Below are 55,359 nucleotides of genomic sequence, written 5' to 3'. Positions count from 1 at the left end.
TCGACCGCCGCCTTGAGGAGGATCGACGGGCGGATGGCCGTGAGCCCGATGCCGACGACGAACGCGAGCACGAGCGCCGTCATCACCTCGAGAGCGGGCGGCAGCACGATCTCGGTGGGCGACCCGCTCGGGCTCGAGGCGACCGTGAAGTACGGCGTCAGCCCCGAGCCGCTGCCCTCGGTGAGGGCCTCGAGGCTCCGGTCGCTCATGACGGGGGTGAAGATCCACCGGCTGACGGCGTAGGCGAGGAGGCCGGCGAGGATGGTCGAGGCGTACGCGATCGCCGCGGTCAGGCCGAGCCACCGGCCGGCGCCGCGTCCGAGCTCGGCGATCGCGGGGGTGACGAGCCCGATGATGATGAGCGGGACCGAGAATCCGAGGAGGCCCGAGAAGACCGAGTTGTAGGTGAGGAAGACGTTGCCGAGCCATTCCGGCATGACGGGCCCGGTGACGATGCCCAGCGCGATCGCGATGACGATCCAGGCGAGGAGGGGGAGGCGGAGGAATGTCATCGGGATCCCGATCGGCCGTCGCGGAGCGCCGGCCCGGCGCCGGCGCGTGCGGCCCGGTCGGCCGCGCAGGTCATCGTAGCCGCGTGGCCGCGGACATCGCGATCTGATAACCTTGACTGTCGCGCGCGTGCGCGCTCTTGGCGTGCCGCCGAGTGCCGCGTAGCGTGGGACAGCACAATCCAATCCACTGCCTCGGCTCATCCGAGGTGCCGTGCGTCGGCCAGCAGGCCCATGGCATCCGAGTCGCGAGGCCCGATCATCCCTCAACAAGGACAACCCACTACATGACTAACGCAACGACCGCCCCGGCCACCAAGCAGGTCGCGATCAACGACATCGGCTCTGCTGAGGACTTCCTGGCCGCGGTCGAGAAGACGCTCAAGTTCTTCAACGACGGCGACATCATCGACGGCACGATCGTCAAGATCGATCGCGACGAGGTCCTCCTCGATGTCGGCTACAAGACCGAGGGCGTCATCCCCTCGCGCGAGCTTTCCATCAAGCACGACGTCGACCCCAACGAGGTCGTCAGCGTCGGCGACCACGTCGAGGCCCTCGTCCTCCAGAAGGAGGACAAGGAAGGCCGTCTGATCCTGTCGAAGAAGCGTGCGCAGTACGAGCGCGCGTGGGGCGACGTGGAGAAGATCAAGGAGAACGACGGCGTCGTCACCGGCACGGTCATCGAGGTCGTCAAGGGTGGTCTCATCGTCGACATCGGGCTGCGCGGCTTCCTCCCCGCGTCGCTCATCGAGCTCCGCCGCGTGCGCGACCTGACGCCGTACCTCGGCCAGGAGATCGAGGCGAAGATCCTCGAGCTCGACAAGAACCGCAACAACGTCGTGCTCTCGCGCCGCGCGCTCCTCGAGGAGACGCAGTCGGCCACGCGCACGCAGTTCCTCAACAACCTGCACAAGGGCCAGGTCCGCAAGGGCGTCGTCTCGTCGATCGTCAACTTCGGTGCGTTCGTCGACCTCGGCGGCGTGGACGGCCTCGTGCACGTCTCCGAGCTGTCGTGGAAGCACATCGAGCACGCCTCCGAGGTCGTCGAGGTCGGCCAGGAGGTCACCGTCGAGATCCTCGAGGTCGACCTCGACCGCGAGCGCGTCTCGCTCTCGCTCAAGGCGACGCAGGAGGACCCCTGGCAGGTCTTCGCCCGCACCCACGCGATCGGCCAGATCACGCCGGGCAAGGTCACGAAGCTCGTGCCGTTCGGTGCGTTCGTCCGCGTCGCGGACGGCATCGAGGGCCTCGTCCACATCTCGGAGCTCTCGAACAAGCACGTCGAGCTCGCCGAGCAGGTCGTCTCGGTCGGCGAGGAGGTCTTCGTCCGCGTCATCGACATCGACCTCGACCGCCGTCGCATCTCGCTCTCGCTCAAGCAGGCGAACGACCTCGTCGACCCCAACGGCACCGAGTTCGACCCGGCGCTGTACGGCATGGCGACCGAGTACGACGAGAACGGCGAGTACAAGTACCCCGAGGGCTTCGACCCCGAGAGCGGCCAGTGGCTCGAGGGCTTCGACGAGGCCCGCGAGAAGTGGGAGCAGGAGTACGCTGCCGCTCAGGCTCGCTGGGAGTCGCACAAGGCCCAGGTCGCCAAGGCCCTCGAGGCCGAGGCCGAGGCCGGCGAGGAGTTCGGCGCGCCGACCTTCTCGAGCGAGTCGACCGGCGCCGGCACGCTCGCCGACGACGAGGCTCTCGCCGCTCTGCGCGAGAAGCTCTCCGGTCGCTGAATCCCGCTGACGCGGCGGATCTGATCCGCTGACGCTGCGATCACACGACAAAGGGCCGGCTCCTTCGGGAGCCGGCCCTTTGTCGTGCGCGCCGGCTACATGCCGACGACGCCCTCGAAGAGTCCGATGTCGTTGCCGTCCGGATCGCGGAAGACGGCCCACCAGCTCGTCTCGGTGATCGGCGTCTTCTCCATGACGACCGTCGCGCCGGCGGCCTGCGCCTTCGTCAGCACGTCGTCGATCGAGTCGACCTCGACGTACGAGCGCGGCTGCGTGAAGTCCGCGCTGCGCGGCGCGAGCCCTCCGCCCGAGATCTTGTTCGGCGCCTGCCACATGGGGTACTCCTCGAAGCCCGGAGGCGCCGAGATCTCCCATCCGAACAGCTCGCCGTAGAACGCCGCGGCGCGATCGAGGTCGGACACCGGGATGTCGATGTGGGTGATGTCTCCGTGGGGCATGGCGGTCCTTTCACAGCGGGTGGCGGTGGACGCGGTCACCGTACCGCCGCCGGCGGGGGAGGACAAGGGCACGGCCCGCGAGCGCGCACAGCGGACGCATAGAGAAGGGACACGCGGCACGGAGCCAGGGGCGCTATCTTCGGATCACGAACCCCGACAGGAGGTTGATCATGGGATTCCTCGACCGCATCAGGCAGGCTGCGCGCGACGTCATGGGCGACGAGCGCTCCTCGACCTCCGTCGATCAGGATCGCACGCGCAGCTACGCGCAGACCCCGCCTCCGCAGACGACCGCCTTCGGCACGATCGACGCCGACGGGCGGCCCACCTCGCGCTCGTACACGACGGACACCACTCCGCCTCCGCCGAGCGCCGCGGGCCGGAGCGAGGACGAGATCGCCGTCGAGCGCTACCGCTACCTCCTCCGCACGGCCCCGCCCGAGACGATCGAGCAGGTGCACGCCGAGGCGTTCGGCCGGCTCACCGAGGCTCAGCGGCAGCAGGTCCTGGCGGATCTGTCGCAGACCCTGCCCCCGCAGGAGCGTCCTGCGAATGCGGATCCCGCGACGATGGCACGGGCCGCCACGCGGGCCGAGTACCTCAACCCTGGCACGATGGAGCGCACGCTGGGCGGCGGCCGTCAGGGCCCGGGACTCGGGACGATCGTCGGCGGATCCCTGCTCGGGACGGTCGCCGGCTACGTCGTCGGCTCGGCGCTCGTGAGCGCCTTCTTCGCGCCGTCCTTCGCGGGCGGGGAGGACGCCTCGGGCGGCGACGCCGCGTCGGACGCCGGCGCCGCCGACATGGGCGGCTTCGGAGATTTCGGAGGAGATTTCGGCGGCTTCGAGTTCTGACTCGCCGCCTCTGACTCGGGCTCTTTGGGAGAGGAGCCCGTGCTCGGATTCTCGGGAGAGGAATCCGTGGGAGAGAGAAGGGCGCCCCGGCCGGACCACCCCCAACCGGCCGGGGCGCTCGTTCGCGCACGCGCGCCGCGCGCCGACCTGACACGATGGGCAGATGAGCATCGCCACGAGAGCCCACGCGCCCATCCGGATGGTGGTGTTCGATCACGACGACAGCACCGGGAAGGTCCGCGAGGCGGTGCGGCCGCTGCGCGCATCGTCACGCCTCGAGTTCGTCGCCTGCGATGACGTCGACCAGTTCGTCCAGGCTCTCGCCGAGCCTGCCGAGCTCCTCGTCGTCATGACGCACGGCGACGAGGACGGGGGATTCCGCAGCGGTGGCGACGAGGAGGCGCATCCGCGCGAGCTCCTGCCCGCGCTGCGCTGCCGAGCCCTGCTGTCGTTCGTGTGCGACCATGGCGGCGACGCCCTGTGGGCCACCGACGCGAACGGCGCCGTGACGCGGCTCGTGAACGACCAGCTCGTGCACACCGCCGACATCCTGCGCATCCTCGATGTGCTCGGCGCGAACGACTTCGGGGCGAACCGCAGCGGACTGCTCGGGCTGCTGCGCGCGACGAGGAGCCGCTTCCCGAAGATCAGCGCACGCTGGCGGATCGTCTCCGCATGAGGCCGCTCACTCGCCCGTGAGCTCCCGCGCATACGCTGCCGCCGAGCGGCGGTAGCGCGGCAGCGACGGGACGAGCGCCTCGATCGCCGTGCGCAGCGCCTCCGCGTCGCGGCCCGCGCTGTGCAGCGCGAGGGCGAGGAACACCTCCCGCGCGGCACCCGTCGCGGGGTGCGCAGGCGCGGCCTCGAGGAGGGCGATCGCGTCGTCGGCGCGGCCGAGGTTGCGCAGCGTCGATGCGCGCTGGATCGCGAGCTGCGCGGCCCGATCGGGGTCGAGGTCCGCGATCCCCGCGGCGGCAGCCCGCTCGTAGAGCTCGAGGGCCTCCTCCTCGCGGCCGACGCTGTCGTGCGCGCCGCCCAGCTCGAACGCCGCGAGCGCGGGATGCGGCGCATCGGCCGCGACCGCGGCCATCCGCCCGACGAGGGTGGACTCGTCGTCGTCGGCCCAGACGGCCGCGACCCGCTTCTCCCATTCCGCGTTCACAGGCGTGCGATCTCCTGGCGCGGGCGCAGCGCCACATCCGTGATGTGCGCGTCGGCGGGCAGGTCGACGACGTAGCGGACCGACGCCGCGACGGTCGCGGGGCGGATGTACCGCTCGGCGGTGTAGCTCTCGGCGGGGATCCCGGCGCGCAGCATGGGCGTGTCGGTCTGGCCGGGTGCGATCGTGACGACGCGCATGCGGTGCCTCTCCTCGTCGAGGCGCAGCACGTCGGCGACGGCTCGGAGGGCGTGCTTCGACGCCGTGTACACCGCACTGCCGGGCACCGGCCGCGTACCTGCTCCCGAGCCGATGAACACGACGGTCGCCGCGCTCGCGCGCAGCTGGGGCAGCAGAGCGCGCGTGAGGAGCGCGGGCCCCACGACGTTCGTCGACAGCATCCGCAGCCAGTCGTCCTCCGTCGCGTCCTCGACCGAGATGTGGTCGCCCACCGCGGCGGCGTGCACGAGGACATCGACGCGGTCGAGGTCGGAAGAGAGAGCGGCGAGCGCGTCGCGGTCGGTGACGTCCAGGCGGCGGGGCTCGGCGTGGGTCTCGGCCGCGAGCGCCGCGAGCGCGTCGTCGCGGCGTCCGAGTGCGATGACGCGGTGCGTGCGGACGAGGTCGCGCACGATCTCGGTGCCCATCCCGCCGGTGGCTCCCGTGACGATCGCGACGGGTCGGTTCTCGGTCATGTCGTGCTCCCGTGGTCGGATGCCGCGGCCGCGGCGATGAGGGACCGTGCGACGCGATCGGTCTCGCGCAGCATGGTGGGGTCGGTGCGCGGCATCGGGCTGATGATCGCGTCGTGCATGGTCTCGTCGATCGGGATGCCGGCCACGTGGAACGACGGGTCGACGGTGCCGTCGGCGTGCACGAGGCGCCCCGTGGCGGGCTCGATGTCGAATCCGCCGGTCGCCACGCCGGCCGACGCCCGGGATGGCGCCTCGAACGGGCGGACCCTGCCGTCCGCCGCGAGCGAGCGGACGAGCGGGTCCGCGGTCTCCGCCACGTCGTGGGCGTGCATCCACGCGTCCACGAGCACGGGGGCCGAGACCCCGGAGCCGGAGACCGCGGGCGAGGATGCGTGGAACGCGCCGTCGGCGGACGTCACAGCGGCGCCCGGGCCGATGAAGCGCACGATGCCCGCGCGCATGAGGGCGAGCAGCTGCCGGCTGCGGAACGCGGGCGGCCCCGATCCGACCATCCCGCCGACCGTCATCAGGGCTCGGAACCCCGCGGCGCGGGACTCCGCGTCGAAGCCGCCGAACGCGCCGATGCGGCTCACCACGCCGCGGGCGGACGCGATCGACCACAGCGCCGCCTTGAGCGGGCTGTCGAGGCCGCGCTCGGCCTCGGCGAGGTCGTCGAGGACGAACCGCTCGACCCAGGACGCGTACTCCGCAGGCGACGCCCACGTGGCGCCCTCGCCCGGCAGGATGGCCGCCGCCAGGTCGAGCCGATCGTCCGGATCGGCGACGAACGGGGAGACCGCGTCGGCGAGCACGGCGATCCGCTCGCGGGTCGCGGCGCCCGTCGCCTCGAGCGGAGCGGAGCGGATGGCGTCGAGGGCCGCGCGGAGATCCACGGCCTCCGGCTTCACGCGCGCGAGCGTCGTGTGGTAGTCGGCGAACGCGTCGCGCAGGATGAGCGGCCACACACGTCCGTCGAAGTCGATGGGGCGGGGGACAGCCGTCCAGTCGACGGCGCGGAGGTGGTGCTGAGGAGCCCGCGGCGGGAGGGAGCCGTACAGCGTCTTCGCGCGGAACGGCACTCCGCGCCGCGACGTCACGTGGAGCAGGGGCTCGCGCCCCGACGGCTCGTATCGGAGGCCGCCCGGAGCGCCGGCGTCGTCGGCGAAGCGCCCGCCGCGCCCGACGCTCAGCAGGGCCATGGCGTCGAAGAAGCCCATGCCGAGCCCCCGCACGATCGCCTCGGCACGGTCGGGCACCCTGTCGAGGGACTGATCGGCGGGCGAGTCGGGGCGGACCCAGATGAGGGAGGGGTGCGCGTCGACCGCACCGAGGATCCTGCGTTCCTCGGCGGTTACCGTGCGCTCGAGCCATCCGGTCGCCGCGACGACCGCGTCGGCCGTGATCTCCCGATCGCCGAGGTCGAGGATGTCGCGCCCGTCGTGACGCCGGGCGCCGACCACGCGGGCGACGTGCTCGTGGACGCACACGCCAGCGGGGAGGGTCGCCTTCGCATGCGCGAGGCACCACGCGATGTACTCGCCGTAGAGGGCGCGCGACGGATGCGACTCCGGGCGCTGCGCGCGCAGCTCGGCGCCGTACTCATCCGGGAGGCCGGGACGGACCGGCACACGGGCGAAGGCGGCGGCGTGCGCCTCAGGGATGCGCGAGACGACGGCATCCGCGCCGCCGTGAGCGCCGTGCCGGACGAGCTGGCACCACTCGTAGAGGGTCGGGCCGGGGCGGATCGGGCCGGCGATGCTCGCGGCGTCGTCCGTGAAGAGCGTCACGGCGTCGGCGAGCGTGTTCATGCACAGCTCGCGCGGCTGGTCGGTGCGCCAGATCCGGCCGGCTCCGATCTGCGTGTCGTCGATGAGGTGCACGTCGAGCGCGGCGCCGCGAGGGAGGTTCGCGCCGATCCGCTCGAGCAGCGAGACCCCGCGGGGTCCGCCGCCGACGATCGCGATGACGGGTCGGGCAGTGGTGGGCATCCCCTCCATTCTCGCGCGCTCCTAGACTGGCGGCATGCCACTGGTAGCACTGACGGGCGGGATCGCGTCGGGCAAGTCGACCATCGCGCGCCGGCTCGCGGAGCACGGCGCGGTCATCGTGGACGCGGACGCGCTCGTCCGAGAGGTGCAGGCGCCCGGCCAGCCCGTGCTCGCGGCGATCGCCGCGGAGTTCGGGGACGACGTGCTCACGGAGGACGGCGCACTCGACCGTGCGGCGCTCGGCGCGATCGTGTTCGGCGACCGGGAGCGGCTCGCGCGCCTCAACGCGATCGTGCACCCGGCCGTCAAGGCCGAGTCGCAGCGCCGCTTCCGCGCCGCGCTCGATGCCGATCCGGACACCGTGGTCGTCTACGACGTGCCCCTGCTCGCCGAGGCGCGCGGAGCGGGGGAGTGGGATCGGATCGTCGTCGCGCATGCTCCGGCGGACGTGCGCTGTCGTCGCCTGGTGACGGAGCGGGGCATGAGCGAGGCAGACGCCGCCGCCCGGATCGCCAGCCAGGCCGGCGACGACGAGCGGCTCGCCCTCGCCGATGTCGTCATCGACACGTCGGGCTCGCTCGACGAGACGCTCGCCCAGGCCGACGCGCTCTGGCGATCTCTCACGGGCGGCCCGTGATCGACCTCAACGCCGACCTCGGCGAGAACGCGCCGGATCGCGTCGTGAGCGACGACGACGCGATGCTCGCGGTGGTCACGAGCGCGAACGTCTCGTGCGGCGCGCACGCGGGAACGCCCGACGGGATCCGCGCGACGCTCCGCGCGGCGGCCCGGCGCGGCGTCGTCGTCGGCGCGCATCCCGGCTACGAGGACCGAGCGGGATTCGGACGTCGCCCCGTCGAGATCGGCGCGGCCGCGCTGCAGGAGAGCATCGAGCGCCAGCTGCACGACCTGCAGGCTCTCGCCGACGGCGCGGCCATCCGCTATGTCAAGCCGCACGGCGCGCTGTACAACGCCGCCGCGTCCGATCCGGTGCGCGCTGCCGCCGTCGCCGCGGCCGTCCGCGCGGTCGATTCCCGGCTCGTCGTCCTGGGCCTGCCCGCCAGCGCCCTCCTCGCGGCGGCAGCACGCGCGGGCCTCGCCACCGCCACCGAGGCGTTCGCCGACCGCGGCTACCTGCCCTCGGGCGCGCTCGCACCACGCGGCGAGGCGGGAGCCCTCCTGCACGACCCCGATGTCGTCGCCCAGCGGGTCCTGCGCCTCGCGCGGGACGGCGAGATCGAGGCGATCGATGGGACCGTCATCCGCGTCCGCCCCGCCTCGGTCTGCGTGCACGGCGACAGCCAGGGGGCCGTCGCCATGGCGACGGCGGTGCGCGCCCTGCTCGAGCGCGAGGGCATCGCGATCGCCCCCTTCGCCGCCCGCCCATGAGGCGCATCCTCACGGCGTCCGACCGTGCCCTCCTCGTCGAGGTGGATGACCTCGAGAGCGCGGTCCGGCTCCACGCGGCGCTCGAGGCGGCGCCGCCCGTCGGGGTCGTCGAGCTCGTCCCGGCCGAGCGCACGGTGCTCGTGCGCTGCGAGCCGCGGTGCCTGCCCGAGGTGCGGGTCGCGCTCGAGCGGATCGCGCTCGCGGCGCGCACGGCCGCCGCCGACCGCTGCGTCGAGATCCCCGTGCACTACGACGGCGAGGACCTCGACGAGGTCGCGGAGCACCTCGGCCTCTCGCCCGCCGAGGTCGCTGCCCGCCACCAGACGGCCACGTGGCGCGTCGCGTTCACGGGGTTCGCGCCGGGCTTCGGCTACCTCGTGGGCGACGACCCCGTGTTCGACGTGCCGCGGAGGGCGTCGCCTCGCGCGCGCGTCCCTGCGGGAGCGGTCGCGCTCGCCGGCCGGTACTCGGGCGTCTACCCGCGGGAGAGCCCGGGCGGCTGGCAGCTGATCGGGCGCACCGACGCCGCGCTCTGGGACCTCGACCGGGATCCGCCCGCGCTCCTGCTCCCGGGAACGACCGTGCGCTTCGTCGACGCCTCGCGCGCGCATCCCGCGACCGCGGCCGACCGACGCAGAGGACGTCCGGCTCCGCTCGGAGCGCGCGCGGTCGACATGCCGGGCGATCGCGGCATCGCCCCTGCCGTCGAGGTCATCGAGGCCGGGCTGCAGCTCCTCGTTCAGGATCTCGGCCGACCGGCGCGCGCGCACCTCGGCGTCTCCGCTTCGGGCGCGGCGGACCGCGGGGCCCTGCGCGCGGCCAACGCCGCGGTCGGCAACGGGCACGGCGAGGCCGGCCTCGAGCTGCTCGGCGGCGGAGCGCGGCTGCGCCTCCGCGGCGCTGGCGTCCTCGCGCTCGCGGGCGCGGAGGTCGACGCGGCGCTCGTGCACGCCGACGGCGGGGTCGAGCCGGTGCCGCGCGGCGCGCCGACCGCATTCCGCGAGGGCGACGAGCTCGTGACGGGCTTCGCGACGCGCGGTCTGCGCGCCCTCGTGGCGTTCCGAGGCGGTCTCGCTCTCACGCCCGTGCTCGGCAGCCTCGCGACCGACACCCTCGCCGGCATCGGGCCGCGCGAGCTCGGCGGACGCGCTCTCCGAGCGGGCGATGTCGTCCCGCTGCGCGGGCTCTCCGGCGTCCGCGAGGCGGTCGCGCCGTGGTGTCCCGACCGGCGCGCTCTTCCCGCCCCTGGCGAGACCGTCGAGCTGCGGGTCGTGCTCGGGCCGCGCGACGACTGGTTCGCGGCGGACGCTCTCGACGCGCTCCTCGGCGACGAGTGGGCGGCGACGTCCCGCTCGGACCGGGTCGGGATCCGCCTCGAGGGCTCGCGGCCGCTCGCGCGCGCCGTGCCGGGCGAGCTCCCGAGCGAGGGGACGGAGACGGGGGCCGTCCAGGTGCCGCCGCACGGCCATCCGGTCGTCTTCCTGCCCGACCACCCGCTGACCGGCGGCTATCCCGTGATCGCCTCGGTGGTGGCCGCCGACCTCGACCTGGCGGGGCAGATCCCGCCCGGCGCGCGCGTGCGCTTCCGGCTCTCCGGCCCCGGTGTCGGACGCCCCTCCTAGGCTGGAGGCATGCAGACCACACGCAGCGTCCGGCCCTTCGAGGTGGTGAGCGAGTACCAGCCCAGCGGCGACCAGCCCAAGGCGATCGCCGAGCTCGCCGCGCGCATCAACGCGGGTGAGACCGACGTGGTCCTGCTCGGCGCGACCGGAACGGGCAAGTCCGCGACGACCGCGTGGCTCATCGAGCAGGTGCAGCGCCCCACGCTCGTCCTCGCGCACAACAAGACCCTCGCGGCGCAGCTCGCGAACGAGTTCCGCGATCTCCTGCCGAACAACGCGGTCGAGTACTTCGTGTCGTACTACGACTACTACCAGCCCGAGGCGTACGTCCCGCAGACCGACACCTTCATCGAGAAGGACTCGTCGATCAACGCCGAGGTCGAGCGGCTGCGGCACTCCACGACGAACACGCTCCTGAGCCGCCGCGATGCCGTCGTCGTGAGCACGGTGTCCTGCATCTACGGCCTCGGCTCGCCCGAGGAGTACCTCCGCGCGCTCGTCGCGCTCCAGGTGGGGGAGCGCTACGACCGCGACGCGATCATCCGCCAGTTCGTGGCGATGCAGTACAACCGCAACGACGTCGACTTCTCGCGCGGCAACTTCCGCGTCCGCGGCGACACGATCGAGATCATCCCCGTGTACGAGGAGTTCGCCATCCGGATCGAGCTGTTCGGCGACGAGATCGAGGCGCTCTACAAGCTGCACCCGCTCACGGGTGACGTCATCGAGCGCATGGACGCGGTCGCGATCTTCCCGGCGACGCACTACGCGGCCGGCACCGACACCGTGCAGCGGGCGATCAAGACCATCGAGGAGGAGCTCGCCGAGCGCCTGCAGGAGTTCGAGAAGCAGGGCAAGCTGCTCGAGGCGCAGCGGCTGAAGATGCGCACGACCTTCGACCTCGAGATGCTGCAGCAGCTCGGCTTCTGCTCCGGGATCGAGAACTACTCGCGCCATCTCGACCAGCGCGCGCCGGGCGAGCCGCCGCACACCCTGCTCGACTTCTTCCCCGACGACTTCCTCCTCGTCATCGACGAGTCGCACGTCACGGTGCCGCAGATCGGCGCCATGTACGAGGGAGACGCATCCCGCAAGCGCACGCTCGTCGAGCACGGCTTCCGCCTGCCGAGCGCGATGGACAACCGGCCGCTGCGGTGGGACGAGTTCAAGGAGCGCATCGGGCAGACGGTCTACCTGTCGGCGACCCCCGGCAAGTACGAGATGGGCGTGGCCGACACGGTCGTGGAGCAGATCATCCGCCCGACGGGCCTCGTCGACCCGCGGATCGTCGTCAAGCCGTCCAAGGGGCAGATCGACGACCTCCTCGAGCAGATCCGCCAGCGCGTCGACCGCGACGAGCGTGTGCTCGTCACGACGCTCACGAAGAAGATGGCGGAGGAGCTCACCGACTTCCTCGGCGAGCACGGCGTCCGCGTCCGGTACCTCCACTCCGACGTCGACACGCTGCGACGCGTCGAGCTGCTCACCGAGCTGCGTCAGGGCGTGTACGACGTGCTCGTCGGCATCAACCTGCTGCGCGAGGGACTCGACCTCCCCGAGGTCTCGCTGGTCGCCATCCTCGACGCCGACAAGGAGGGCTTCCTGCGCTCGGGCACCTCGCTCATCCAGACGATCGGGCGCGCCGCGCGCAACGTGTCCGGCGAGGTGCACATGTACGCCGACAGCATCACCGACTCGATGCGCAAGGCGATCGACGAGACCGAGCGGCGGCGCGAGATCCAGATCGCCTACAACCGCGAGCACGGGATCGACCCGCAGCCCCTGCGCAAGAGGATCGCCGACATCACCGACTCCCTCGCGCGCGAGGAGGCCGACACCGCTAGCCTGCTCTCGAAGCGGGACTCCGCGCGCACCAAGACCGGCAAGGGGCGCGCACCCACGCCCGTGCGCAAGCGCGAGGGCATCGCCGCGGAGGGGGCGATGCAGCTCGAGGAGGCGATCGCCGACCTCACGCAGCAGATGCTCGTCGCCGCGGAGGAGCTCAAGTTCGAGCTCGCCGCGCGGCTGCGCGACGAGGTCCAGGACCTCAAGAAGGAGCTCAGGCAGATGGAGAAGGCCGGCCACGCGTGAGCGCGCGGTCCGCGTCGGGCGGCGCCCGGCGCGGACGCGGCTGCACTCACTCCTCCGGGCAGTAGAGCACGCCGTCGCGCTCGACGTGCTCGACGCGCGTGCGACCGCAGTGCGTGCACGGCGCGCCGGGTCCGTCGCCGAGCTGCGCGGGTCCGGCGATGCGGATGAGCACGTCGTTGGCCCACTCGTAGATGCCGCCCGCCTCGCGGATGCGCTCCCGGAGATGCGGGTGGTGGTGCGTTCCGCTCTCCATGCTGATCATCTCCTCTCCCTCCAGTGTGCGCCTCTCCGGGCGCGGAGGACAGGGGATGCGCGGCACCGCTCGTCACGCGCGGATCTTCGAATCCGCTGAGCGAACACGTCGAACAAACGTCCAGATGTCCGTGGGGGTCCGTAGGATTGGATCGTGCCCATCATCCCCGTCGCCTCGCCCGGAAAGATCAGTGTCCGCGGTGCCCGCGTGCACAATCTCAAGAACGTCGACCTCGACATCCCGCGCGACGCGCTCGTCGTGTTCACCGGCCTGTCGGGCTCGGGGAAGTCGAGCCTCGCGTTCGACACGATCTTCGCGGAGGGGCAGCGGCGCTACGTCGAGTCGCTGAGCGCGTACGCGCGCCAGTTCCTCGGCCAGGTCGACCGCCCCGACGTCGACCTCATCGAGGGGCTGAGCCCCGCGGTGTCGATCGACCAGAAGTCGACGAACCGGAACCCGCGCTCGACCGTCGGCACGATCACCGAGATCTACGACTACCTGCGCCTCCTGTGGGCGCGCATCGGCGTGCCGCACTGCCCGCAGTGCGGCGAGCGGATCCAGCGCCAGACCGTGCAGCAGATCGCCGACCAGCTGATGACCCTCGAGGAGGGCACGCGCTACCAGATCGTCGCGCCCGTCGTCACGCAGAAGAAGGGCGAGTTCGTCGACCTCTTCAAGGAGCTCGCGGCGAAGGGCTACTCGCGCGCGGTCGTCGACGGCGAGCTCGTGCAGCTGGCCGAGCCGCCCGTGCTCAAGAAGTCGTACAAGCACGACATCGCGGTCGTCGTCGACCGTCTCGTCGCTCGCGCCGACATCCTCGGCCGCGTGACCGACTCCGTCGAGACCGCGCTCGGCCTCGCGGGCGGCGTCCTCCAGGTCAACTTCGTCGACGAGGAGGGCGACGACGCGTGGCAGTCGTTCTCCGAGAAGCTCGCCTGCCCCAACGGGCACGCGCTCCAGCTCACCGAGATCGAGCCGCGCACGTTCTCGTTCAACGCCCCGTTCGGCGCCTGCCCCGCGTGCTCGGGTCTCGGCACCCGGATGTCCGTCGACGTCGAGCTCATGCTCGGCGATGAGGAGCTCTCGATCCGCGAGGGCGTCATCGTGCCGTGGACGACGCAGGGCAAGGGCCTCTTCCAGTACTACGAGCGTCTCCTCGAGGGCCTCGCCGACGAGATGAGCTTCTCGCTCGACACCCCGTGGCGGGCGCTCCCGCAGATCGTGAAGGACGCGGTCCTGCACGGGCAGGACTACAAGGTCAACGTGCGGTTCAAGAACCGCTGGGGCCGCGAGGTCCGGTACGCGAGCGGCTTCGAGGGCGTCGTGCCCTACATCGAGCGCCAGTACGCGCAGGCCGAGACCGACACCACGCGCGCGCGGTGGGCGGAGTACCTGCGCGAGGTCCCCTGCCCCGTGTGCGACGGCGCGCGCCTCAAGCCCGAGGTGCTCGCGGTCAAGGTGGGCGGCCGGTCGATCGCCGAGACGGCCGACCTCAGCCTCGAGGACACGCTCGCGATGATGAACCAGGTCACGCTGACCGACCGCGAGAAGCAGATCGCCGCGCAGATCCTGCGCGAGATCCGCGTCCGCCTCGAGTTCCTCATCCAAGTCGGCCTCAACTACCTCACGCTGAGCCGCGCCGCCGGGTCGCTCTCGGGCGGGGAGGCGCAGCGCATCCGGCTCGCGACGCAGATCGGGACGGGCCTGACGGGCGTGCTCTACGTGCTCGACGAGCCGTCGATCGGCCTCCACCAGCGCGACAACCGGCGACTCATCGAGACGCTCGTCACGCTGCGCGACCTCGGCAACACGCTCGTCGTCGTCGAGCACGACGAGGAGACGATCGAGGCGTCCGACTGGGTCGTCGACATCGGCCCGCGCGCGGGCATCGGCGGGGGAGAGGTCATCCACTCCGGTCCGTTCGAGGCGCTCGTCGAGGATGAGCGGTCGCTCACGGGCGACTACCTCGCGGGCCGGCGGATGATCGAGATCCCGCGCAAGCGCCGCCGGATCGACCGCAAGCGCATGCTCTCGGTCGTCGGAGCCCGTGCGAACAACCTCAAGAACGTGACGGCCGAGTTCCCGCTGGGCGTGCTCACGGCGGTCACCGGCGTGAGCGGGTCGGGCAAGTCGACCCTCGTGAACGACATCCTCTACGAGGTGCTCGCGCAGCGCCTCAACGGCGCCCGAACCGTGCCCGGCAAGCACACGCGCGTCACCGGCCTCGAGCACCTCGACAAGGTCGTGCACGTCGACCAGGCGCCCATCGGGCGCACGCCGCGGTCGAACCCGGCGACCTACACGGGCGTCTTCGATCGCATCCGCAACCTGTTTGCCGAGACGCCCGAGGCGAAGGTGCGCGGCTACAAGGCCGGCCGCTTCAGCTTCAACGTCAAGGGCGGGCGGTGCGAGGCGTGCTCGGGCGACGGCACGCTCAAGATCGAGATGAACTTCCTCCCCGACGTCTACGTCGACTGCGAGGTGTGCCACGGCAAGCGCTACAACCGCGACACCCTGCAGGTGCACTACAAGGGCAAGAACATCGCCGAGGTCCTCGAGATGTCGATCGCCGAGGCCGAGGAGTTCTTCGAGCCGATCCAGGCCATCCACCGGTACATGAAGACGCTCGTCGACGTGGGGCTGGGCTACGTCCGGCTCGGGCAGGCGGCGACGACCCTCTCCGGCGGCGAGGCGCAGCGCGTCAAGCTGGCGACCGAGCTGCAGAAGCGCAGCAACGGGCGCTCGATCTACGTGCTCGACGAGCCGACGACGGGTCTGCACTTCGAGGACGTCCGCAAGCTCCTCGAGGTGCTGAACGGGCTCGTCGACAAGGGCAACAGCGTCATCGTGATCGAGCACAACCTCGACGTCATCAAGTCGGCCGACTGGATCGTCGACCTCGGCCCCGAGGGCGGCTCGGGCGGCGGAACGATCGTCGCGACGGGCACGCCCGAGCAGGTCGCGAAGACCGACGGCAGCCACACGGGCGCGTTCCTCGCCGAGGTGCTCGGGATGGCCGAACGGCAGCGCAAGGCCGGCTGACATGGCCGACCAGCTCCCGTACAAGCCGAAGCCGGGGGAGATCCCCGTGAACCCCGGCGTGTACCGCTTCCGCGACGCGCACGGGCGGGTGCTCTACGTCGGGAAGGCGAAGAACCTCCGGCAGCGGCTGTCGAACTACTTCGCGCCGCTGCACACGCTCCACGAGCGCACGCGGCGGATGGTCACGACCGCGTCGTCTGTGGAGTGGACCGTCGTGCCCACCGACGTCGACTCGCTGCAGCTCGAGTACCAGTGGATCAAGGAGTTCGACCCGCCGTACAACGTCCGCTACAAGGACGACAAGTCGTACCCGTTCCTCGCGATCACGCTGGGCGACGAGGCGCCGCGCGTGATGGTGACGCGCAACCGGCGCATCCCCGGCGCGAAGTACTTCGGGCCGTACCCGAAGATCTGGGCCGTGCGCGACACGATCGACCTGATGATCAAGGTGTTCCCGATCCGCACGTGCAGCGACGCGTCCTACAAGCGCGCGATGCAGACGGGGCGGCCGTGCTTCCCCGGGCAGATCGGCAAGTGCGGCGGCCCCTGCTCGCAGCGCGTGACGATCGAGGAGCACCGCGCGATCGTCGACGACTTCATCGCGTTCATGAACGGCGGCGACGAGCGCTTCACGCGCGAGCTGACCGCGCGGATGAAGGCGGCGGCGGCCGCGATGGACTACGAGCAGGCGGCGGTGTACCGCGACAAGCTCGCCTCGATCGACGCCGTCCTCAACAAGAGCGCGCTCGTGCTGCCCGAGGACACCGAGGCGGACCTGTTCGGCGTCGCAGAGGACGAGCTCTCCGCGGCCGTCCACCACTTCGTGATCCGCGGCGGCCGCGTGCGCGGCGTCCACTCGACGACGATCGACAAGGAGCTCGACATCTCGGGCCCCGACCTCGTCGACCAGATCCTCCAGCGCGTGTACGGCGATGCGGCGCCCGCCGACATCCCGCGTCGCGTGCTCGTGCCCGTCCTCCCGCCCGATGCGGCGGAGATCGAGGAGTGGCTCTCCGGCAAGCGCGGCCGCCGCGTGGAGGTGCTCGTGGCGCAGCGCGGCCAGCGCGCCGAGCTGCTGCGCAATGCGACCCTCAACGCCACGCAGGCGCTCATGCGGCACAAGACGCGTCGCACGAGCGACTACGCCGCCCGCTCGCAGGCGCTCAGCGATCTGCAGGAGGCGCTCGGGATGGACGAGGCGCCGCTGCGCATCGAGTGCTACGACATCTCGCACCTGCAGGGCACGAACGTCGTGGCGTCGATGGTCGTGTTCGAGGACGGGCTGCCGCGCAAGGACCAGTACCGGTCGTTCTCGATCGCCGAGACCACCGACGACACCGACTCGATGCACCAGGTGCTCATGCGCCGGCTCGCGTACCTCGACCGCCCCGAGGAGGTCGAGCCCGACGCCGCGGAGCTCGCGACGAGCGGCGAGGACGGCGTCGTCACGGCCCCCGCGAAGCGGCGGCGATTCGCGTACCCGCCGCAGCTCCTCATCGTCGACGGCGGGCAGCCGCAGGTCGCGGCCGCCGCCCGCGCGCTCGCGGACTCGGGCCACGAGGAGATCGCGCTGTGCGGGATCGCGAAGCGCCTCGAGGAGCTCTGGCTGCCGGGGGAGGACTACCCCGTGATCCTCCCGCGCACGTCGGAGGCGCTCTACCTCGTCCAGCGTCTGCGCGACGAGGCGCACCGGTTCGCGATCACGCACCAGCGCAAGCGGCGGCGTCGCGACATCCGCACGGTGCTGAGCGAGGTGCCGGGGCTCGGCGACGCGCGCATCCGCTCCCTGCTCCGGCACTTCGGCTCGGTGGCCGCCCTCCGCGAGGGGACGATCGAGCAGATCGAGGAGCTCCCGGGGATCGGACCGAAGCTCGCGGCGACGATCTACGAGCACCTGCACCGCGACGATGCGCGCGAGGCCGCCGTCGACGCGGCGGGAGCGGATGATCGCTAGGCTGGCGTCGATGACGGAGACAGCGGGCGAGGTCCTGATCGTGACCGGGATGAGCGGTGCGGGCCGCTCGACGGTCGCGAACGCGCTCGAGGACCTCGACTGGTACGTCGTCGACAACCTGCCGCCGCAGATGCTGCGCCCGCTGCTCGACCTCTCCGGGCGCCTCGGCGACCAGCTCCCGCGGATCGCGGCGGTCGTCGACGTGCGCGGCCGCGATCTCTTCGCCGAGCTGCCGGCGGCCACCCAGGCGCTGCGTGAGCGCAACAACCTCCGGATGCTCTTCCTCGACGCGTCGGACGACGTGCTCGTGCGCCGCTTCGAGGCCGTGCGCCGGCCCCATCCGCTGCAGGGCGACGGGACGCTGCTCGACGGCATCCGCCGAGAGCGCGAGATCCTCGCTCCCGTGCGCGGCAGCGCCGACATCATCATCGACACCTCGAGCTACAACATCCACCAGCTCGCCACGCACGTGACCGACCTCCTCCGCGAGGAGGGGGCGCCGCGGCACCGCGTCACCGTCATGAGCTTCGGGTTCAAGTACGGTCTGCCGCCCGACGCGGACCTCGTCGCCGACATGCGCTTCCTCCCCAACCCGTTCTGGAACGACGACCTCCGCGCGCTCACCGGGCAGGACCCCGCGGTCAGCGACTACGTGCTCGATCAGGAGGGTGCGCGCGCGTTCCTCGACGCGTACGCTGAGGCCCTGACACCCGTGCTCGAGGGCTATCAGCGCGAGAACAAGAGCCACTCCACGGTCGCCGTCGGGTGCACGGGCGGCAAGCACCGCTCCGTCGCGATGGCGCTGGCGCTGGCGGAGCGGCTGAAGGACGTCCCGGGTGTCGCGGTCCGCGTGCGGCACCGCGATCTCGGGCGCGAGTAGACGGCGCCGACGGCGCCATAACCCCGTCGGCTGGGAGTTCGCACCCGGTCTCTGCGGGGGTATGGCGGCTAAGCTTGACCCTTGCGCCAAAATGGCCGAATCACCGTCTTCGAGAGTGGGGAAATCCGTGTCACTGACCGCCGATGTCAAGGCAGAGCTGATCACCGTCAGGGACCCGCGTCCTTCGGTTCGGATCGCTGAGACGACGGCGCTGCTGCGGTTCTCGGGCGGCCTCCACTCCATCGCCGGCCGCGTCGCGGTCGAGGCCGAGGTCGACTCGCCCCACCTCGCGCGCCGCGTCGCGCGCGACATCGCCGAGATCTACGGCGTCCGCCCCGAGATCGCGCACATCCAGGGCTCGGGGTCGCGCGACGGCGAGCACTTCGCGGTGCGCGTCGTCGACGGAGGCGAGACGCTCGCGCGGCAGACCGGCCTGCTCGACCAGCGCCGCCGCCCCGTGCGCGGTCTCCCCAACCGGCTGACCACCGGCACGCGCGACGACCTGGCCGCCATCTGGCGCGGCGCCTTCCTCGGCGCCGGCAGCCTGTCCGAGCCGGGACGCTCGGCGTCGCTCGAGGTCGCCTGCCCGACCGGCGAGGCCGGCATGGCCATCGTCGGAGCGGCCGGGCGCATCGGCATCTCCGCGAAGGCGCGCGAGGTGCGCGGCGTCCCGCGCGTCGTCATCCGCGAAGCCGAGGGCATCCGCGGCATGCTGCAGGCGATCGGCGCCGTCAAGGTCGCGGCCGAGTGGGACCAGATGCGGCAGCGCCGCGAGGTGCGCGCGGGCGTCAACCGCCTCGTGAACTTCGACGACGCCAACCTCCGCCGCTCGGCGCAGGCCGCCGTCGCCGCGTGCGCGCGCGTCGAGCGCGCCCTCGAGATCCTCGGCGAGGACGTCCCCGACCACCTCCGCGAGGCCGGCACGCTCCGACTCGCGCACCGCGACGCGAGCCTCGACGAGCTCGGACACCACGCCGACCCGCCGCTCACGAAGGACGCCGTCGCCGGTCGCATCCGCCGTCTGCTCGCGATGGCCGACAAGCGCGCCGAGCAGGAGGGCATCCCGGGCACGCAGGCCGCGGTGCCCGTCGGCGCGGAGTAATCCGGCGTCAAGGCCCATCCCCGGTCCTCCCCGCGTCATTAGGATGTGAGGGAACCCTCCGTCCGCGCAGCGGGGAGGCACCGGACAGCGCCGCTCGGCGGCGCCGAGAGATGGGAAGAATCGACGCATGGCGAAGTACACGCTCCCGGAGCTCACCTACGACTACGCAGCCCTCGAGCCGCACATCAGCGGCCGCATCATGGAGCTGCACCACTCGAAGCACCACGCGACGTACGTCGCCGGCGCCAACACCGCGCTCGAGCAGCTCGCTGAGGCGCGTGCGAAGGGCGAGTTCGCGAACGTCAACAAGCTCGAGAAGGACCTCGCGTTCAACCTGGGCGGGCACACCAACCACTCGATCTTCTGGACGAACCTCACGCCCGAGGGCCAGGAGCGCCCCGAGGGCGAGATCGCCGCGGCGATCGACGAGTACTTCGGCGGGTTCGAGGGCTTCCAGGGCCAGTTCAACGCGGCCGCCCTCGGCATCCAGGGGTCCGGCTGGGCCGGCGTCTTCTGGGACTCGATCGGCCAGCAGCTGATCATCCAGCAGTTCTTCGACCAGCAGTCGCAGTTCGCGGCGGGCACCGTCCCCGTCCTGCTGCTGGACATGTGGGAGCACGCCTTCTACCTCGACTACCAGAACGTGAAGGCGGACTACGTCAAGGCGTTCTGGAACATCGTCAACTGGGACAACGTGCAGCAGCGTCTCGCCGCCGCACGCGAGAAGACCGCCGGTCTCCTGGTAGCGTCCTGAGTGACACGGCCGTCCGACGCGGGGTGCGAGCCCGCCCGGACGGCCTTCCCCTCCACAGCGCCTGTGCGGGCGCACCAACGATATTCAGGAGAAGACCCAGTGTCTGTTCGGATCGGAATCAACGGCTTCGGTCGTATCGGCCGCAACTACCTCCGCGCGGCTCTCGCGCAGGGGGCTGACCTCGAGATCGTCGCCGTCAACGACCTCACCGACAACAAGACCCTCGCGCACCTGCTCAAGTACGACTCGATCCTGGGCGTGCTCGACCAGGAGGTCACCTACGACGAGACGTCGATCACGGTCGGCGGCCGCAAGATCGCCGCCCTCGCGGAGCGCGACCCGGCGGCCCTGCCCTGGGGCGAACTCGGCGTCGACATCGTCATCGAGTCGACCGGTCGCTTCACGAACGCCGACGACGCGCGCAAGCACATCGAGGGCGGCGCGAAGAAGGTCATCATCTCGGCTCCCGCGAAGGGCGAGGACGCGACGTTCGTCCTCGGCGTGAACGAGGACCAGTACGACCACGAGAACCACCACATCATCTCGAACGCGTCGTGCACCACGAACTGCCTCGCTCCCCTCGCGAAGGTGTTCAACGACAAGTTCGGCATCGTCCGCGGCCTCATGACCACGGTCCACGCGTACACGGCGGACCAGAACCTCCAGGACGGTCCGCACTCGGACCTCCGCCGCGCCCGCGCCGCCGCGCTCAACATCGTGCCGACCTCGACCGGCGCTGCCAAGGCCATCGGCCTCGTGCTGCCCGAGCTCAAGGGCAAGCTCGACGGCTTCGCGCTCCGCGTGCCGGTCCCCACCGGCTCGATCACCGACCTCACGGTCGAGACCGAGCGCGAGCTCACGCTCGACGAGATCAAGGCCGCCTACAAGGAGGCCGCGGAGGGCCCGCTCAAGGGCATCCTCAAGTACACCGAGGACGAGATCGTGTCGAGCGACATCGCGCACGACCCGCACTCGTCGATCTTCGACGCCGGCCTGCTCCGCGTGCTCGGCACGCAGGTCAAGCTCTCGTCGTGGTACGACAACGAGTGGGGCTACTCGAACCGCCTCGTGGACCTCACCGAGCTGGTCGCCTCGAAGTTCTGACAGACGGACAGCTCCCGGGAAGCCCGTCGGCATGTGGTGTGCACCCGTGCCGGCGGGCTTCCCGCCTGTAGATTGAGAAACGATGTCACTGCGAACACTCGATACCCTCGGCGATCTCGCCGGCAAGCGCGTCATCATCCGATGCGACTTCAACGTCCCGCTCGCGGACGGCGTCATCACCGATGACGGCCGCCTCCGCGCGTCGCTGCCCACGCTGACCGCCCTGCTCGACGCGGGCGCTCGCGTCGTGGCGGTCTCGCACCTCGGGCGCCCCAAGGGCGAGCCCGACCCCCAGTACAGCCTCAAGCCGGTCGCGGACCGACTCGCCGAGCTGCTCGACCGCCCTGTCGCCTTCGCGACGGACACGGTCGGCGACTCCGCGCGCGAGACCGCCGGCGCACTCGAGGACGGCCAGCTCGCCGTGCTCGAGAACCTGCGCTTCAACGCGGGCGAGACCGCGAAGGACGACGCAGAGCGCGGCGCCTTCGCCGATCAGCTCGCCGAGCTCGCCGATGTGATGGTGTCCGACGGGTTCGGCGTCGTGCACCGCAAGCAGGCGAGCGTCTACGACCTCGCCCAGAAGCTCCCGAGCGCCGCCGGCCTGCTCATCGCCAAGGAGCTCGAGGTGCTGGACACCCTGACCGAGAGCCCCGTGCGCCCGTACACGGTCGTGCTCGGCGGATCGAAGGTGTCCGACAAGCTCGGCGTCATCGACCACCTGCTCCCGCGAGTCGACCGCATCCTCATCGGCGGCGGCATGCTCTTCACGTTCCTCGCCGCGCAGGGCCACAAGGTCGCGTCGAGCCTCCTCGAGGCCGACCAGATCGAGACCGCCCAGGGGTACATCCGCACGGCGGAGGAGAAGGGCGTGCAGCTGATCCTCCCGACCGATGTGGTCGTGGCCTCGAAGTTCGGCGCCGACGCGGAGCACGTCGTGACCGCGGCCGACGCGATCGAGGAGTCGCCCTTCGGCGCCTCGGGCCTCGGGCTCGACATCGGACCGGAGACCTCGGCGGCGTTCGCCGAGGCCATCCGCGGCTCGAAGACGGTGTTCTGGAACGGCCCGATGGGCGTGTTCGAGCTCGAGCCGTTCGCGGCGGGCACGAAGGCCGTGGCGCAGGCGCTCACCGAGGTCGACGGGCTCAGCGTCGTCGGCGGCGGAGACTCCGCGGCCGCCGTGCGCCAGCTCGGGTTCGACGACTCCGCGTTCGGTCACATCTCGACCGGCGGCGGCGCCAGCCTCGAGTTCCTCGAGGGCAAGAAGCTTCCCGGACTGGAGGTGCTCGGATGGGCGTGACGAAGAGGACCCCGCTGATCGCGGGGAACTGGAAGATGAACCTCGACCACCTGCAGGCGGTCGCGCTCGTGCAGAAGCTGCACTGGGCTCTCAAGGACGCCAAGCACGAGGACGGCAGCGTCGAGGTGGCGGTCTTCCCGCCGTTCACCGATCTGCGCAGCGTGCAGACGCTCCTCGACGCCGACAAGATCGCGTTCACGCTGGGCGCGCAGGACCTGTCGACGCACGACGAGGGCGCCTACACGGGCGAGATCTCGGGCGCGTTCCTCAAGAAGCTCGCCGTGTCGCAGGTCATCATCGGGCACTCGGAGCGCCGCGAGTACCACGCGGAGACCGACGAGGTCGTCGCCGCGAAGGTCCAGGCCGCGCTGCGCCACGAGCTCGTCCCCGTGATCTGCGTGGGCGAGACGAGCGAGGATCTCGAGAAGCACGGCGCGAGCGCCGTGCCGGTCGCGCAGCTCGAGAAGGCGATCGCGGGCGTGCCCGCCGACGCGGAGATCGTCGTCGCCTACGAGCCGGTCTGGGCGATCGGATCGGGCCAGGCCGCGACGCCGCAGCAGGCGCAGGAGGTGTGCGCGAAGCTCCGCGAGGTGCTCGCCGACAGGCTCGGCGCCGACACCGCGGCGCGCACGCGCGTGCTCTACGGCGGCTCTGTCAAGGCGGCCAACATCGCGAGCTTCATGCGCGAGCCCGACGTCGACGGCGCGCTCGTCGGCGGAGCCAGCATCAAGGTCGACGAGTTCGCCTCGATCATCCGCTTCGAGAAGCACGTCGGCGTGTGAGCGCATGCGGCCCGGGCGCGTGCGCTCGGGCCGCATGCCCCTCGCCGTATACTGAACTCCTGTGCGCGGCGCACGCGCGCACTCACGAAAGGCTCTCCGTGGAAGTTCTCGAGTTCATCCTCCAGGTCATCCTGGGCGTCACCAGCCTCCTGCTGACGCTGCTCATCCTCCTGCACAAGGGCCGCGGCGGCGGGCTCTCCGACATGTTCGGCGGCGGGATGTCGCAGGCCGTGGGCTCGTCGGGCCTCGCCGAGCGCAACCTGAACTACCTGACCGTCATCCTCGCGCTGGTGTGGTTCCTCTCCATCGTCGGCCTGGGCCTCATCACCAAGTTCCAGGTGATCTGATGGCCGTCGGCGGCAACGCGATCCGCGGGACGCGCGTCGGATCGGGCCCTATGGGCGAGCAGGACCACGGCCACCACGCCGACCGCGTGGCGGTGTCGTACTGGGATGCGCTCGGCAACGAGACCGTGCGGTACTACGCGGCGGGCGTGGCGGAGGAGGAGATCCCCGACGTCATCGACCATCCGCACTCCGGACTGCCTGCGGGGCGCGACCGCGAGAACCCGCCGGAGGCCTCGCGCAACGAGCCCTACAAGACGCACCTCGCGTACGTGAAGGAGCGCCGCACGGACGAGGAGGCCGAAGAGCTCCTCGGCGACGCGCTGCAGAAGCTCCGCGAGAAGCGCGGCCAGTAGCCCATCTGCGAGAAGGCCCCCGATCCTGAGGATCGGGGGCCTTCTCGCTGCGCTCGCGATGCGTTTCGCCTCGCTTCGCTCGCTCAACGACCGGAGGCGGCTCGCTTCGCTCGCGATGTCTAGTCGGGGTCGATGAGGTCGTCGGGCACCTCGGCGGCCGCGGCCGCATCGGTGAACACGATCGTCTGCTCGGTGCCGTACGCGCCCGCCGCCGGCACGGACGCGTAGCTCGCGCCGGCCATCACGAGCCCGAGAGCCGACGCCTTGTCGGCGCCGGCCAGCACCATCCACACCCGCGCGGAGCCGTTGATGACGGGGCGGGTGAACGTGACGCGCTCGGGCGGCGGCTTGGGGGAGTCGCGCACCGGCAGCACCACGGCGTCGGTCACCGCGACCTCCCCGCGATCGGGGAAGAGCGAGGCGACGTGGCCGTCGGGGCCGACGCCGAGGAAGCACACGTCGAACGCGGGGAAGCGGCGCTCCTCGGACGACGCGAAGCGCGCGAGCTCGTCCGCGTAGGCCGTCGCCGCCTCGTCGAGGGTGACCCCGTCGTCGGCTGCCGCCGGCTCGTGGACGTTCTCGGCCGGGATGGCGATGCGGTCGATGAGCGCCGCGCGGGTCTGACCCGCGTTGCGCTCGGCATCGCCGCGCGGCACGAACCGCTCGTCGCTCCACCACAGGTGGACGAGCGACCAGTCGATGTTGTCCCGCCAGGGGTGCGCGGCCGTCGCCTCGAGGACCGCGATGCCCATCGAGCCGCCCGTGAGCGACACGTGCACGGGGCGCGAGAGCTGGGTGAGCTGCGCGAGCAGTCCCACGAAGCGGTTCGCGACGTGCTCCGCGAGCGCGGGCTTGTCGGGCTGGACGACGACCCGCGTGTCGGCGTCGGCCATCAGAATTCCTCCGTGGGCGGCCCCAGGCGCTCCCAGCCGTCCGTGAGGACGCGGCCGTACAGCAGGTCGGGGTCGAGCCGACGCAGCTCCTCGGCGATGCACTCGCGCAGCGAGCGGCGGGGGAGGAGGAGCACGTGGTCGGGCTGGCCCGGCTGGGTGAGGCGCGCGTGCGTCGCGCTCGTGCGCTCGAGCACGATGTCGCCCCCCGCGCGGCGCAGCACGACGGAGTGGATGCCGTGGTTCCAGCGCTCGGGCGCCTCGTAGCACCACTCGACGGGCACGTCGAGCGCCATCCCGAGCCAGGCGGCGAGGAGGGCGGTCGACGGAGACGTCGAGGCGCCGCGCACCTCGACGGCCGTGACGGGCTCGAACGGCGGCTGGTCGAGCACCGCCGCGAGCTGCTCGCGCCAGCGCGTGAGGCGGGTCCACGCGAGGTCGGTGTCGCCGGGCGTGTAGACGAGGTCGAGCTGGCGCAGGCGGTCCGGCGCGTACGGAGCGGTGGACGTGTCGGTGATGCGCCGCTGGGCGATGCGGCCGAGCGCGTCCTTGCCGGGGCGTGCGGGCGGCTCGTCGGGCCACCACACGACGACGGGCGCGTCGGGCAGCAGCAGGCCGGTGATGAGGGTCTCCTCGTTGCTCGCCGCAGGGCCGAATGCGCGCAGCACGATGACCTCGCTCGCGCCCGCGTCGCCGCCCACGCGGATCTCGGCGTCGAGCCTCGCCTCGCCGCGCGGGTCGGTCACGAGCACGATGACGCGCATCGGGTGCTCGCGCGACGCGTCGTTCGCGGCGTCGATGACGGCCTCGTCGAGCGTCCGCTTCGACTTGATGATGAGCGTGAGCACGCGGCCGAGAGCGACCGCGCCGCCCTCCTCGCGCACGGAGACGAGGCGCTTGGCGACCTCGCTGACGCTGGTGTCGGGAAGGTCGATGATCACGGGCGCCTCCAAACGCGGCCGTCGCGGGCGAGGAGCGCGTCGGCGGATGCCGGCCCCCACGACCCGGAGTCGTACTGCTCGAGCGGCTCGTCGAGCGAAGCCCAGTACTCCTCCACGGGGTCGAGGATGCGCCAGGACAGCTCGACCTCCTCGTGGCGGGGGAACAGGGGCGGGTCGCCGAGCAGCACGTCGAGGATGAGCCGCTCATACGCCTCGGGGCTGGCCTCGGTGAACGCGTGGCCGTACCCGAAGTCCATCGTGACGTCGCGGACGTTCGTGCCGGCGCCCGGGACCTTCGAGCCGAAGCGCAGCGTCACGCCCTCGTCCGGCTGCACGCGGATGACGAGCGCGTTCTGGCCGAGCTCGCTCGTCTGGCCGCGCGAGAACAGGTGCTCGGGGGCGCGCTTGAACACGACCGCGATCTCGGTCACACGACGCCCGAGGCGCTTGCCCGTGCGGACGTAGAACGGCACTCCGGCCCAGCGGCGGGTGTTGATGTCGAGCTTGATGGCCGCGTACGTCTCCGTGCGCGACTCCGGGCTCATCCCGTCCTCCTCGAGGAAGCCGGTCACCTTCTTCCCGCCCTGCCATCCGCCCGCGTACTGCCCGCGCGCGGTCGCCGTGGAGAGGTCGGCCGGCAGCGTGACAGCCGCGAGCACCTTCTCCTTCTCCGCGCGCAGGTGCTCGGCGGAGAGGCTGATCGGCTCCTCCATGGCGGTGAGGGCGAGCAGCTGCAGCAGGTGGTTCTGGATGACGTCGCGCGCCGCGCCGACGCCGTCGTAGTAGCCCGCACGACCGCTCACGCCGATGTCCTCGGCCATCGTGATCTGCACGTGGTCGACGTAGTTGCGGTTCCAGATCGGCTCGTACAGCTCGTTCGCGAAGCGCAGCGCCAGGATGTTCTGGACCGTCTCCTTGCCGAGGTAGTGGTCGATGCGGAAGATCGAGTCGGCCGGGAACGCGGCCTCGAGGGCGTCGTTGAGCTCGCGCGCGGACTCGAGGTCGTGGCCGAACGGCTTCTCGATGACCACGCGGCGCCAGCGGTTGTCGTCGGGCTTGTCGTCGACGAGCCCCGACTCGAGCAGCTGCTGCGCGACGACGGGGAACGACTTCGGCGGGATCGACAGGTAGAACGCGTGGTTGCCCATCGTCCCGCGCTCGACGTCGAGGGTGTCGACGGTCTCGCGCAGACGGCGGAATGCCGCGGGGTCGTCGAACTCGCCCTGCACGAAGCGGATGCCCTGCGCGAGCTGCTGCCAGGTCTCCTCGCGGTACTCGGTGCGCGCGTGCTGCTTGACGGCCTCCTGCACCACCTGGGCGAAGTCCTCGTCCTCCCAGTCACGGCGGGCGAACCCGACCAGTGCGAAGCCCGGGGGCAGCAGGCCGCGGTTGGCCAGGTCGTACACCGCGGGCATGAGCTTCTTGCGCGAGAGATCGCCGGTGACACCGAAGATCACGAGGGCACTGGGCCCCGCGATGCGGTTGAGGCGGCGGTCATCGGGATCGCGCAGCGGATTGACGCCGCGCGAGATGTCAACGGTCATGAAAGGGGGGACTCCTCTTGCCCTTACTGCGCTGCTTCGAACAGCGAGAGAACCTCGGTCTGGGGATCGGTGAGAGTGAGCGTCACGACGGGCCGGCCGAGCGCGGCCAGGACCTTCGCGTCGCCGTCGGCCTGCGCCTCGATGAGCTGCCCGAACGTGAAGGGGAGACCGGGGATCTCGAGGTCGACCGGCGTGCGCTCCGTGATCTGCACGAAGACGCCCTGCGCGGGGCCGCCCTTGTGATACTGCCCGGTCGAGTGGAGGAACCGCGGCCCCCACCCGAAGGTCGCGGGGCGACCCGAGTCGGCGGCGACCATCTCGCGCAGGCCGTCGAGCTGCGGCACCTCGGTGCGCGCGACGTAGGCCTGGATCGAGACGTACCCGTCCTCCGGCAGACGCGCCCACAGCGCGTCCAGGACGCCCGCGATCGTCCCCGACTCGGCGAGTGCGGGGTCGCTCACGCGCACCTCGACGCCGTCCTCCGTGAAGGCGGGGGCGGCGGGCTCGGGACGCTGCGCGAGAAGTCCGCGCGCGGCCTCCTTCGCCGACTCGACGTCGGGCTGATCGAACGGGTTCACCCCGATGAGACGCGACGCGACCGCGACCGCGTACTCCCACACGAGGAACTGCTCGCCGAGCGCTCCGCTCACGAGCACCTCGCCGGGGTTGTGGTGCGGCGCATCGTCGACGTCGTCGACGATGCGCACGAGCTGCATGTCGGACGGCGTCTGCTCGACCTCGGGGGAGACCGGGAGGAGGACGACCGGCAGGATGCCCTTGCCGTCCTTGCCTGTGGACTCGGCGAGCAGCTGCTCGATCCAGTCGGGGAGTCCCTCGAGGCGCGTGCCGTCGGCGATGAGGCCGAGCTTGTCGCGGCGCGGCTCGGTCGCGGCGATCGCCGCTCCCAGCACGAGAGCGGGGTTCGACGGCGAGTCGATCGCGACGTCGAGCATCACGGCCTCCGCTTCGTCGAGCAGCCGCTCGATGTCCGCGCCGGCGAGGCCGCTCGGCACGAGGCCGAACGCCGTGAGGGCGGAGTAGCGGCCGCCCACCTCGGGGTCCGCGGCGAAGACGCGATAGCCGGCCTCTCGGGCAGCCGTGTCGAGCGGCGAGCCCGGGTCGGTCACGACGACGATGCGCTCTGCGGGGTCGATGCCGAGATCGCGGAAGGCGGTCTCGAAGACGCGGCGGTGCGCGTCGGTCTCGACGGTCGAGCCGGACTTCGACGAGACGACGAGCGCCGTGCGCTCGAGGCCGCCGTCCAGAGCAGCCAGCACGTCGCCCGGGGAGGTCGAGTCGAGGATGTCGAGCTCGACGCCGGCCGAGCGCGCGATCACCTCGGGGGCGAGCGACGAGCCGCCCATCCCCGAGAGGACGATGCGGTCCACGCCGCGCGCGCGGAGGTCGTCGCGCAGAGCGACGATCTCCGCCACGAGCGGGCGCGAGTTCGCGACGGCCTGGACCCAGCCGAGCCGGCGCGCCGCCTCGCCCTCCGCCGAGGAGCCCCACAGGGTGAGGTCCTCGGCGGTGATGCCCGATGCGACGAGGTCCGCGACGAGGCCGGGAACGGCCTCCTCTGCGGCGGTCCTCGCCGCACCGGACACGCGGATGGCGAATGTCACTTGGCGGACTCCAGCGCGGTGCGCACGGTCTCCTGGAGGTCGTGCCACGACGCGATGAACTTCTCGACGCCCTCGTCCTCGAGCACCTGGGTCACGTCGGCGAAGTCGACGCCCACGCCCGCGAGCGCGGAGAAGACCTCGCGCGCGTCCTCGTACGCGCCCGTCACGGTGTCGCCCGTGACGACGCCGTGGTCGAACGTGGCCTGGAGCGTCTTCTCGGGCATCGTGTTGACGACGCCCGGTGCGACGAGCTCGGTCACGTAGAGGGTGTCGGGAAGCGCCGGGTCCTTGACGCCGGTCGAGGCCCACAGCGGACGCTGCAGGTTCGCGCCGGCGGCGAGCAGGCCCTTCGCGCGGTCCTCCGCGAACTTCTGCTCGAACAGCTCGTACGCCAGGCGCGCGTTGGCGAGGCCGGCCTTCGACTTGAGCGCGAGCGCCTCGTCCGTGCCGATCGCCGCGAGGCGCTTGTCGACCTCGGTGTCCACGCGCGACACGAAGAACGACGCGACGGAGTGGATGCCCGACAGGTCGTGCCCGGCCTCCTTCGCCTTCTCGAGGCCGGCGAGGTAGGCGTCGATGACCTCGGCGTAGCGCTCGAGGCTGAAGATCAGCGTGACGTTGACGGAGATGCCCGCGCCGATCACCTCGGTGATGGCGGGCAGGCCCGCCTTCGTCGCGGGGATCTTGATGAGGACGTTCTCGCGGTCGACGGCCGCGTGGAGCTGCTTCGCCTGCGCGATCGTGCCCTCGGTGTCGTGGGCCAGGTCGGGGGAGACCTCGATCGACACGCGCCCGTCCACGCCGTTCGTGCGGTCGTAGATCGGACGGAAGATGTCGCAGGCGTCGCTCACGTCGGTCGTCGTGAGCGCGAAGATCGCGTCGTCGGCCGAGGCGCCCGCCGCGGCCTGCGCCGCGATCGAGTCCTCGTAGCCCACGTGCGCCGAGATCGCGCCCTGGAAGATCGTCGGGTTCGTCGTGATGCCGACGACGTCGCGCGTCTCGATGAGCTCGTGCAGGTTGCCCGACGTGATGCGCGAGCGCGACAGGTCGTCGAGCCAGATGCTGACGCCGGCGGCGGACAGGTCTGCGGTGGGGGAGGTCATGCGTTCTCCTTGAGGGTCTCGCGTGCGGCCGCCACGACGGCGTCCGCGGTGATGCCGAACTTCTCGAACAGCGTCTTGTAGTCGGCGGAGGCGCCGAAGTGCTCGATGGAGACCGAGCGGCCCTTGTCGCCGACGATGCCGCGCCACGTGAGCGCGACGCCCGCCTCGACCGAGACGCGCGCGGTGACGGACGAGGGCAGCACGCTCTCGCGGTACTCCTCGCTCTGCTCGGCGAACCACTCGAGCGACGGCGCGGACACGACGCGCGCGTTCACGCCGTCGGCCGCGAGGCGCTCGCGCGCCTCGACGGCGAGCTGCACCTCGGAGCCCGTCGCGATGAGGATGACATCGGGCGTGCCGTTCGGCGCCTCGGCCAGGACGTAGGCGCCCTTGACGGCGTGAGCCGCGGAGGCGAACACGTCGCCGCGCGCCTCCCCGTCGCCGCGCTCGTAGACGGGGATGTTCTGACGCGTGAGCGCGATGCCCGCGGGGCCCTGACGGCGACGCAGGATCTCGAGCCACACGACGCCCGTCTCGTTGGCGTCCGCGGGACGCACGACGGCGAGGTTCGGGATCGAGCGGAGCGTCGCGAGCTGCTCGACGGGCTGGTGCGTCGGGCCGTCCTCGCCGAGGGCGACGGAGTCGTGCGTCCAGACGAACACGCTGGGCACGTTCATGAGCGCCGCGAGACGGACCGCGGGGCGCATGTAGTCGCTGAAGATGAGGAACGTGCCGCCGAAGGCGCGCGTCGGGCCGTGCAGGACGATGCCGTTGAGGATGGCGCCCATCGCGTGCTCGCGGATGCCGAAGTGCAGCACGCGGCCGTAGGGGTTGCCCGACCACTCGTGCGTCGACCACTCGGCGGGGATGAACGACGCGGCGTCCTTGATCGTCGTGAGGTTCGACTCGGCGAGGTCGGCGGAGCCGCCCCACAGCTCGGGCAGCTCGGCCGCGAGGGCGTTGATGACCTGGCCCGACGCGGCGCGCGTGGACACGTCCTTGCCCGCCTCGAACACGGGAAGCGCGCTCTCGATGCCCTCGGGCAGCTCGCCCGCCTGCAGGCGGTCCCACAGCGCCTTGCGCTCGGGGTTCGCCTCGGCCCACGCGTCGAACGCCTTCTGCCACTCGGCGTGCGCGGCGGCGCCGCGCTCGACGAGCTGGCGCGTGTGCGCGATCACGTCGTCGGCGACCGCGAAGTGCTCCTCGGGGTCGAACCCGAGGACCTTCTTCGTCGCGGCGAGCTCCTCGGCGCCGAGCTTCGCGCCGTGGATCTTGCCGGAGTTCTGCTTGCCCGGCGAGGGGTAGCCGATGATCGTCTTCAGGATGATGAGCGACGGCTTCGAGGTCTCGGCCTTGGCCGCCTCGATCGCCGCGAACAGCTCCTGCACGTCCTCGACGTACTCGCCCGACTTCTTCCAGTCGACCGTGAGCACCTGCCAGCCGTACGCCTCGTAGCGCGCGGCGACATCCTCGGTGAAGGCGACGTTCGTGTCGTCCTCGATCGAGATCTGGTTCGAGTCGTAGATCGCGATGAGGTTGCCGAGCTGCTGGTGGCCCGCGAGCGAGCCGGCCTCGCTCGTGACGCCCTCCTGCAGGTCGCCGTCGCCCGCGATCACGTAGATGTGGTGGTCGAACGGGCTCTCGCCCGCCGGCGCCTCGGGGTCGAACAGGCCGCGCTCGTAGCGCGCCGCGTACGCGAAGCCGACCGACGAGGCCAGGCCCTGACCGAGCGGGCCGGTCGTGATCTCGACGCCCTTCGTGTGGCCGTACTCGGGGTGGCCGGGGGTCAGCGAGCCCCACGTGCGCAGTGCCTTGAGGTCGTCGAGCTCGAGCCCGAAGCCGCCGAGGTACAGCTGCACGTACTGGGTCAGCGAGGAGTGGCCAGCGGACAGGATGAACCGGTCGCGACCGGGCCACTGCGTGTCCGCAGGGTCGTGCCGCAGCACCCGCTGGTACAGGAGGTACGCCGCGGGAGCGAGGCTCATCGCCGTTCCCGGGTGGCCGTTGCCGACCTTCTCCACGGCGTCTGCCGCCAGCAGGCGTGCTGTGTCCACAGCGCGCCGATCGATCTCATCCCAACGCAGTTCCGACACCGGACCGCCTTTCGTGGTGGGGCTTGTGCGCCCGGCTCTCGGTCCGCGGATCCCGTAACACAGGCGAAGCAGACGGCACTCGGGCGCGCGTTTCTGGCCCCAGCATAGCCTCGCGGCGGATGGGGCGTGCCGGTCTGTGACGACCGGTTGCGCCGAGTGTGGCAGAGCGCTGTGACGCGCGGGTGACGTGCGTCTCACGACGCCGGCCGCACGGGTGTGAGGAGGATCCGGGCGGCGCGCCGATGGCCTAGAATCGGATGTGCCTGTGCCAGCCGAGGGGAGACGTGAGCGCATGTCCACGACGATCGTCGATTCGGATCGGACCTCGCGTCAGCGTCTCGGCCGGAAGATCCGCGCGTACGTCGCGCTCACGAAGCCGCGCGTGCTCGAGCTGCTGCTCGTGTCGACCGTGCCGGTCATGTTCCTCGCCGCGGACGGCGTCCCGAACCTCTGGCTCGTGCTCGCGACCGTCATCGGCGGATCGCTGAGCGCCGGGTCCGCGGCCGCGTTCAACATGTACATCGACCGCGACATCGACGCGCACATGGCGCGCACCGAGAACCGGCCGATCGTGACGGGGGAGATCTCGCCCCGCAGCGCGCTCGTGTTCGCGTGGACCCTCGCGATCGTCTCGACCGTCTGGTTCCTGGCGACGACGAATCTCCTGACGGCGTCGCTGTCGGCGTTCGCGATCTTCTTCTACGTCGTGATCTACACGATGATCCTCAAGCGCCGCACCGAGCAGAACATCGTCTGGGGCGGCATCGCCGGGTGCTTCCCGGTGCTCATCGGCTGGGCCGCCGTCACGAACGGCCTGGACTGGGCGCCCTTCATCCTCTTCGCGCTCGTGTTCCTGTGGACGCCGCCGCACTACTGGCCGCTCTCCATCAAGTACGCGGTCGACTACGAGAACACCGACGTCCCGATGCTCGGGGCCACGCGATCGGGGTCCCAGGTCGGCCTCCAGATCATCCTCTACGCGTGGGCGACCGTCGCGTGCTCGCTCCTGCTGATCCCGGTCGCCGGCATGGGCCTCGTGTACTCGGTGTCGGCGCTCGTCTTCGGCGGCTGGTTCATCTACGAGTCGCACCGGCTCTACAACCGCACGGTGCTCGAGCAGGACGGCGAGAGCCGACCGCGCCCGATGCGCGTCTTCCACGCGTCGATCACGTACCTCACGCTCGTCTTCGTCGCCGTCGCGGTCGACCCGCTGCTGCCGTTCTGACGCGTCCGGCGCGCGCAGGGGTAGCGTTCTGAGTGATGACGAACCCTCCCGCGCAGCCGCCGACCCGCTCCATCCCGATCTCCGACCGCCGCCGGTGGGAGGCGTTCTGGGTCTGCGTGAGCGTGTCGGGCTTCACGATCCTCGACATCTCGAAGGTCAACGTCGCGCTCCCTGCGATCGAGACGGCCTTCGGCGCCGGATCGACCGAGCTCCAGCTCGTCGTCTCGGGATACATCCTCGCGTTCGGGCTCGTGCTCGTGCCGATGGGTCGCCTCGGCGACCAGCGGTCACGCAAGTCGCTCCTGCTCATCGGCCTCGTGCTCTTCACGCTGTCGAGCGCCGCGTGCGCGCTCGCGGGCGACATCTGGGTGCTGCTGGCAGCGCGGCTCCTGCAGGGCGTGGCCGCGGGCATCCAGATGCCGCAGGTGATGGGCACCATCCAGCAGCTGTTCACGGGCAGGGAGCGGGGCACCGCCTTCGGTCTCTTCGGCGCGATGATCGGCCTCGCCACGGCCTTCGGCCCCACGATCGGCGGCCTCCTCATCGCGGTCGGCGGCGAGGCCGACGGATGGCGATGGATCTTCTGGATGAACGTCCCCCTGTTCGCGATCGCCTTCGGGCTCGTCCTGTGGCTGCTGCCGGAGCTGCGCAGGCCGAGCCGCGACCCGGTCTCGCTCGACCCCGTGGGCGTGCTCCTCTTCGGCGTCGCGGTCGTCGCGCTCATGCTGCCCTTCCTCTTCACGACGGGCTCGCCCGACGACGCCCCCGAGCGGTGGTGGACGCTCGTCGTCTTCGTGCTGTTCGCGGCCGCCTTCGTCGCGTGGGAGCGCGGATACGAGCGCAGGGGCGGCTCGCCCCTCATCACGCTGCGCCTGTTCCGCGTGTCGTCGTTCCGCAACGGCACGATCATCATGGCCGCGTACTTCACGGGCCTGCCCGCCCTGTTCCTGCTCACGACCCTCTTCCTGCAGACCGGCCTCGGCGTGTCCGCGCTGCACGCCGGCATGGTCACGATCGGGTTCGCCCTCGCGAGCGCCGTCTCGTCGTGGTTCGGCGGTCAGCTCGTCGGGCACTTCGGGCGCCCCGTGGTCGTCGTCGGCCTCGTCCTCGTGCTCGCGACGGTCGTCGGGCTCGCCGTGACCGCGCTGTTCATCCCGCCCTCTGCCACGCCGTGGGCGATGGCCGCGGTGATGGTCGTGGGCGGCCTCGGCGGCGGCATGGTCATCTCGCCCAACCAGACGCTCACTCTCGCCGAGATCCCGCCCGTGCAGGGGGGCGTCGCCGGATCGATCGGGCAGCTCGGACAGCGCGTCGGCACCGCGATCGGCACGGCGGTCGGTCTCTCGCTCTTCTACGCGACGATCTACCGCGAGACGGCCGAGAAGCCGGCGCTCGAGGTGTACCACGACGCCTACGCGATCGGGCTCATGTCGGTCGCGCTCTTCGTCGCGGTCGCGTTCGCTGTCGCCCTCATCGACATGGGGTCGCGACTGCGCCGCGACCGGTCGGGAGCCGGAGAGGCCTGAGCCGCCCCGGCACCCGACCTGCGCCCTCAGCGGATCTCCGCGGGCTCCGAGACGGCCGGCGCGGTGTGCACGTGCGCGGCTGGCTCATCGTCGGCTGGCTCATCGTCGGCGGGCGCGTCGTCGAGGGGCGCGTCGTCGGCGGACGCCGCCGGGGCCTGCGCTTCGGCGGCGCGCGGCGCGACGAGGGCCTTCGCGGCAGCGAGGGCGAGCGCGAGGATCAGCCCGACGGCGCCCGCGCCCACGAGCCCCGCAGCGAGGGTGATCCAGGCCTGGCCGACGTACACCTCCACGCCGGTCGCCGTGCCGTTCAGGAGCATCTCCTCCATGGTGCCGATGCGGGGCAGGGACAGCGCGAGGCCGCCCGCGATCGCGAGCACGGATGCGAGCACGAGCGTCCAGTACGCGGCGCTGCGGGTGAGACGGGCGGGGTGAGTCATGATCCTCCTCTGTGCGCCGCATCTCGGCGCGGGGTCCACCCTCGCGACCCGGCCAGGGCGCCGTCGATGCGCGGGCTATGCGTCCTCTGTGAACCGCGGCGCTGGTGGTCGCGCGCTCGCGGGCCTATCGTGCCGCCCATGGGCATCAGGATGGAGAACGTCGGCATCGCCGTCCGCGACATCGAGGAGGCGATCGCGTTCTTCCGCGATCTCGGCCTCGCCGTCATCGGGCGCGACGAGGTGAGCGGCGAATGGGCGGACACGGCGGTGGGACTCGACGGCAACCACGCGCGGATCGCGATGCTCGAGACGCCGGATGGGAGCGGACGGCTCGAGCTCTTCGAGTACCTCCACCCCGATGCGCTCGAGACGGAGCCGACCCTCCCGAACGAGATCGGGATGCACCGCGTCGCGTTCTCGGTCGACGACCTCGATGCGGCGCTCGAGATCGCCGCCCGGCACGGCTGTCGCCCGCTGCGCGGCGTCGCGGACTACCAGGGGGTCTACCGCCTGACCTACCTGCGCGGCCCGAGCGGCATCCTCGTGATGCTCGCGGAGGAGCAGCGGCGCTCTCGCTAGTCTGGACGCGACGCCGATCGGAAGGAGTCCTGTGTTCTCATACGATCCGTACGCCGAGCTCGCGACGCTGCGCAGCTTCGCGCCGCTCGCGCTCACGAGCACCGACATCGCCGAGGGGCAGCCGCTGCCTCTCGCGCAGTGGGGATCCGCCGGCGGCGGCTCCGACACGTCGCCCCAGCTCAGCTGGTCGGGCGCGCCGGAGGGAACGCGGTCGAACGCCGTGTCGTGCTTCGACCCGGATGCGCCCACGGGCGCCGGCTACTGGCACTGGGCGGTCTACGACGTGCCCGCCGACGTGACGTCGTTCGCGACGGGCGAGGCGGGGCGCACGCCCGGCATCACCCTGCGCAACGAGGCGGGGGTCCCCGGCTACATCGGCGCGGGGCCGCCTCCAGGCACGGGGGTCCACCGCTACTTCTTCGTCGTGGACGCCCTCGACGTCGAGCACCTCGACATCACGTCGGACGCGACGCCGTCGATCCTCGGCTTCCAGCGTCATTTCCACTCGCTGGCCCGCGGCATCCTCGTCGCCACCGCGACGAGCGACTAGTCGCGGGGGAGCGCAGCGGGGGTCTTCATCCGCAGCACGACCACCGTGAACGTCGCGGCCGACAGCGCGGCGAGCACCATGTGGATGCCGACGAGCAGCTCGGGCAGGCCGTTCCTCGCCTGGATCACGCCCACGAGGATCTGCACGCCGATCGCGAGCAGCAGCACGGCCATCCAGCGGCGCGTCGGCAGGCGGAGCGTCCAGGCGGCCGCGAGGAGCACGACGACGAGCCCGAGCAGGATGTAGCCGGGCCAGGAGTGCACGTGGGCGAGGACCGTCGCGTCGAACCCGCGGCGGATCACCTCGGCGTCGCCCGAGTGCGGGCCGGAGCCGGTCGTCAGGACGCCGAAGAGGATGGTCACCGCGAGCACAAGGGACGTGACGTGCGTGAGGATCAGGTACCAGCGGGGGACCGCGAGGCTGCGCGGTCCCGGTGCGTCGTGCGCGCGGACGAGGAACGCCGCGGTCAGGCACACGAGGGTGAGCGATGCGGCGTAGTGGAAGCCGACGATGAAGGGGTTCAGCCCCGTCCACACGGTGATGCCGCCGACCACGGCCTGCGCGACGATGCCGCCGAGCACGATCGCCGCGAGCGCGAACAGATCGCGGCGCTCGGCGCGCATCCGCCACACGAGCACGAGCACGGCGAGGGCGACGAGCCCGACGACGCCCGTCATCGTGCGGTTGCCGAACTCGATGAGTCCGTGCACGCCCATCTCCGGGGTGGGAACGAGCGACTCCGGCGTGCACAGCGGCCACTCCGAGCAGCCCAGGCCCGACCCCGTGAGGCGCACGGCGCCGCCCGTGCCGATGATGACCGTCTCGGCGATGAACGACAGCCAGGCCGCGACGCGCACGCGCGCGTCGACCGCGGTCGGAAGCCAGGAGACGAACCGCGTGCGCAGGTCGGCGGCGTCGGATGGTGCGGTGTCGGCGGGCATGGCGAGGCGCCTCCTGCGGTTCGCCTGAGCGTCCGGCGCGAACGGCGCCGAACGAGGCGGAACCTGTAGAATCGTGGGTGACTGAGGATGCGGGCGCGTGCGCTCAGCGCATCCACTAACAGTGTAGGCGCGAGCGATCGCGCCGGAAGCCGGGTCCCACAGACGGCCGCTCCGCTCCGAGCGACCGGGGCGGATGACACCGCTGCGAGACCCCTGAGGAGAGTGTGAAGCGTCATGTCTGATGTGCTGATCGACCGCCCCGAGCTCGAAGGTCTGGGGGTGTACGAGTTCGGATGGCACGATGCCGACGCGGCTGGCGCGAGCGCCAGGCGCGGCCTCAGCGAGGCCGTCGTGCGCGACATCTCGGCCCTCAAGAGCGAGCCGGAATGGATGCTCAAGAACCGTCTCAAGGGCCTCCAGCTCTTCGGACGCAAGCCGATGCCGACGTGGGGCGCCGACCTCAGCGAGATCGACTTCGACAACATCAAGTACTTCGTCCGCTCCACCGAGAAGCAGGCGCAGTCCTGGGAGGACCTCCCCGAGGACATCAAGAACACGTACGAGCGCCTCGGCATCCCCGAGGCCGAGCGCCAGCGCCTCGTCGCGGGCGTCGCGGCTCAGTACGAGTCGGAGGTCGTGTACCACCAGATCCGCGAGGACCTGGAGGCGCAGGGCGTCATCTTCATGGACACCGACACCGCGCTGCGCGAGCACCCCGAGTTCTTCGAGGAGTACTTCGGCACGGTCATCCCGGCCGGCGACAACAAGTTCGCCGCGCTGAACACGGCCGTCTGGTCGGGCGGCTCGTTCGTCTACGTGCCCAAGGGCGTCCACGTCGAGATCCCGCTCCAGGCCTACTTCCGCATCAACACGGAGAACATGGGCCAGTTCGAGCGGACGCTCATCATCGCGGACGAGGACTCCTACGTCCACTACATCGAGGGCTGCACGGCTCCCATCTACAAGAGCGACTCGCTGCACTCGGCGGTCGTCGAGATCATCGTGAAGAAGAACGCCCGCGTGCGCTACACGACGATCCAGAACTGGTCGAACAACGTCTACAACCTCGTCACCAAGCGCGCGATCGCGCACGAGGGCGCGACGATGGAGTGGATCGACGGCAACATCGGCTCCAAGGTGACGATGAAGTACCCGTCGATCTTCCTCATGGGCGAGCGCGCCAAGGGCGAGACCCTCTCGGTCGCCTTCGCGGGCCCCGGCCAGCACCAGGACGCCGGCGCGAAGATGATCCACATGGCGCCGTACACGCAGTCGTCGATCGTCTCGAAGTCGATCGCCCGCGGCGGCGGCCGCGCCGGCTACCGCGGCGAGGTGCGCGTCGACGCGAACGCGCACCACTCGGCGAACACGGTGCGCTGCGACGCGCTCCTGGTCGACACGATCTCGCGCAGCGACACGTACCCGGCGATCGACATCCGCGTCGACGACGTGCAGCTCGGCCACGAGGCGACCGTCTCGAAGGTCAGCGAGGAGCAGCTGTTCTACCTCATGAGCCGCGGCCTCCCCGAGGACGAGGCGATGGCCATGATCGTGCGCGGGTTCATCGAGCCGATCGCGCGCGAGCTGCCCATGGAGTACGCACTGGAGCTCAACAAGCTCATCGAGATGGGCATGGAAGGATCGGTCGGCTAGATGACGACCCCGACGCAGGCGCCGGAGCAGACGGCGCAGGACACGCACGCTCACGTGGACCCGGCCGCGGCTCTCCGCGACGACGCCGTCGTCCCCGTCCAGACGCGCTCGGAGCGGCTCCGCTCGTACGAGCCGGCAGACTTCGGCACGCCCACGGGCCGCGAGGTCAACTGGAAGCACACGCCGGTCGACCGCATCGCGCCGCTCTTCGCGGTCGCCGACGCGAACGACGGCGTGACCACGACCTTCGTCTCGGGCGGCCAGTATGCCGCGGCACCCCTCGCCGCAGGCGCCGCGCCGCGCGGCGAGTTCTTCGAGCCCGAGGACCTGCCGGCTGCCGTGGCCTGGCAGGGGGCTGCCGAGGCGCTGCACATCCGCGTCCCGCGCGAGGAGGAGGTCGCCGAGCCGATCGTCGTCCTCGTCGACGGCCAGGGCGCTGACCGCCGCGCCGACGCGCACATCGTGATCGAGGCGCTCGAGCTGTCGAAGGCCACCGTCGTGCTGCGGCACACGGGCACGGCCCAGTACGCGCAGAACGTCGAGATCCTCGTGCGCGACGGCGCCCAGCTCACGGTCGTCTCGGTGCAGCAGTGGGACGACTCGGCCGTGCACGCCGCTGCCCACCAGGCACGCGTCGACCGCGACGCGACGCTCCGCCACGTCGTCGTGAGCTTCGGCGGCGGCGTCGTCCGGGTGAACCCGAACGTCGAGCTCGCCGGCCAGGGCGCGAACGGCGAGGTCTACGGCCTCGCGTTCGCCGACGACGGCCAGCACCTCGAGAGCCAGGTCTACCTCTTCCACAAGGGCCCGGAGACGACCGGCGACGTGCTCTACAAGGGCGCGCTGCAGGGCCTCACGGCCCGCTCGGTCTGGATCGGCGACGTGCTCATCGGGCCCGACGCGACCGGGACCGACTCCTACGAGGCGAACCGCAACCTCATCCTCACGAACGGCGCGCGCGCGGACTCGATCCCGAACCTCGAGATCCAGACCGGCGACATCAAGGGCGCCGGCCACGCATCCGCGACCGGTCGATTCGATGACGAGCAGCTGTTCTACCTCCAGGCGCGCGGCATCACCGAGGCCGAGGCGCGCCGCCTCGTCGTCCTCGGCTTCCTGAACGAGATCGCGCAGAAGATCGACGTGCCGGGCCTGCAGGACGAGCTCGTCGCCGCGATCGAGAAGGAGCTCGCAGACGGGGCCGCGGCATGACCGCGTCCCGTGTGTGCTCGTTCAGCGAGCTCGAGCCCGACACCGCGTTGCGGGTCGTCGTCGACGGCGTGCCGATCGCGGTCGTGCGCGACTCGAACGACGAGGTGCACGCGATCGGCGACGTCTGCACGCACGGCGACATCTCGCTGTCCGAGGGCTTCGTCGAGGGCGATTCGCTCGAGTGCTGGGCCCACGGCTCGGCCTTCTCGCTCCGCACGGGCAAGCCCCTGAACCTCCCCGCTTACGAGCCCGTCCCGGTCTACGTCGTCCAGATCGACGGCGACGACGTGCTCATCGACCCGAATGTGAAGAAGGAAATCTGAAATGGCAGTCCTCGAGATCCGCGACCTGCACGTGACGGTCGAGACCGATGAGGGTACGACGCCCATCCTCAACGGCGTCAACCTCACCGTGAAGACGGGCGAGACCCACGCGATCATGGGCCCCAACGGCTCGGGCAAGTCGACCCTCGCGTCGACCATCGCCGGTCACCCGAAGTACACCGTGACCTCCGGCTCGATCACGCTCGACGGCGAGGACGTCCTCGAGATGTCGGTCGACGAGCGCGCCCGCGCCGGCCTGTTCCTCGCGATGCAGTACCCGGTCGAGATCCCCGGCGTGACGGTGACGAACTTCCTCCGCACCGCCAAGACCGCGCTCGACGGCGAGGCGCCGGCGATCCGCACGTGGACCAAGCAGGTCAAGGAGGGCATGAAGAACCTCCGGATGGACGACAGGTTCGCGCAGCGCAACGTCAACGAGGGCTTCTCGGGCGGCGAGAAGAAGCGCCACGAGATCCTCCAGCTCGAGCTCCTCAAGCCGCAGCTGGCCATCCTCGACGAGACCGACTCGGGGCTCGACGTCGACGCGCTCAAGATCGTCTCGGAGGGCGTGAACCGCGCCAAGGAGAACACCGGCCTCGGCGTCCTCCTCATCACGCACTACACGCGCATCCTCCGCTACATCAAGCCGGACTTCGTGCACGTCATGGTCAAGGGCCAGGTCGTCGAGGAGGGCGGGCCGGAGCTCGCCGAGCGCCTCGAGAACGAGGGCTACGACCGGTACTTCGCCCCCGGCGAGCCGATCGAGGCGTAGGCTCGCGACATGTCCGCGACCCTCACCCCGGAGAAGTACGACGAGGTCATCGAGGCCCTCAAGGAGGTCATGGACCCCGAGCTCGGCGTCAACGTCGTCGACCTCGGGCTCATCTACGACCTCGCGTGGGACGACGAGAACGACGCGCTCGTCATCCACATGACGCTCACGAGCGCCGGGTGCCCGCTGACCGACGTGCTCGAGGAGCAGACGGCCCAGGCCCTCGACGGCGTGGTCGACCGCTTCCGCATCAACTGGGTGTGGATGCCGCCGTGGGGTCCCGAGCGGATCACCGACGACGGGCGCGACATGATGCGCGCCCTCGGATTCGCGATCTGAGACCGACCGACACGGAACGACCCGGAGCCGCGGCTCCGGGTCGTTCCGCGTCTAGGCTCGAAGGGTGACCACGCCGCTCGACGCCCTGCCCCTGGAGACCCTGCGCACCCGAACGAGCACGAAGTGGGCGACGTACCCCGCCGACGTCCTGCCGCTCTTCGTGGCCGAGACGGACTTCCCGCTCGCCCCGGCCATCTCGCAGGCGCTCAGCGCGGCGGTCGAGCGCGGCGACACGGGGTACGTGCCCCCGCGCACGCGCTATCCGGAGGCGTTCGCGGGCTTCGCGAGCCGCCGCTACGGCTGGGAGGTCGACCCCGCGCGCGTGCGCACGACGTGCGACGTCATGATGGGCGTCGCCGAGGCCATCCGCGCGGTGGCCGGCGCCGGCGAGGGCGTCATCGTCACGCCGCCGGTCTACCCGCCCTTCTTCGCGGTGCACGAGGAGTCCGCCACCGAGGCCATCCGCGTCCCCCTGGTTCGCACCGACGCCGGCTGGCAGCTCGACCTCGACGGCATCGACGCGGCGTTCGCGGCCGGCGCGAAGGCCATCCTGCTCTGCAACCCGCACAATCCGACCGGCACGGTGCACGCGCGCGAGGCGCTCGCGGAGCTGGCCGAGATCGCCGCGCGCCACGGCGCGTGGGTGATCAGCGATGAGATCCACGCGCCGCTCGTGCTGCCCGGCGCGGAGTACACGCCGTTCCTCGCGGCGAGCGAGACGGCGGCCGAGGTCGGCATCGCCCTCACGAGCGCGAGCAAGGCGTTCAACCTCGCGGGGCTCAAATGCGCGAATTTCGTCACGGCCTCCGACGCCGCGCACGCCGTCGTGAGCCGGATCCCCATGGAGGTCGAGTGGCGCACGGGGCTGTTCGGCATCCTCGCGGGGATCGCGGCGTTCGAGGACGGCGACGGATGGCTCGACGCCCTGATCGCGCGACTCGACGCCAACCGCGCCCTGCTCGCGGACCTGCTCGCGGAGCACGTGCCCGGCGCGCGCTACCTGCCGGGCGACGCCGGCTTCCTCGCCTGGGTCGACCTCGGCGCGCTCGGATGGGGCGACGACCCGTCGCGGCGCATCCTCAAGGACGCGAAGGTCGCGCTCAACCCCGGACCGTCCTTCGGCGCGGAGGGCGCGGGATTCGCGCGCATCAACTACGGCACCGGACCGGAGATCCTCGAGGCGGCCATCCGGCGCATCGGCGCGCTCATCGCGTCGTGAGCGGGGTCGATCCCCGCGCCGCCGCGTCGGGGCAGGTTCCGGTCGTGCCCGCGACCGCGGGGCCGAGCATCTGGCGGAGGCCGTACCTCCTCACGACGCTCGGCGCGGTGGCGCTCATCTTCCTCGCCGCGCTCCAGTCCCTCGCCGTCACCACGGTGATGCCGGTCGTGGCGAGCGACCTGAACGGCGAGGCCCTGTACGCTGTCGCGTTCTCGGGGACGTTCGCGACCGCGGTGATCGGGATGGTCGCGGCCGGCGCGTGGTCGGATCGGACGGGGCCCGTCGCACCGCTCTTCACGGCCGCGCTGTTCTTCGTCGCGGGCCTTGCGATCGACGCGCTCGCGGGAGACATGACGACGCTCGTCGTCGGGCGGCTCATCATGGGACTCGGCTCGGGAGGCCAGGTCGTCGCGCTCTACGTCGTCGTCGCACGCGTCTTCCCCGCGCAGGTGCAGGGTCGGGTCATGGCGGCGTTCTCGGCCGCGTGGATCGTCCCCTCGCTCGTCGGCCCGGTGCTCGCGGGCGCCGTGACCCAGTATCTCCACTGGCGGTGGGTCTTCGCGGGGATCGCGATCCTCACCGTCGCCGCCTTCGCGATGATCGCGCCCAGCCTGCGGGGCCTTCGCACGTCGCCGGAGGAGCCCCACATGGGCGGCATCGCGCGACGCCTCCTGTTCGCGGTCGTCGTCGCGGTCGGAGCCCTCGCGCTCAGCCTCTCCGGCGAGATCGAGGGGGCGCTCGGCTGGCTCGCGGCGGCCGCATCGCTCGTCGTCGTCGCGGCGTCCATCCTGCCGCTCCTGCCGGCGCGGACGATCCGGCTCGCACGCGGACTGCCGAGCGTCATCGTGATGCGCGGGCTCATCGCGGGCGCGCTCTTCGGCGCCGAGATCTACGTGCCGTACCTGCTCATCGACCGCTTCGGGTTCTCTCCGACGACGGCGGGGGCCGGTCTCACCGTCGCGGCGCTCACCTGGGCTGCATCGGCGGAGGTGTCGGGGCGATTCGGAGATCGGATGGGGAACCGCCGCATCGCGCTGCTGGGCGCCGCCCTGCTCGCGGTCGCCCTCACCGCGTGCATGCTCACGGCCGCGCTCGGCCTGCCGGCCTGGGTGCCGATCGGCTTCTGGGGCTTCGCGGGACTCGGCATGGGCCTCGTCTACCCTCGGCTCACCGTGCTCACGATCGCCTACTCGTCGGCTCGCAACCAGGGGTTCAACTCCTCGGCGCTGCAGATCAGCGACTCGGTGGGGGCGTCGGCGACGATGGCGGTCATGGGGCTCGCCTTCACGGCGCTCGCCGGCGCGTCGGGCGCGTTCGCCGCGGTCTTCGGCATCGGGCTCCTGCTCGCGCTGGCCGCGCTCGTCCCCGGGCTGCGCTTGGGCCACGCGCGCGAGGTCTGAGCGCGCTCAGCCGGCGCCGAGACCCGCGAGGATCACCGCGACGCCGTGCCGGAAGTCGGCATCCGCTGCGTCGGCGCCGTCACCCGGCACGACACCCAGCTCGGCGGCCTGCAGCCGCTGCTGCACGAGCGACGCGTGCCCGAGGACGAACGGAAGCAGGATGGCGGCCCCGCGGTCGGCGTCGTCCTGCGGGAGCGTCCGGGCGAGCGCCTCGGCGAGCCGTCGGCGGGGGGCGTCCTCGCCGAGCGCGAGCGCCTGCGTGCTCAGCACGACCTCGGCGCCGTCGCGATGCGCGAGAAGCGCGTCGCGGAGGGCGAGCGCGACCTCGGCCGGTGAGGCGTCGTCGTCGACCTCCGCCGCCCGCACGATGCGATCCGCGAGCGCGGCGAGGAGCACCTGCTTGCTGTCGAAGTGCCAGTAGAGCGCGCTGGCGCGCACGTCGAGCTCGGCCGCGAGCCGCCGCATGGTGAGATCGCCCAGTCCGTGGGTGTCGAGGATGCGCAGGGCGGCCTCGACGATGCCGGCGCGATCGTTGCGGGCTGTCGTCGCGTCGGCCATGCCCATGAGTATACTGAACGCCGTTCATGTGAACGCTGTTCAGGACGCGTTCCCCGCCGACAGGAGACCCCCATGACCGTGACGAGCCGTTTCGAGGGCCGCGACATCGCGCGCATCGCCGTGTTCGCCGCTCTCATCATCGCCCTCGGCCTGGTCGGCCCGATCCCGGGCCCGGTCGGCGTGCCGATCACGGCGCAGACGCTGGGCGTGATGCTCGCCGGCGCGGTGCTCGGATGGCGGAACGCGGCCGCCGCGGTGCTCGTGGTCGTCGTGCTGACTGCGGTGGGGCTCCCGGTCCTCGCCGGCGGGCGCGGCGGGCTCGGCGTCTTCGTCGGCCCCACGGCGGGGTATCTGCTCGGCTGGATCCCGGGCGCTGCGGTCGTCGGGCTCATCGCGCACGCGGGCCGTCGCTTCGCGTGGTGGCGGGTGGCCGTCGGCGCCGTCGTCGGCGGGATCGGCGTGATCTACGCGATCGGCGTGCCGGTGCAGGCCCTCGTGATGGGCCTGCCCCTCGGCGATGCTCTCGTCGCGAGCGCCGTGTTCCTGCCGGGCGATCTCATCAAGGCCGCCGTCGCGACGGTGCTCGCGGTCGCGCTGCACCGCGCCTATCCCGTCGCGTTCCCTCGGCGCACGCCGCAGCCCGCCCTGCAGGCCGCCGGTGAGTGACGCGCGCGGGGTCATCCGCCTCGATCGCGTGTCGGTCGAGGTCGGCGGCGCGCGCATCCTGCAGGACGTCTCCGTCGAGCTGCCGCAGCGCCGGATCGCGGTGATCGGGGCGAACGGCTCGGGCAAGTCGACGTTCGCTCGGGTGCTCGACGGCCTCGTCGCGCCGACGTCGGGCGTCGTCTCGGTCCACGGCATCGACGTCGTGCGCGAGCCGAAGCGGCTGCGCGAGGCCGTGGGATTCGTGTTCACCGACCCCGACGCGCAGATCCTCATGCCCACTCCGGCCGAGGACGTCGCCCTCTCGCTCAAGGGGAGCGGGCTCTCGCGCGGCGAGGTCGCCGCGGCCGTCGCCCGCGAGCTCGAGCGGCACGGACTCGACGCGCACGCCGACCAGCCCGCCTACAGCCTGTCCGGCGGCCAGAAGCAGCTGCTCGCGCTCGTCTCGGTGCTCATCCGCCGCCCGCGCCTGATCATCGCCGACGAGCCGACGACCCTGCTCGACCTCGGCAACGCGCGTCGCATCGCGGACATCCTCATCGACGGGGTCGTCGCGCAGACCGTGATCGTCACGCACGACCTCGAGCTCGCTGCGCGGTGCGACATCGCGCTCCGGTTCGCGCACGGCCGCCTGATCGAGGTCGGCGAGCCTGACGGCGTGATCGCACGCTACCGAGCGGAGTTCGCGGGGGAGCGCGCGTGATCTCGCTGTACCGGCCCGGCGGCAGCGTCATCCATCGGATGCCCGCGGGCGCGAAGCTCGCGGTCATGGCCGCGCTCGCGCTGGCGATCTCGCTGTGGCCGCACACGCCCCTCACCGCGGTCGCCGCGCTGGTCCTCGTCATCGGGCTCTTCGCCCTCGGCGGCTTCGGGCCGCGCGAATGGCTGCGGCAGGTCTGGGCGCTGCGGTGGATCGTCGCCTTCATGGCGGTGACGCAGCTCGTGTTCCTCGGGCCGACGCCGGCGCTCGTCAACACCGTGCGCGTCGCGTCGGTCGTGCTCCTCGCGGCGCTCCTCACGCTCACGACCCGCACGGACGAGCTCCTCGCCGCACTCGAGCGCCTCCTGCGACCGCTCTCGCGGTTCGGCGCGGATCCGTGGCGGATCGCGTTCACGCTCTCCCTCACGATCGCGCTCGTGCCCGTCGTGGCCGACTTCGCACGGCGCATCCGCGAGGCGCAGCGCGCGCGAGGCGTGAGGCTCGGCTTCCGGGCCGTGCTGCCGCTGCTCGTGATGTCGCTGCGCCACGCCGACGGCGTGGCCGACGCGCTGACCGCCCGCGGGGTCGCGTGATGCCCTTGCGCGTGGGGGAGCACCTCGTCCACGGCGCGGTCGTCGACGCTCAGACGCGGTGCGCGCACTGGCACGGACCGCGCGACGTCCTCGCCATCCGCTTCCCATGTTGCGGTCGCTGGTATCCGTGCCACTCCTGCCATGAGGAGGCGGCCGACCATCCGGGCGAGGTGTGGCCAGCGGATGCCGCGGGTGAGCGCGCGCTCCTGTGCGGCCGCTGCGGCGAGACGTCGACCATCGCGGAGTACCTCTCGGCCTCGACGTGCGCGCGCTGCGGCGGGGCCTTCAACGAGCGCTGCCGCCTCCACCACGACCTCTACTTCGCGTAGGCGCCCCTCCCAGGCGGCCGAGCGGCGCCCCCGCCTATACTGGGAGGCTGGCCGTTCGGCCGCAGAACCCCCGGAGAGAAACTGGTGCCGCTGTGCTCGCCGTGCACGACCTCGAGATCCGCGTCGGAGCCCGACTCCTCATGTCGGGAGTGGACTTCCGCGTCGGCCCCGGCGACAAGGTCGGGCTCGTCGGCCGCAACGGGGCGGGCAAGACGACCCTGACGAAGGTGCTCGCCGGCGATCTCATCCCCTCCGACGGCACGGTCACGAAGTCGGGCGAGATCGGCTACCTGCCGCAGGACCCGCGCTCCGGCGACCCCGAGGAGACCGCGCGCACGCGCATCCTCAACGCGCGCGACCTCGGCGACCTGGCCGCGGGCATCCGCGAGTCGTCGGAGCGGATGGCGGATGACGACGCCGCTGTCGCCGAGAAGGCGATGAAGCGCTATGCGCGCCTCATGGAGCGGTTCGAGGCGCTGGGCGGATACGCCGCCGAGGCGGAGGCCGCGTCGATCGCGCACAACCTGTCGCTTCCCGACCGGATCCTCGATCAGCCCCTCAAGACGCTGTCAGGCGGTCAGCGGCGTCGCATCGAGCTCGCGCGCATCCTGTTCTCCGACGCCGAGACGATGATCCTCGACGAGCCGACGAACCACCTCGACGCCGACAGCGTCATCTGGCTGCGCGAGTTCCTCAAGACCTACAAGGGCGGGCTGATCGTCATCAGCCACGACGTCGAGCTCGTCGGGGAGACCGTCAACCGGGTCTTCTACCTCGACGCGAACCGCCAGGTCATCGACATCTACAACATGGGCTGGAAGCACTACCAGCGCCAGCGGGTCGCCGACGAGGAGCGCCGCAAGAAGGAGCGCGCGAACGCCGAGAAGAAGGCGTCGGTGCTGCAGCAGCAGGCGGCCCGCTTCGGGGCGAAGGCGTCGAAGGCCGCGGCCGCGCACCAGATGGTCGCACGGGCCGAGAAGCTCCTCGCGGGTCTCGAGGAGGTGCGCCAGGAGGACCGGGTCGCCAAGCTCCGCTTCCCGAAGCCCGCGCCCTGCGGCAAGACGCCGCTCATGGCGTCGAGCCTGTCGAAGTCGTACGGCGCACTCGAGATCTTCGCGGGCGTCGACCTCGCGATCGACCGCGGCTCGAAGGTCGTCGTGCTCGGTCTCAACGGCGCCGGCAAGACGACGCTCCTGCGCATCCTCGCGGGCGTCGACAAGAGCGACACGGGTCGCATCGAGCCCGGACACGGCCTGAAGATCGGCTACTACGCGCAGGAGCACGAGAACCTCGACGTCAAGCGGTCGGTGCTCGAGAACATGGTCTCGGCGGCTCCGAACCTCAACGAGACCGAGGCGCGCAAGGTGCTCGGGTCGTTCCTGTTCACCGGCGATGACGTGCACAAGCCCGCCGGAGTGCTCTCGGGCGGCGAGAAGACGCGACTCTCGCTCGCGACGCTCGTCGTGTCGTCTGCGAATGTGCTGCTTCTCGACGAGCCCACCAACAACCTCGACCCCGCGTCGCGCGATGAGATCCTCGGAGCGCTCGCGCACTACGAGGGCGCCGTCGTGCTCGTGTCGCATGACGAGGGCGCGGTCGAGGCGCTGAACCCCGAGCGCGTCCTGCTGCTGCCCGATGGCGTCGAGGACATCTGGAACAAGAGCTACCTCGACCTCATCACCCTCGCGTAGGGCGGGAGTGTAACGCGCGAGAGCGCTGATCCGCGAGGCGTTGCGTCTGAGGTCGGGATCGTCGTGGGATGGACTCATCCGACCCCGACGAAAGGATCTCCGCATGCCCGTCTCCGGCAAGAAGGTCGCGTTCCTCCTCACCAAGGGGGTCGAGCAGGTCGAGCTGACCAGCCCGCGCCAGGCGCTCGACGGCGCCGGTGCGACGACTGTCCTCGTCTCGCCGTCGACGCCCACGCTGCAGGCGATGCAGGACGATTGGGAGCACGGTGACGTGTTCGACGTCGACGTCCCCGTCTCCGACGCGCGGCCGGACGACTACGATGCCCTCGTCCTGCCCGGCGGAACGCTCAACGCCGACAGCCTGCGCCTCGACGCAGATGCCGTCTCGTTCGTCCGGGAGTTCCTCGCATCGGGCCGGCCTGTCGCCGCGATCTGCCATGCGCCGTGGATCCTCGTCCAGGGAGACAGCGCGGATGGCCGGCGTCTCACGTCGTACGCATCGCTCGAGCACGACCTGCGCAACGCGGGAGCGGACTGGGTCGACGAGGAGGTCGTCGTCGACGGCAACCTCATCACGTCGCGCAACCCCGGCGACCTCGACGCGTTCAACCGCGCCCTTCTCGACGCGCTCGCATAGCGGGCCGGTCAGCGGCCGTCGATGAGGGCGTCTTCCTCGTCGGCGTCGCGATCGCGTCGTCGCACGCGGCGAGGGGGCGTCGGATCGTCGTCGTCCTCGTCGCCGAGCGCGTCTTCACGCCGTGCGCGGACCTCGGTGCGGATCATGTAGCCGATGAACACGAACCCCATGATCGCGAAGAGGATCCACTGGATCGCGTACGACAGGTGCGGCCCCGGGTCGATCTCGGGCGCCTCGAGCGCGTGCGGGCGCGTCGCGGGCGCCGGATCCTCCGAGACCATGAGCCCGTAGGCGTCGACGATCGTGGCGTCGCCCGCGAGCTCCGCGACGGACGGGAGGTGGATGGTCGGGAGCTGCCCCTCGGGCGCGCTGCGGCCGGAGGAGGGGAGCGGCTCGCCCGGCTTGAGGCGCACGGTCACCTCGACCTCCCCCGCGGGCGGGGCCGGGACGGCGTCGGGCAGGGCCCCCTCTCCGGGCGGGAGCCAGCCCCGGTCCACGACGAGGATCCGCCCGTCGTCCACGGCGAACGGCACGAGCACCTCGAACGCGCTCGTCCCGCCCTGGGCGCGGTTGCGGACGAGGAGCTGCTCGTCGGCGAGGTACTCGCCGGTGAGGACGACCGGCCGCCACTCGTCGGCCGGGTCGAAGCCCTCGCCGGGCGGGAGGACCTCGTCGAGCGGGGCCGTCGGCGCGTCGTAGTTCCGCTCGATGAGCGCGTTCGCCGCGGACCGCTGCTCGTTGCGGTCGAACTGCCACTGCGACAGGAACGCGCAGGCGACCGCGAAGAGGATGGCGATGAGGACGTACACGCCCCACCGGCCGAGCCGCGAGCGGATCACGAGGGCTCTCCCGTCCCGACGCCCTCGACGACCTCGAGGGGGAAGTCACGGCTCGCGAGGAAGTCCCGCAGGAAATCGACGTGCGCGTCGCACGCGAGCCAGGTCTTCCGGCGGTCGGCCGCGTGGATCTTCGGATTGCGCCAGAGGATGCTCCAGGTCGCGCTCTCGCGGCACCCGGCGCGCGAGCACACGGGCTCGTCGAACCCGCCGCCGAATCCGATCACGCGCGGCCGTCCTCGTCCTCGTCGGCGCGAGCCGCGCCATCCGATCGGCCGCTCTCGGAGATCCGGAAGACGCCGGGGCTCCCGGGCGCCTCGGAAGGCGTCGAAGCCGCGGGGAGCGCCTGCTGCTCGGGCGCCTGCGCATGCGCGACGCGGCCGGCCTGAGCGGCGTTCGCGATCACGACTGCGATGTAGGGGAGCACGACGGCGCCGATGGCGAAGAGGAACGTGTACCAGCCGTAGGGCACGACGACCACCATGAGGACGAGGCAGAGCGTGCGCACGCCCATCGTCAGGAGGTAGGTGCGCATGCGGTGCGACTCGTCATCGCGGGGAGCGCGATCGAGGGAGGTCGCCGACTGCGGCTGCGGCTTGCGGATCTTCACGGTGCTCTCAGCCTACTTCGCGCCGCCGCGCGCGGGCCGTGAGACGGCGGGAGCGCGGCCCGCATAAGCTGGTCCGGTTCCATCGGCCCAGAACACCGGGAGTCCAGCTGTGACCACTGATCGCGTCGTCCTCGTCACCGGCGGCAACCGCGGCATCGGCCGCGCCATCGCCGAGCGCTTCGTGTCGGAGGGGTACCGGGTCGCCGTCACGGCGCGCAGCGGCGAGGGCCCGGAGGGCGCGCTCACGGTCCGCGCCGACGTGACCGACTCCGCATCGCTCGACGCCGCGTTCACCGAGGTCGAGGAGAAGCTCGGCAACGTCGAGATCCTCGTCGCGAACGCCGGCATCACGAAGGACACGCTCATGCTGCGGATGAGCGAGGAGGACTTCGACGCGGTCGTGGGCACGAACCTCGGCGGGTCGTTCCGCGTCGTCAAGCGCGCGCTCAAGGGGATGATCCGGGCCCGCTTCGGGCGCGTCATCCTCATCTCGAGCGTCGTCGGGCTGTACGGCTCGGCCGGCCAGGTGAACTACGCGTCGTCCAAGAGCGCCCTCGTCGGCTTCGCGCGCTCGCTCACACGCGAGCTCGGCGCCCGCGGGATCACCTCGAACGTCGTCGCCCCGGGATTCATCGAGACCGACATGACCGCCGAGCTCCCCGAGGAGACGCAGGCCGAGTACCGCAAGGCCATCCCGCTCGGCCGCTACGGAAGCGCCGACGAGGTCGCGGGCGTGACGGCCTGGCTCGCGTCGGACGCCGCGTCGTACATCTCCGGCGCCGTCATCCCGGTCGACGGCGGACTCGGCATGGGGCACTGAGCCCGCTCGTCACGGCAGCAGCGGGATGACCTCGCACAGGTCGACCGGACCGATGGCGAGGGGCGCCGCCTGACGCACCGCCGGCTTCGCGTTGAAGGCGATGCCGAGCCCGGCGGCCGCGATCATCCGGAGGTCGTTCGCGCCGTCGCCGATCGCGATCGTGCGGCGGAGGGGCACGTCGTGCTCCTCCGCCCAGGCGCGCAGCGACGCCGCCTTCGCGTCGGCGTCGACGATCGCGCCGTCGACCTCGCCCGTGAGCACGCCGTTCTCGGCTCGCAGCCGGTTCGCGCGCCAGACATCGACGCCCAGGTCGGGTGCGACGGTGTCGAGGATCTCGTGGAACCCGCCCGAGACGACCCCGACCATCCCGCCCCGCTCGTGCACGGCGGCGACGAGCTCGCACACTCCCGGTGTCGGCTCGATGCGCGCGAGCACGCGCGCGAAGGATCCGACCGGCACGCCGGCGAGCGCCTTCACGCGCGACCGCAGGCTCTCGGAGAAGTCGACCTCGCCCCGCATCGCGGCCTCGGTGGCCGCCGCGACCTCGGGGCCGCGACCGGCCTCGTCGGCGATCAGCTCGATCACCTCATTGCGGATGAGCGTGGAATCGGCATCGAGGACGACGAGAAAGCGGGTCACGATCAACGAGGGTAGCGGGCGCGCCACGGACGAGCCGACCCGAGCGCCTCGGTAGGCTGGAGGCATGCTCCCCGTGCTCTCGTTCGACGGCGTCGTGGTGCGCCGCAGTGGTCGCAACATCGTCGACGGCATCAGCTGGACCGTCAACGACGACGAACGCTGGGTCGTCCTCGGCCCCAACGGCGCCGGCAAGACCACGCTCCTGCAGATGGCCGACGCGTACCTGCACCCGACCTCCGGCACCGTCGACATCCTCGACGAGCGCCTCGGGCGCACGGATGTCTTCGAGCTGCGTCCGCGCATCGGCTTCGCCTCGAGCGCGCTCGCCAAGCGGATCCCCGCGGAGGAGACCGTGCTGAACACGGTGCTCACGGCGGCGTACTCGGTCACCGGCCGGTGGAACGAGGAGTACGAGGGGATCGACGAGCGCCGCGCCCTGCGCGTGCTCGCCGAGTGGAGGCTCGACCACCTCGCCGACCGCGAGTTCGGCACGCTCAGCGACGGGGAGCAGAAGCGCGTGCAGATCGCCCGCGCGATCATGACCGACCCCGAGCTGCTCCTCCTGGATGAGCCCACGGCGAGCCTCGACCTCGGAGCGCGCGAGGTCCTCCTCGAGCTCCTCAGCGGCTACGCGGCCGCTCCCGGGACGCCGGCGATGATCATGGTGACGCACCACGTCGAGGAGATCCCCGTCGGCTTCACGCACGTGCTCCTGCTGCGCGACGGCAAGGCGGTGGCCGCGGGCCCGATCCGCGACACGCTCACGGCCGAGAACCTCACCGCGACGTTCGGTCTCGACATCACGGTCGCCGAGCAGGACGGACGGTACGCGGCTCGCGCGGTGTCCGCGTCCGACGTCTGATAAGCTTGGGCTTTGGTGCTTCTGCGCCCGCAGACTTTCTCATCCGATCGAATCGATCCCGCAAGGACAACCATGAAGACTGACATCCACCCGACGTACCAGCCGGTCGTTTTCCGTGACCTCGGCTCGGGCGAGACCTTCCTCACCCGTTCGACCGCCACGAGCGACAAGACGATCGAGCTCGACGGCGTCGAGTACCCCGTCATCGACGTGGAGATCTCGTCGGCGTCGCACCCGTTCTACACGGGCAAGCAGCGCATCATGGACTCGGCCGGCCGCGTCGAGAAGTTCAACCAGCGCTTCAAGGGCTTCGGCGGCTCCAAGTAAGTCGTCTCGTCCACGAGGAAAGGCCCCGCTTCGGCGGGGCCTTTCCTCGTCTCGGTCACTCGTCGATCTCGATCGTGACGGTGCCGTCGTCGAAGTCGATGACGCCCGGCCCCTTGTCCGGAGAGGGCGCGGGGACGGGCACGATCTGGAGAGCGCCACGCCTGATCCGCTTCGTGCGCGCTGGGGCGCCAGACGGCGTCGAACCCGCCGCCGATGGCGGAGACGGGGTACTTGCGACGCAGGCGATCATCGTCCATGGGCTCACCCTAGGCGGTCCGTCGGGCGGCGGCGAGGTCGCGCACCCGCCTGAGTCAGGCGACGAGCGCCCAGACGCCGGCGACCGCGGAGGCGGCCGCGAGCACGAGGGCGGCGCCGATGAGCACGGCGTGCACGGTGTAGAAGGCCGTCCTGCGGCCCTGCTCATCGCGTGCACGGGGGTCCGCTGTCACCCGCTTCCAGAAGCGCGGCCACACCACGACGTTGAAGACGGCGTTGACGAGGAGCAGCACGGCGAGGAGGACGGTCACCCTGCGAGTCTACGAGCCGGTTTGTAGGCTCGACGCCATGGCCATCCGCATCCGCCCCGTCGCTCCGCAGGATCTCGCCGACGTCGAGCGGATCGAGAACGAGGCGGATCGCCTGCTCGTCGACCTGCTCGCCCCGGAGCGGTGGGATCCGGCGCCGGCCGGGGCCGATCGGGCTGCGCAGCCCGGGTTCCTCCTGGTCGCGGAGGGTGACGCGCTCGTCGGGTTCGCGCATGTGCTCGAGGTGGACGGAGCCGCGCATCTCGAGCAGCTGTCGGTGCTGCCCGCCTTCGGTCGTCAGGGGATCGGGCGTCGCCTCGTCGATGCCGTGAAGGACGAGGCGCGGCGGCGCGGACACGCATCCATGACCCTGCGGACCTTCGCGGAGGTGCCCTGGAACGCGCCGTTCTACGCGAGGTGCGGGTTCATCGAGGAGCAGCCGACGACGGCGTTCGAGCGAGGTCTCGTGGCCACGGAGCAGCGGCTCGGGCTGGACCAGCTCGGTCGTCGGATCCAGATGCGCGCCGTATTGCATCGGTCATAGATTCGATCGCGAGTTATCCACAGTTTGGGATTGTTCGGTGTAATGTCCGATGCGGTGGGTAGTGTGGGGGTATGTCGAGGACGATGCCGCGGGAGGATGCGGGGGTGGGCTGGGAGCCCACTCCGGCGGAGGTCGCGGTGACGCGTTCGGCGGTGGAGCGGGCGCGCCAGGCGCGGGTGCTTCAGGCGCAGGCGGCGGCGATGGAGGCGCGGGCGCTGGCTGAGGCGGGGGAGGTCGCGCGGGCGCAGCTGGCGAGGTCGGGGGCGGTCTCGTCGCGGTATGACTTCC

General features: G+C 71.3%; 60 protein-coding genes (1 of these 60 only partly in view). 39 read left to right on the top strand and 21 right to left on the bottom strand.

Annotated features, from left to right (window positions below):
• Positions 1-512: the 5' end (the start) of a dicarboxylate/amino acid:cation symporter gene (locus ACWXWW_RS10300; RefSeq protein WP_455969825.1), read on the bottom strand. Its footprint begins 724 nt before the window's first position; only the first 512 of its 1,236 coding nucleotides appear in the window; its start codon is at positions 510-512; its stop codon lies beyond the left edge, outside the window.
• A gap of 284 nt (positions 513-796) precedes the next feature.
• Here ACWXWW_RS10300 and rpsA point away from each other — a divergent pair, with 284 nt between their 5' ends.
• Positions 797-2,245: a 30S ribosomal protein S1 gene (gene rpsA / locus ACWXWW_RS10295; protein ID WP_271174021.1), complete on the top strand. Its 1,449-nt coding sequence runs from the start codon at positions 797-799 to the stop codon at positions 2,243-2,245.
• 95 nt (positions 2,246-2,340) lie between these two features.
• On the opposite strand, the gene ACWXWW_RS10290 is transcribed toward rpsA, so the two are convergent.
• On the bottom strand, positions 2,341-2,703 hold the full coding sequence (locus ACWXWW_RS10290) for a VOC family protein (protein ID WP_455969824.1): 363 nt from the start codon (positions 2,701-2,703) through the stop codon (positions 2,341-2,343).
• 170 nt (positions 2,704-2,873) lie between these two features.
• Between ACWXWW_RS10290 and ACWXWW_RS10285 the strand changes: the two genes are divergently transcribed.
• Complete coding sequence (locus tag ACWXWW_RS10285) at positions 2,874-3,557, top strand: hypothetical protein (protein ID WP_455969823.1); 684 nt, start codon at positions 2,874-2,876, stop codon at positions 3,555-3,557.
• A gap of 163 nt (positions 3,558-3,720) precedes the next feature.
• Positions 3,721-4,236 (top strand): hypothetical protein, encoded by a 516-nt coding sequence (locus tag ACWXWW_RS10280; RefSeq protein ID WP_455969822.1) that lies wholly within the window; start codon positions 3,721-3,723, stop codon positions 4,234-4,236.
• A 6-nt stretch (positions 4,237-4,242) separates the two neighbouring features.
• On the opposite strand, the gene ACWXWW_RS10275 is transcribed toward ACWXWW_RS10280, so the two are convergent.
• From ACWXWW_RS10275 to ACWXWW_RS10265, 3 genes are read right to left on the bottom strand one after another with little or no spacing between them, the layout of a single operon-like run.
• Positions 4,243-4,719 (bottom strand): tetratricopeptide repeat protein, encoded by a 477-nt coding sequence (locus tag ACWXWW_RS10275; RefSeq protein WP_455969821.1) that lies wholly within the window; start codon positions 4,717-4,719, stop codon positions 4,243-4,245.
• On the bottom strand, positions 4,716-5,411 hold the full coding sequence (locus ACWXWW_RS10270) for an SDR family oxidoreductase (RefSeq protein ID WP_271174025.1): 696 nt from the start codon (positions 5,409-5,411) through the stop codon (positions 4,716-4,718). Before ACWXWW_RS10270 ends, ACWXWW_RS10275 begins: the two co-directional genes overlap by 4 nt.
• On the bottom strand, positions 5,408-7,399 hold the full coding sequence (locus ACWXWW_RS10265; RefSeq protein ID WP_455969820.1) for an FAD/NAD(P)-binding protein: 1,992 nt from the start codon (positions 7,397-7,399) through the stop codon (positions 5,408-5,410). Before ACWXWW_RS10265 ends, ACWXWW_RS10270 begins: the two co-directional genes overlap by 4 nt.
• A gap of 34 nt (positions 7,400-7,433) precedes the next feature.
• On the opposite strand from ACWXWW_RS10265, the gene coaE reads away from it, so the two are divergent.
• From coaE to uvrB, 4 genes are read left to right on the top strand one after another with little or no spacing between them, the layout of a single operon-like run.
• Positions 7,434-8,036 carry a dephospho-CoA kinase gene (gene coaE / locus ACWXWW_RS10260; protein ID WP_455969819.1) on the top strand — a complete coding sequence of 201 codons (603 nt, stop codon included), beginning with the start codon at positions 7,434-7,436 and terminating at the stop codon, positions 8,034-8,036.
• A complete protein-coding gene (gene pxpA, locus ACWXWW_RS10255; protein WP_455969817.1) occupies positions 8,033-8,788 on the top strand; it encodes a 5-oxoprolinase subunit PxpA in 756 nt (251 codons plus the stop codon). The genes coaE and pxpA overlap by 4 nt, the downstream gene beginning before the upstream one ends.
• On the top strand, positions 8,785-10,410 hold the full coding sequence (locus ACWXWW_RS10250; protein ID WP_455969816.1) for a 5-oxoprolinase subunit B/C family protein: 1,626 nt from the start codon (positions 8,785-8,787) through the stop codon (positions 10,408-10,410). The genes pxpA and ACWXWW_RS10250 overlap by 4 nt, the downstream gene beginning before the upstream one ends.
• A gap of 9 nt (positions 10,411-10,419) precedes the next feature.
• Complete coding sequence (gene uvrB / locus ACWXWW_RS10245; RefSeq protein WP_271174030.1) at positions 10,420-12,501, top strand: excinuclease ABC subunit UvrB; 2,082 nt, start codon at positions 10,420-10,422, stop codon at positions 12,499-12,501.
• 46 nt (positions 12,502-12,547) lie between these two features.
• Here the strand turns inward: uvrB and ACWXWW_RS10240 are convergent, their stop codons facing one another.
• Complete coding sequence (locus tag ACWXWW_RS10240; RefSeq protein ID WP_271174031.1) at positions 12,548-12,763, bottom strand: hypothetical protein; 216 nt, start codon at positions 12,761-12,763, stop codon at positions 12,548-12,550.
• Between the two features lie 144 nt (positions 12,764-12,907).
• On the opposite strand from ACWXWW_RS10240, the gene uvrA reads away from it, so the two are divergent.
• The 10 genes from uvrA (at position 12,908) to ACWXWW_RS10190 (ending at position 24,369) form a co-directional block, all read left to right on the top strand.
• The gene (uvrA, locus tag ACWXWW_RS10235; RefSeq protein WP_282979820.1) at positions 12,908-15,796 is read left to right on the top strand and encodes an excinuclease ABC subunit UvrA; all 2,889 of its coding nucleotides are present in this window, start codon (positions 12,908-12,910) and stop codon (positions 15,794-15,796) included.
• Position 15,797: 1 nt separating this feature from the next.
• Complete coding sequence (gene uvrC, locus ACWXWW_RS10230; protein ID WP_455969815.1) at positions 15,798-17,750, top strand: excinuclease ABC subunit UvrC; 1,953 nt, start codon at positions 15,798-15,800, stop codon at positions 17,748-17,750.
• A 10-nt stretch (positions 17,751-17,760) separates the two neighbouring features.
• Positions 17,761-18,630 (top strand): RNase adapter RapZ, encoded by an 870-nt coding sequence (gene rapZ / locus ACWXWW_RS10225; RefSeq protein ID WP_271174034.1) that lies wholly within the window; start codon positions 17,761-17,763, stop codon positions 18,628-18,630.
• 127 nt (positions 18,631-18,757) lie between these two features.
• Positions 18,758-19,732 carry a DNA-binding protein WhiA gene (whiA, locus tag ACWXWW_RS10220; protein ID WP_271174035.1) on the top strand — a complete coding sequence of 325 codons (975 nt, stop codon included), beginning with the start codon at positions 18,758-18,760 and terminating at the stop codon, positions 19,730-19,732.
• A gap of 127 nt (positions 19,733-19,859) precedes the next feature.
• On the top strand, positions 19,860-20,486 hold the full coding sequence (locus ACWXWW_RS10215; RefSeq protein WP_271174036.1) for a superoxide dismutase: 627 nt from the start codon (positions 19,860-19,862) through the stop codon (positions 20,484-20,486).
• Between the two features lie 99 nt (positions 20,487-20,585).
• Positions 20,586-21,590, top strand: a complete 1,005-nt coding sequence (gene gap / locus ACWXWW_RS10210; RefSeq protein ID WP_455969814.1) for a type I glyceraldehyde-3-phosphate dehydrogenase — start codon at positions 20,586-20,588, stop codon at positions 21,588-21,590.
• Positions 21,591-21,672: 82 nt separating this feature from the next.
• Positions 21,673-22,887, top strand: coding sequence for a phosphoglycerate kinase (locus tag ACWXWW_RS10205; RefSeq protein ID WP_271174038.1), 1,215 nt, complete (start codon positions 21,673-21,675; stop codon positions 22,885-22,887).
• On the top strand, positions 22,878-23,669 hold the full coding sequence (gene tpiA, locus ACWXWW_RS10200; protein WP_271174039.1) for a triose-phosphate isomerase: 792 nt from the start codon (positions 22,878-22,880) through the stop codon (positions 23,667-23,669). The genes ACWXWW_RS10205 and tpiA overlap by 10 nt, the downstream gene beginning before the upstream one ends.
• Before the next feature lie 98 nt (positions 23,670-23,767).
• The gene (gene secG, locus ACWXWW_RS10195; RefSeq protein WP_271174040.1) at positions 23,768-24,016 is read left to right on the top strand and encodes a preprotein translocase subunit SecG; all 249 of its coding nucleotides are present in this window, start codon (positions 23,768-23,770) and stop codon (positions 24,014-24,016) included.
• On the top strand, positions 24,016-24,369 hold the full coding sequence (locus tag ACWXWW_RS10190; RefSeq protein WP_271174041.1) for an RNA polymerase-binding protein RbpA: 354 nt from the start codon (positions 24,016-24,018) through the stop codon (positions 24,367-24,369). The genes secG and ACWXWW_RS10190 overlap by 1 nt, the downstream gene beginning before the upstream one ends.
• Before the next feature lie 119 nt (positions 24,370-24,488).
• Here ACWXWW_RS10190 and pgl read toward each other — a convergent pair whose 3' ends face one another.
• Genes pgl through tkt form a run of 6 tightly spaced genes read right to left on the bottom strand, consistent with a single transcriptional unit; the run spans position 24,489 to position 32,562 of the window.
• Positions 24,489-25,262, bottom strand: a complete 774-nt coding sequence (gene pgl / locus ACWXWW_RS10185; protein WP_455969813.1) for a 6-phosphogluconolactonase — start codon at positions 25,260-25,262, stop codon at positions 24,489-24,491.
• A complete protein-coding gene (locus ACWXWW_RS10180) occupies positions 25,262-26,200 on the bottom strand; it encodes a glucose-6-phosphate dehydrogenase assembly protein OpcA (RefSeq protein WP_421075752.1) in 939 nt (312 codons plus the stop codon). The genes pgl and ACWXWW_RS10180 overlap by 1 nt, the downstream gene beginning before the upstream one ends.
• Positions 26,197-27,744, bottom strand: coding sequence for a glucose-6-phosphate dehydrogenase (zwf, locus tag ACWXWW_RS10175; protein WP_271174045.1), 1,548 nt, complete (start codon positions 27,742-27,744; stop codon positions 26,197-26,199). The genes ACWXWW_RS10180 and zwf overlap by 4 nt, the downstream gene beginning before the upstream one ends.
• Before the next feature lie 23 nt (positions 27,745-27,767).
• Positions 27,768-29,366 (bottom strand): glucose-6-phosphate isomerase, encoded by a 1,599-nt coding sequence (locus ACWXWW_RS10170; RefSeq protein WP_455969812.1) that lies wholly within the window; start codon positions 29,364-29,366, stop codon positions 27,768-27,770.
• The gene (tal, locus tag ACWXWW_RS10165; protein WP_271174047.1) at positions 29,363-30,469 is read right to left on the bottom strand and encodes a transaldolase; all 1,107 of its coding nucleotides are present in this window, start codon (positions 30,467-30,469) and stop codon (positions 29,363-29,365) included. The genes ACWXWW_RS10170 and tal overlap by 4 nt, the downstream gene beginning before the upstream one ends.
• Positions 30,466-32,562, bottom strand: a complete 2,097-nt coding sequence (tkt, locus tag ACWXWW_RS10160) for a transketolase (RefSeq protein ID WP_271174048.1) — start codon at positions 32,560-32,562, stop codon at positions 30,466-30,468. Before tkt ends, tal begins: the two co-directional genes overlap by 4 nt.
• Positions 32,563-32,854: 292 nt before the next feature.
• Here tkt and ACWXWW_RS10155 point away from each other — a divergent pair, with 292 nt between their 5' ends.
• A complete protein-coding gene (locus ACWXWW_RS10155) occupies positions 32,855-33,787 on the top strand; it encodes a heme o synthase (protein ID WP_455969811.1) in 933 nt (310 codons plus the stop codon).
• Positions 33,788-33,822: 35 nt separating this feature from the next.
• Positions 33,823-35,313, top strand: a complete 1,491-nt coding sequence (locus tag ACWXWW_RS10150; protein ID WP_455969810.1) for an MFS transporter — start codon at positions 33,823-33,825, stop codon at positions 35,311-35,313.
• 26 nt (positions 35,314-35,339) lie between these two features.
• Here ACWXWW_RS10150 and ACWXWW_RS10145 read toward each other — a convergent pair whose 3' ends face one another.
• The gene (locus ACWXWW_RS10145) at positions 35,340-35,750 is read right to left on the bottom strand and encodes a dinucleotide-utilizing enzyme (RefSeq protein ID WP_455969809.1); all 411 of its coding nucleotides are present in this window, start codon (positions 35,748-35,750) and stop codon (positions 35,340-35,342) included.
• 138 nt (positions 35,751-35,888) lie between these two features.
• Here ACWXWW_RS10145 and ACWXWW_RS10140 point away from each other — a divergent pair, with 138 nt between their 5' ends.
• Both ACWXWW_RS10140 and ACWXWW_RS10135 read left to right on the top strand, forming a co-directional pair.
• On the top strand, positions 35,889-36,329 hold the full coding sequence (locus tag ACWXWW_RS10140) for a VOC family protein (RefSeq protein ID WP_455969808.1): 441 nt from the start codon (positions 35,889-35,891) through the stop codon (positions 36,327-36,329).
• 31 nt (positions 36,330-36,360) lie between these two features.
• On the top strand, positions 36,361-36,879 hold the full coding sequence (locus ACWXWW_RS10135) for a YbhB/YbcL family Raf kinase inhibitor-like protein (protein ID WP_455969807.1): 519 nt from the start codon (positions 36,361-36,363) through the stop codon (positions 36,877-36,879).
• On the opposite strand, the gene ACWXWW_RS10130 is transcribed toward ACWXWW_RS10135, so the two are convergent.
• Entirely contained in the window at positions 36,876-37,820 is a 945-nt protein-coding gene (locus tag ACWXWW_RS10130; RefSeq protein ID WP_455969806.1) for a COX15/CtaA family protein, read from the bottom strand. The genes ACWXWW_RS10135 and ACWXWW_RS10130 overlap by 4 nt on opposite strands.
• Before the next feature lie 234 nt (positions 37,821-38,054).
• Here ACWXWW_RS10130 and sufB point away from each other — a divergent pair, with 234 nt between their 5' ends.
• The 7 genes from sufB (at position 38,055) to ACWXWW_RS10095 (ending at position 44,738) form a co-directional block, all read left to right on the top strand.
• A complete protein-coding gene (gene sufB, locus ACWXWW_RS10125; RefSeq protein ID WP_271174055.1) occupies positions 38,055-39,473 on the top strand; it encodes a Fe-S cluster assembly protein SufB in 1,419 nt (472 codons plus the stop codon).
• Positions 39,474-40,685, top strand: a complete 1,212-nt coding sequence (gene sufD / locus ACWXWW_RS10120) for a Fe-S cluster assembly protein SufD (RefSeq protein ID WP_455969805.1) — start codon at positions 39,474-39,476, stop codon at positions 40,683-40,685.
• Positions 40,682-41,008 (top strand): non-heme iron oxygenase ferredoxin subunit, encoded by a 327-nt coding sequence (locus tag ACWXWW_RS10115; protein WP_455969804.1) that lies wholly within the window; start codon positions 40,682-40,684, stop codon positions 41,006-41,008. Before sufD ends, ACWXWW_RS10115 begins: the two co-directional genes overlap by 4 nt.
• 1 nt (position 41,009) lies before the next feature.
• Positions 41,010-41,780: a Fe-S cluster assembly ATPase SufC gene (gene sufC, locus ACWXWW_RS10110; RefSeq protein ID WP_271174058.1), complete on the top strand. Its 771-nt coding sequence runs from the start codon at positions 41,010-41,012 to the stop codon at positions 41,778-41,780.
• Between the two features lie 9 nt (positions 41,781-41,789).
• Positions 41,790-42,119: a metal-sulfur cluster assembly factor gene (locus ACWXWW_RS10105; RefSeq protein WP_271174059.1), complete on the top strand. Its 330-nt coding sequence runs from the start codon at positions 41,790-41,792 to the stop codon at positions 42,117-42,119.
• A gap of 64 nt (positions 42,120-42,183) precedes the next feature.
• On the top strand, positions 42,184-43,338 hold the full coding sequence (locus ACWXWW_RS10100; RefSeq protein ID WP_455969803.1) for a MalY/PatB family protein: 1,155 nt from the start codon (positions 42,184-42,186) through the stop codon (positions 43,336-43,338).
• The gene (locus ACWXWW_RS10095) at positions 43,335-44,738 is read left to right on the top strand and encodes an MFS transporter (protein WP_455969802.1); all 1,404 of its coding nucleotides are present in this window, start codon (positions 43,335-43,337) and stop codon (positions 44,736-44,738) included. The genes ACWXWW_RS10100 and ACWXWW_RS10095 overlap by 4 nt, the downstream gene beginning before the upstream one ends.
• Positions 44,739-44,744: 6 nt before the next feature.
• Here the strand turns inward: ACWXWW_RS10095 and ACWXWW_RS10090 are convergent, their stop codons facing one another.
• On the bottom strand, positions 44,745-45,296 hold the full coding sequence (locus tag ACWXWW_RS10090) for a TetR family transcriptional regulator (protein ID WP_282979835.1): 552 nt from the start codon (positions 45,294-45,296) through the stop codon (positions 44,745-44,747).
• A 72-nt stretch (positions 45,297-45,368) separates the two neighbouring features.
• Here ACWXWW_RS10090 and ACWXWW_RS10085 point away from each other — a divergent pair, with 72 nt between their 5' ends.
• The 6 genes from ACWXWW_RS10085 to ACWXWW_RS10060 all read left to right on the top strand — a co-directional run bounded on the left by ACWXWW_RS10085 (position 45,369) and on the right by ACWXWW_RS10060 (position 49,909).
• Positions 45,369-45,962, top strand: a complete 594-nt coding sequence (locus ACWXWW_RS10085) for a biotin transporter BioY (RefSeq protein ID WP_282979836.1) — start codon at positions 45,369-45,371, stop codon at positions 45,960-45,962.
• Positions 45,955-46,662 (top strand): energy-coupling factor ABC transporter ATP-binding protein, encoded by a 708-nt coding sequence (locus ACWXWW_RS10080; protein ID WP_455969801.1) that lies wholly within the window; start codon positions 45,955-45,957, stop codon positions 46,660-46,662. Before ACWXWW_RS10085 ends, ACWXWW_RS10080 begins: the two co-directional genes overlap by 8 nt.
• A complete protein-coding gene (locus ACWXWW_RS10075; protein WP_282979839.1) occupies positions 46,659-47,252 on the top strand; it encodes an energy-coupling factor transporter transmembrane component T family protein in 594 nt (197 codons plus the stop codon). Before ACWXWW_RS10080 ends, ACWXWW_RS10075 begins: the two co-directional genes overlap by 4 nt.
• Positions 47,252-47,581, top strand: a complete 330-nt coding sequence (locus tag ACWXWW_RS10070) for a CHY zinc finger protein (protein WP_455969800.1) — start codon at positions 47,252-47,254, stop codon at positions 47,579-47,581. Before ACWXWW_RS10075 ends, ACWXWW_RS10070 begins: the two co-directional genes overlap by 1 nt.
• Positions 47,582-47,673: 92 nt before the next feature.
• Positions 47,674-49,272: an ABC-F family ATP-binding cassette domain-containing protein gene (locus ACWXWW_RS10065; RefSeq protein ID WP_282979842.1), complete on the top strand. Its 1,599-nt coding sequence runs from the start codon at positions 47,674-47,676 to the stop codon at positions 49,270-49,272.
• Between the two features lie 103 nt (positions 49,273-49,375).
• Positions 49,376-49,909 carry a type 1 glutamine amidotransferase domain-containing protein gene (locus ACWXWW_RS10060; RefSeq protein ID WP_271174068.1) on the top strand — a complete coding sequence of 178 codons (534 nt, stop codon included), beginning with the start codon at positions 49,376-49,378 and terminating at the stop codon, positions 49,907-49,909.
• A gap of 8 nt (positions 49,910-49,917) precedes the next feature.
• Here the strand turns inward: ACWXWW_RS10060 and ACWXWW_RS10055 are convergent, their stop codons facing one another.
• The 3 genes from ACWXWW_RS10055 to ACWXWW_RS10045 are packed head-to-tail and all read right to left on the bottom strand — an operon-like array spanning position 49,918 to position 51,355.
• Positions 49,918-50,745, bottom strand: coding sequence for an SURF1 family cytochrome oxidase biogenesis protein (locus ACWXWW_RS10055; RefSeq protein WP_455969853.1), 828 nt, complete (start codon positions 50,743-50,745; stop codon positions 49,918-49,920).
• Positions 50,745-50,972, bottom strand: coding sequence for a hypothetical protein (locus ACWXWW_RS10050; RefSeq protein WP_282979843.1), 228 nt, complete (start codon positions 50,970-50,972; stop codon positions 50,745-50,747). The genes ACWXWW_RS10055 and ACWXWW_RS10050 overlap by 1 nt, the downstream gene beginning before the upstream one ends.
• Positions 50,969-51,355: a DUF3099 domain-containing protein gene (locus ACWXWW_RS10045; protein WP_455969799.1), complete on the bottom strand. Its 387-nt coding sequence runs from the start codon at positions 51,353-51,355 to the stop codon at positions 50,969-50,971. The genes ACWXWW_RS10050 and ACWXWW_RS10045 overlap by 4 nt, the downstream gene beginning before the upstream one ends.
• Positions 51,356-51,464: 109 nt before the next feature.
• On the opposite strand from ACWXWW_RS10045, the gene fabG reads away from it, so the two are divergent.
• Positions 51,465-52,175, top strand: a complete 711-nt coding sequence (gene fabG / locus ACWXWW_RS10040) for a 3-oxoacyl-ACP reductase FabG (RefSeq protein WP_271174071.1) — start codon at positions 51,465-51,467, stop codon at positions 52,173-52,175.
• A gap of 9 nt (positions 52,176-52,184) precedes the next feature.
• Here fabG and serB read toward each other — a convergent pair whose 3' ends face one another.
• Positions 52,185-52,820 (bottom strand): phosphoserine phosphatase SerB, encoded by a 636-nt coding sequence (gene serB, locus ACWXWW_RS10035; RefSeq protein WP_455969798.1) that lies wholly within the window; start codon positions 52,818-52,820, stop codon positions 52,185-52,187.
• 58 nt (positions 52,821-52,878) lie between these two features.
• Here serB and ACWXWW_RS10030 point away from each other — a divergent pair, with 58 nt between their 5' ends.
• Both ACWXWW_RS10030 and ACWXWW_RS10025 read left to right on the top strand, forming a co-directional pair.
• A complete protein-coding gene (locus ACWXWW_RS10030) occupies positions 52,879-53,676 on the top strand; it encodes an ABC transporter ATP-binding protein (RefSeq protein ID WP_282979847.1) in 798 nt (265 codons plus the stop codon).
• Positions 53,677-53,748: 72 nt separating this feature from the next.
• Positions 53,749-54,003 carry a type B 50S ribosomal protein L31 gene (locus ACWXWW_RS10025; protein WP_271174074.1) on the top strand — a complete coding sequence of 85 codons (255 nt, stop codon included), beginning with the start codon at positions 53,749-53,751 and terminating at the stop codon, positions 54,001-54,003.
• Positions 54,004-54,058: 55 nt separating this feature from the next.
• On the opposite strand, the gene ACWXWW_RS10020 is transcribed toward ACWXWW_RS10025, so the two are convergent.
• Both ACWXWW_RS10020 and ACWXWW_RS10015 read right to left on the bottom strand, forming a co-directional pair.
• Entirely contained in the window at positions 54,059-54,268 is a 210-nt protein-coding gene (locus ACWXWW_RS10020; protein ID WP_455969797.1) for a hypothetical protein, read from the bottom strand.
• A gap of 46 nt (positions 54,269-54,314) precedes the next feature.
• A complete protein-coding gene (locus ACWXWW_RS10015; RefSeq protein ID WP_271174076.1) occupies positions 54,315-54,530 on the bottom strand; it encodes an SCO4848 family membrane protein in 216 nt (71 codons plus the stop codon).
• Positions 54,531-54,567: 37 nt separating this feature from the next.
• On the opposite strand from ACWXWW_RS10015, the gene ACWXWW_RS10010 reads away from it, so the two are divergent.
• Both ACWXWW_RS10010 and ACWXWW_RS10005 read left to right on the top strand, forming a co-directional pair.
• Complete coding sequence (locus ACWXWW_RS10010; protein ID WP_455969796.1) at positions 54,568-55,071, top strand: GNAT family N-acetyltransferase; 504 nt, start codon at positions 54,568-54,570, stop codon at positions 55,069-55,071.
• 71 nt (positions 55,072-55,142) lie between these two features.
• Positions 55,143-55,359, top strand: a 217-nt coding sequence (locus tag ACWXWW_RS10005; RefSeq protein ID WP_455969795.1) for a hypothetical protein, incomplete at its 3' end; no start/stop codon positions are given.

Source organism: Microbacterium sp. KNMS, assembly GCF_053851835.1.
This window is presented reverse-complemented; position numbering and strand designations above follow the sequence as displayed.

Bases quoted from the DNA above. Each gene is read 5' to 3' on its own strand.
- ACWXWW_RS10025 (WP_271174074.1), top strand. From the start codon at position 53,749: ATGAAGACTGACATCCACCCGACGTACCAGCCGGTCGTTTTCCGTGAC.
- sufC (WP_271174058.1), top strand. From the start codon at position 41,010: ATGGCAGTCCTCGAGATCCGCGACCTGCACGTGACGGTCGAGACCGAT.
- ACWXWW_RS10270 (WP_271174025.1), bottom strand. From the start codon at position 5,411: ATGACCGAGAACCGACCCGTCGCGATCGTCACGGGAGCCACCGGCGGG.
- ACWXWW_RS10145 (WP_455969809.1), bottom strand. From the start codon at position 35,750: ATGACTCACCCCGCCCGTCTCACCCGCAGCGCCGCGTACTGGACGCTC.
- ACWXWW_RS10060 (WP_271174068.1), top strand. From the start codon at position 49,376: ATGCCCGTCTCCGGCAAGAAGGTCGCGTTCCTCCTCACCAAGGGGGTC.
- uvrC (WP_455969815.1), top strand. From the start codon at position 15,798: ATGGCCGACCAGCTCCCGTACAAGCCGAAGCCGGGGGAGATCCCCGTG.
- ACWXWW_RS10150 (WP_455969810.1), top strand. From the start codon at position 33,823: ATGACGAACCCTCCCGCGCAGCCGCCGACCCGCTCCATCCCGATCTCC.
- coaE (WP_455969819.1), top strand. From the start codon at position 7,434: ATGCCACTGGTAGCACTGACGGGCGGGATCGCGTCGGGCAAGTCGACC.
- ACWXWW_RS10140 (WP_455969808.1), top strand. From the start codon at position 35,889: ATGGGCATCAGGATGGAGAACGTCGGCATCGCCGTCCGCGACATCGAG.
- ACWXWW_RS10250 (WP_455969816.1), top strand. From the start codon at position 8,785: ATGAGGCGCATCCTCACGGCGTCCGACCGTGCCCTCCTCGTCGAGGTG.
- tpiA (WP_271174039.1), top strand. From the start codon at position 22,878: ATGGGCGTGACGAAGAGGACCCCGCTGATCGCGGGGAACTGGAAGATG.
- ACWXWW_RS10105 (WP_271174059.1), top strand. From the start codon at position 41,790: ATGTCCGCGACCCTCACCCCGGAGAAGTACGACGAGGTCATCGAGGCC.
- ACWXWW_RS10130 (WP_455969806.1), bottom strand. From the start codon at position 37,820: ATGCCCGCCGACACCGCACCATCCGACGCCGCCGACCTGCGCACGCGG.
- zwf (WP_271174045.1), bottom strand. From the start codon at position 27,744: ATGACCGTTGACATCTCGCGCGGCGTCAATCCGCTGCGCGATCCCGAT.
- ACWXWW_RS10115 (WP_455969804.1), top strand. From the start codon at position 40,682: ATGACCGCGTCCCGTGTGTGCTCGTTCAGCGAGCTCGAGCCCGACACC.
- ACWXWW_RS10190 (WP_271174041.1), top strand. From the start codon at position 24,016: ATGGCCGTCGGCGGCAACGCGATCCGCGGGACGCGCGTCGGATCGGGC.
- ACWXWW_RS10215 (WP_271174036.1), top strand. From the start codon at position 19,860: ATGGCGAAGTACACGCTCCCGGAGCTCACCTACGACTACGCAGCCCTC.
- sufD (WP_455969805.1), top strand. From the start codon at position 39,474: ATGACGACCCCGACGCAGGCGCCGGAGCAGACGGCGCAGGACACGCAC.
- pgl (WP_455969813.1), bottom strand. From the start codon at position 25,262: ATGGCCGACGCCGACACGCGGGTCGTCGTCCAGCCCGACAAGCCCGCG.
- ACWXWW_RS10285 (WP_455969823.1), top strand. From the start codon at position 2,874: ATGGGATTCCTCGACCGCATCAGGCAGGCTGCGCGCGACGTCATGGGC.
- ACWXWW_RS10090 (WP_282979835.1), bottom strand. From the start codon at position 45,296: ATGGCCGACGCGACGACAGCCCGCAACGATCGCGCCGGCATCGTCGAG.
- ACWXWW_RS10155 (WP_455969811.1), top strand. From the start codon at position 32,855: ATGTCCACGACGATCGTCGATTCGGATCGGACCTCGCGTCAGCGTCTC.
- ACWXWW_RS10280 (WP_455969822.1), top strand. From the start codon at position 3,721: ATGAGCATCGCCACGAGAGCCCACGCGCCCATCCGGATGGTGGTGTTC.
- ACWXWW_RS10085 (WP_282979836.1), top strand. From the start codon at position 45,369: ATGACCGTGACGAGCCGTTTCGAGGGCCGCGACATCGCGCGCATCGCC.
- ACWXWW_RS10265 (WP_455969820.1), bottom strand. From the start codon at position 7,399: ATGCCCACCACTGCCCGACCCGTCATCGCGATCGTCGGCGGCGGACCC.
- ACWXWW_RS10205 (WP_271174038.1), top strand. From the start codon at position 21,673: ATGTCACTGCGAACACTCGATACCCTCGGCGATCTCGCCGGCAAGCGC.
- rpsA (WP_271174021.1), top strand. From the start codon at position 797: ATGACTAACGCAACGACCGCCCCGGCCACCAAGCAGGTCGCGATCAAC.
- ACWXWW_RS10010 (WP_455969796.1), top strand. From the start codon at position 54,568: ATGGCCATCCGCATCCGCCCCGTCGCTCCGCAGGATCTCGCCGACGTC.
- ACWXWW_RS10030 (WP_282979847.1), top strand. From the start codon at position 52,879: ATGCTCCCCGTGCTCTCGTTCGACGGCGTCGTGGTGCGCCGCAGTGGT.
- sufB (WP_271174055.1), top strand. From the start codon at position 38,055: ATGTCTGATGTGCTGATCGACCGCCCCGAGCTCGAAGGTCTGGGGGTG.
- tal (WP_271174047.1), bottom strand. From the start codon at position 30,469: ATGACCTCCCCCACCGCAGACCTGTCCGCCGCCGGCGTCAGCATCTGG.
- rapZ (WP_271174034.1), top strand. From the start codon at position 17,761: ATGACGGAGACAGCGGGCGAGGTCCTGATCGTGACCGGGATGAGCGGT.
- ACWXWW_RS10290 (WP_455969824.1), bottom strand. From the start codon at position 2,703: ATGCCCCACGGAGACATCACCCACATCGACATCCCGGTGTCCGACCTC.
- uvrB (WP_271174030.1), top strand. From the start codon at position 10,420: ATGCAGACCACACGCAGCGTCCGGCCCTTCGAGGTGGTGAGCGAGTAC.
- ACWXWW_RS10240 (WP_271174031.1), bottom strand. From the start codon at position 12,763: ATGATCAGCATGGAGAGCGGAACGCACCACCACCCGCATCTCCGGGAG.
- ACWXWW_RS10070 (WP_455969800.1), top strand. From the start codon at position 47,252: ATGCCCTTGCGCGTGGGGGAGCACCTCGTCCACGGCGCGGTCGTCGAC.